Annotated in this window: 45 protein-coding genes (1 of these 45 only partly in view); 20 read left to right on the top strand and 25 right to left on the bottom strand. The window is 67.4% G+C overall.

The window, feature by feature from the left end; translation table 11 throughout:
* The 5 genes from G0D83_RS31800 to G0D83_RS31780 all read right to left on the bottom strand — a co-directional run.
* A partial coding sequence (locus tag G0D83_RS31800; RefSeq protein WP_235939862.1) for a GTP-binding protein occupies positions 1 to 83 on the bottom strand: 83 nt, incomplete at its 3' end.
* Between the two features lie 280 nt (positions 84 to 363).
* Positions 364 to 939 (bottom strand): cob(I)yrinic acid a,c-diamide adenosyltransferase, encoded by a 576-nt coding sequence (locus tag G0D83_RS31795; RefSeq protein WP_164198680.1) that lies wholly within the window; start codon positions 937 to 939, stop codon positions 364 to 366.
* Positions 940 to 941: 2 nt separating this feature from the next.
* Entirely contained in the window at positions 942 to 1,142 is a 201-nt protein-coding gene (locus G0D83_RS31790) for a twin transmembrane helix small protein (RefSeq protein ID WP_108967216.1), read from the bottom strand.
* Positions 1,143 to 1,246: 104 nt separating this feature from the next.
* Positions 1,247 to 2,122 carry an SDR family NAD(P)-dependent oxidoreductase gene (locus tag G0D83_RS31785; protein ID WP_235939848.1) on the bottom strand — a complete coding sequence of 292 codons (876 nt, stop codon included), beginning with the start codon at positions 2,120 to 2,122 and terminating at the stop codon, positions 1,247 to 1,249.
* Between the two features lie 101 nt (positions 2,123 to 2,223).
* Positions 2,224 to 2,811, bottom strand: a complete 588-nt coding sequence (locus G0D83_RS31780; RefSeq protein WP_164198679.1) for an SH3 domain-containing protein — start codon at positions 2,809 to 2,811, stop codon at positions 2,224 to 2,226.
* Between the two features lie 192 nt (positions 2,812 to 3,003).
* On the opposite strand from G0D83_RS31780, the gene G0D83_RS31775 reads away from it, so the two are divergent.
* The 3 genes from G0D83_RS31775 to G0D83_RS31765 all read left to right on the top strand — a co-directional run bounded on the left by G0D83_RS31775 (position 3,004) and on the right by G0D83_RS31765 (position 7,358).
* A complete protein-coding gene (locus G0D83_RS31775; protein ID WP_164198678.1) occupies positions 3,004 to 5,316 on the top strand; it encodes a DNA topoisomerase IV subunit A in 2,313 nt (770 codons plus the stop codon).
* Between the two features lie 357 nt (positions 5,317 to 5,673).
* On the top strand, positions 5,674 to 6,432 hold the full coding sequence (locus tag G0D83_RS31770; RefSeq protein ID WP_164198677.1) for an electron transfer flavoprotein subunit beta/FixA family protein: 759 nt from the start codon (positions 5,674 to 5,676) through the stop codon (positions 6,430 to 6,432).
* Positions 6,432 to 7,358: an electron transfer flavoprotein subunit alpha/FixB family protein gene (locus G0D83_RS31765; RefSeq protein WP_164198676.1), complete on the top strand. Its 927-nt coding sequence runs from the start codon at positions 6,432 to 6,434 to the stop codon at positions 7,356 to 7,358. The genes G0D83_RS31770 and G0D83_RS31765 overlap by 1 nt, the downstream gene beginning before the upstream one ends.
* A 54-nt stretch (positions 7,359 to 7,412) precedes the next feature.
* Here G0D83_RS31765 and G0D83_RS31760 read toward each other — a convergent pair whose 3' ends face one another.
* A complete protein-coding gene (locus G0D83_RS31760; RefSeq protein ID WP_164198675.1) occupies positions 7,413 to 8,165 on the bottom strand; it encodes a glutaredoxin family protein in 753 nt (250 codons plus the stop codon).
* A 209-nt stretch (positions 8,166 to 8,374) separates the two neighbouring features.
* On the opposite strand from G0D83_RS31760, the gene G0D83_RS31755 reads away from it, so the two are divergent.
* Positions 8,375 to 8,950 (top strand): NADPH-dependent FMN reductase, encoded by a 576-nt coding sequence (locus tag G0D83_RS31755; protein WP_164198674.1) that lies wholly within the window; start codon positions 8,375 to 8,377, stop codon positions 8,948 to 8,950.
* An 85-nt stretch (positions 8,951 to 9,035) separates the two neighbouring features.
* Here G0D83_RS31755 and G0D83_RS31750 read toward each other — a convergent pair whose 3' ends face one another.
* Together G0D83_RS31750 and G0D83_RS31745 are read right to left on the bottom strand one after the other, a co-directional pair.
* Positions 9,036 to 10,667, bottom strand: a complete 1,632-nt coding sequence (locus G0D83_RS31750; protein ID WP_164198673.1) for a capsule biosynthesis protein — start codon at positions 10,665 to 10,667, stop codon at positions 9,036 to 9,038.
* A complete protein-coding gene (locus G0D83_RS31745; RefSeq protein WP_092426167.1) occupies positions 10,645 to 11,304 on the bottom strand; it encodes an ABC transporter ATP-binding protein in 660 nt (219 codons plus the stop codon). Before G0D83_RS31745 ends, G0D83_RS31750 begins: the two co-directional genes overlap by 23 nt.
* A 211-nt stretch (positions 11,305 to 11,515) precedes the next feature.
* On the opposite strand from G0D83_RS31745, the gene G0D83_RS31740 reads away from it, so the two are divergent.
* Together G0D83_RS31740 and G0D83_RS31735 are read left to right on the top strand one after the other, a co-directional pair.
* Positions 11,516 to 12,112: a uracil-DNA glycosylase family protein gene (locus G0D83_RS31740; protein WP_164198672.1), complete on the top strand. Its 597-nt coding sequence runs from the start codon at positions 11,516 to 11,518 to the stop codon at positions 12,110 to 12,112.
* On the top strand, positions 12,109 to 12,897 hold the full coding sequence (locus G0D83_RS31735) for an SseB family protein (RefSeq protein ID WP_164198671.1): 789 nt from the start codon (positions 12,109 to 12,111) through the stop codon (positions 12,895 to 12,897). Before G0D83_RS31740 ends, G0D83_RS31735 begins: the two co-directional genes overlap by 4 nt.
* Before the next feature lie 10 nt (positions 12,898 to 12,907).
* On the opposite strand, the gene G0D83_RS31730 is transcribed toward G0D83_RS31735, so the two are convergent.
* From G0D83_RS31730 to G0D83_RS31700, 7 genes are all read right to left on the bottom strand, one after another.
* Complete coding sequence (locus G0D83_RS31730; protein ID WP_108967234.1) at positions 12,908 to 13,912, bottom strand: P1 family peptidase; 1,005 nt, start codon at positions 13,910 to 13,912, stop codon at positions 12,908 to 12,910.
* Positions 13,913 to 14,134: 222 nt separating this feature from the next.
* A complete protein-coding gene (locus G0D83_RS31725) occupies positions 14,135 to 14,875 on the bottom strand; it encodes an SDR family oxidoreductase (RefSeq protein ID WP_164198670.1) in 741 nt (246 codons plus the stop codon).
* Positions 14,876 to 14,910: 35 nt separating this feature from the next.
* On the bottom strand, positions 14,911 to 16,356 hold the full coding sequence (locus tag G0D83_RS31720) for an aldehyde dehydrogenase family protein (RefSeq protein WP_164198669.1): 1,446 nt from the start codon (positions 16,354 to 16,356) through the stop codon (positions 14,911 to 14,913).
* Positions 16,334 to 18,025: an ABC transporter ATP-binding protein gene (locus tag G0D83_RS31715; RefSeq protein WP_164198668.1), complete on the bottom strand. Its 1,692-nt coding sequence runs from the start codon at positions 18,023 to 18,025 to the stop codon at positions 16,334 to 16,336. The genes G0D83_RS31720 and G0D83_RS31715 overlap by 23 nt, the downstream gene beginning before the upstream one ends.
* The gene (locus tag G0D83_RS31710) at positions 18,022 to 18,837 is read right to left on the bottom strand and encodes an ABC transporter permease (protein WP_164198667.1); all 816 of its coding nucleotides are present in this window, start codon (positions 18,835 to 18,837) and stop codon (positions 18,022 to 18,024) included. The genes G0D83_RS31715 and G0D83_RS31710 overlap by 4 nt, the downstream gene beginning before the upstream one ends.
* A complete protein-coding gene (locus tag G0D83_RS31705) occupies positions 18,834 to 19,778 on the bottom strand; it encodes an ABC transporter permease (RefSeq protein ID WP_164198666.1) in 945 nt (314 codons plus the stop codon). Before G0D83_RS31705 ends, G0D83_RS31710 begins: the two co-directional genes overlap by 4 nt.
* Positions 19,779 to 19,818: 40 nt before the next feature.
* Positions 19,819 to 20,262, bottom strand: a complete 444-nt coding sequence (locus G0D83_RS31700; RefSeq protein WP_164198665.1) for an NUDIX hydrolase — start codon at positions 20,260 to 20,262, stop codon at positions 19,819 to 19,821.
* Positions 20,263 to 20,373: 111 nt separating this feature from the next.
* Between G0D83_RS31700 and G0D83_RS31695 the strand changes: the two genes are divergently transcribed.
* Complete coding sequence (locus tag G0D83_RS31695) at positions 20,374 to 21,513, top strand: alpha-D-ribose 1-methylphosphonate 5-triphosphate diphosphatase (protein ID WP_164198664.1); 1,140 nt, start codon at positions 20,374 to 20,376, stop codon at positions 21,511 to 21,513.
* 15 nt (positions 21,514 to 21,528) lie between these two features.
* Here G0D83_RS31695 and G0D83_RS31690 read toward each other — a convergent pair whose 3' ends face one another.
* On the bottom strand, positions 21,529 to 22,602 hold the full coding sequence (locus tag G0D83_RS31690; RefSeq protein ID WP_164198663.1) for a 5-(carboxyamino)imidazole ribonucleotide synthase: 1,074 nt from the start codon (positions 22,600 to 22,602) through the stop codon (positions 21,529 to 21,531).
* Between the two features lie 144 nt (positions 22,603 to 22,746).
* On the bottom strand, positions 22,747 to 23,238 hold the full coding sequence (gene purE / locus G0D83_RS31685) for a 5-(carboxyamino)imidazole ribonucleotide mutase (RefSeq protein WP_108967245.1): 492 nt from the start codon (positions 23,236 to 23,238) through the stop codon (positions 22,747 to 22,749).
* A gap of 219 nt (positions 23,239 to 23,457) precedes the next feature.
* Here purE and G0D83_RS31680 point away from each other — a divergent pair, with 219 nt between their 5' ends.
* On the top strand, positions 23,458 to 24,387 hold the full coding sequence (locus tag G0D83_RS31680; RefSeq protein WP_164198662.1) for an L-lactate dehydrogenase: 930 nt from the start codon (positions 23,458 to 23,460) through the stop codon (positions 24,385 to 24,387).
* 49 nt (positions 24,388 to 24,436) lie between these two features.
* Here the strand turns inward: G0D83_RS31680 and G0D83_RS31675 are convergent, their stop codons facing one another.
* The 3 genes from G0D83_RS31675 to G0D83_RS31665 form a co-directional block, all read right to left on the bottom strand.
* Positions 24,437 to 24,937: a YbjN domain-containing protein gene (locus G0D83_RS31675; RefSeq protein WP_108967248.1), complete on the bottom strand. Its 501-nt coding sequence runs from the start codon at positions 24,935 to 24,937 to the stop codon at positions 24,437 to 24,439.
* A 439-nt stretch (positions 24,938 to 25,376) separates the two neighbouring features.
* A complete protein-coding gene (locus G0D83_RS31670) occupies positions 25,377 to 25,910 on the bottom strand; it encodes a DUF3859 domain-containing protein (RefSeq protein WP_164198661.1) in 534 nt (177 codons plus the stop codon).
* The gene (locus tag G0D83_RS31665; protein WP_108967252.1) at positions 25,910 to 27,508 is read right to left on the bottom strand and encodes a phosphoenolpyruvate carboxykinase; all 1,599 of its coding nucleotides are present in this window, start codon (positions 27,506 to 27,508) and stop codon (positions 25,910 to 25,912) included. Before G0D83_RS31665 ends, G0D83_RS31670 begins: the two co-directional genes overlap by 1 nt.
* A 381-nt stretch (positions 27,509 to 27,889) precedes the next feature.
* On the opposite strand from G0D83_RS31665, the gene G0D83_RS31660 reads away from it, so the two are divergent.
* The 7 genes from G0D83_RS31660 to G0D83_RS31630 are packed head-to-tail and all read left to right on the top strand — an operon-like array spanning position 27,890 to position 33,320.
* Positions 27,890 to 28,591, top strand: coding sequence for a response regulator transcription factor (locus G0D83_RS31660; protein ID WP_164198660.1), 702 nt, complete (start codon positions 27,890 to 27,892; stop codon positions 28,589 to 28,591).
* A gap of 3 nt (positions 28,592 to 28,594) precedes the next feature.
* The gene (locus tag G0D83_RS31655; protein ID WP_164198659.1) at positions 28,595 to 30,310 is read left to right on the top strand and encodes a sensor histidine kinase; all 1,716 of its coding nucleotides are present in this window, start codon (positions 28,595 to 28,597) and stop codon (positions 30,308 to 30,310) included.
* Between the two features lie 4 nt (positions 30,311 to 30,314).
* The gene (locus G0D83_RS31650; protein ID WP_108967255.1) at positions 30,315 to 30,755 is read left to right on the top strand and encodes an HPr kinase/phosphorylase; all 441 of its coding nucleotides are present in this window, start codon (positions 30,315 to 30,317) and stop codon (positions 30,753 to 30,755) included.
* Complete coding sequence (gene rapZ, locus G0D83_RS31645) at positions 30,748 to 31,671, top strand: RNase adapter RapZ (RefSeq protein WP_164198658.1); 924 nt, start codon at positions 30,748 to 30,750, stop codon at positions 31,669 to 31,671. Before G0D83_RS31650 ends, rapZ begins: the two co-directional genes overlap by 8 nt.
* Entirely contained in the window at positions 31,668 to 32,066 is a 399-nt protein-coding gene (locus G0D83_RS31640; protein ID WP_108967259.1) for a PTS sugar transporter subunit IIA, read from the top strand. Before rapZ ends, G0D83_RS31640 begins: the two co-directional genes overlap by 4 nt.
* A 47-nt stretch (positions 32,067 to 32,113) precedes the next feature.
* Positions 32,114 to 32,395, top strand: coding sequence for an HPr family phosphocarrier protein (locus G0D83_RS31635; protein ID WP_095882339.1), 282 nt, complete (start codon positions 32,114 to 32,116; stop codon positions 32,393 to 32,395).
* A gap of 37 nt (positions 32,396 to 32,432) precedes the next feature.
* Positions 32,433 to 33,320 (top strand): lysophospholipid acyltransferase family protein, encoded by an 888-nt coding sequence (locus G0D83_RS31630; protein WP_164198697.1) that lies wholly within the window; start codon positions 32,433 to 32,435, stop codon positions 33,318 to 33,320.
* Positions 33,321 to 33,444: 124 nt separating this feature from the next.
* Here G0D83_RS31630 and G0D83_RS31625 read toward each other — a convergent pair whose 3' ends face one another.
* The gene (locus G0D83_RS31625; RefSeq protein ID WP_164198657.1) at positions 33,445 to 34,320 is read right to left on the bottom strand and encodes a 3-hydroxybutyryl-CoA dehydrogenase; all 876 of its coding nucleotides are present in this window, start codon (positions 34,318 to 34,320) and stop codon (positions 33,445 to 33,447) included.
* A 161-nt stretch (positions 34,321 to 34,481) separates the two neighbouring features.
* On the opposite strand from G0D83_RS31625, the gene G0D83_RS31620 reads away from it, so the two are divergent.
* Positions 34,482 to 35,372 (top strand): DUF6473 family protein, encoded by an 891-nt coding sequence (locus G0D83_RS31620; protein WP_164198656.1) that lies wholly within the window; start codon positions 34,482 to 34,484, stop codon positions 35,370 to 35,372.
* A 66-nt stretch (positions 35,373 to 35,438) separates the two neighbouring features.
* On the opposite strand, the gene G0D83_RS32440 is transcribed toward G0D83_RS31620, so the two are convergent.
* Positions 35,439 to 36,155 (bottom strand): phasin family protein, encoded by a 717-nt coding sequence (locus tag G0D83_RS32440; protein ID WP_235958237.1) that lies wholly within the window; start codon positions 36,153 to 36,155, stop codon positions 35,439 to 35,441.
* A 233-nt stretch (positions 36,156 to 36,388) separates the two neighbouring features.
* Complete coding sequence (locus G0D83_RS31610; RefSeq protein ID WP_164198655.1) at positions 36,389 to 37,006, bottom strand: glutathione S-transferase family protein; 618 nt, start codon at positions 37,004 to 37,006, stop codon at positions 36,389 to 36,391.
* Between the two features lie 212 nt (positions 37,007 to 37,218).
* Here G0D83_RS31610 and G0D83_RS31605 point away from each other — a divergent pair, with 212 nt between their 5' ends.
* A complete protein-coding gene (locus G0D83_RS31605) occupies positions 37,219 to 38,349 on the top strand; it encodes an SRPBCC family protein (protein ID WP_164198654.1) in 1,131 nt (376 codons plus the stop codon).
* Positions 38,350 to 38,437: 88 nt separating this feature from the next.
* On the opposite strand, the gene G0D83_RS31600 is transcribed toward G0D83_RS31605, so the two are convergent.
* Both G0D83_RS31600 and G0D83_RS31595 read right to left on the bottom strand, forming a co-directional pair.
* The gene (locus G0D83_RS31600; RefSeq protein WP_164198653.1) at positions 38,438 to 38,752 is read right to left on the bottom strand and encodes a DUF1244 domain-containing protein; all 315 of its coding nucleotides are present in this window, start codon (positions 38,750 to 38,752) and stop codon (positions 38,438 to 38,440) included.
* Positions 38,753 to 38,765: 13 nt separating this feature from the next.
* Positions 38,766 to 39,503 carry an N-formylglutamate amidohydrolase gene (locus tag G0D83_RS31595; RefSeq protein WP_164198652.1) on the bottom strand — a complete coding sequence of 246 codons (738 nt, stop codon included), beginning with the start codon at positions 39,501 to 39,503 and terminating at the stop codon, positions 38,766 to 38,768.
* A gap of 230 nt (positions 39,504 to 39,733) precedes the next feature.
* On the opposite strand from G0D83_RS31595, the gene pyk reads away from it, so the two are divergent.
* From pyk to rplT, 3 genes are all read left to right on the top strand, one after another.
* Positions 39,734 to 41,179, top strand: a complete 1,446-nt coding sequence (gene pyk, locus G0D83_RS31590; protein ID WP_164198651.1) for a pyruvate kinase — start codon at positions 39,734 to 39,736, stop codon at positions 41,177 to 41,179.
* 181 nt (positions 41,180 to 41,360) lie between these two features.
* Positions 41,361 to 41,561 (top strand): 50S ribosomal protein L35, encoded by a 201-nt coding sequence (gene rpmI / locus G0D83_RS31585; RefSeq protein WP_009504408.1) that lies wholly within the window; start codon positions 41,361 to 41,363, stop codon positions 41,559 to 41,561.
* Positions 41,562 to 41,578: 17 nt separating this feature from the next.
* Positions 41,579 to 41,917: the 5' portion of a 50S ribosomal protein L20 gene (gene rplT, locus G0D83_RS31580; RefSeq protein WP_108967275.1), read on the top strand. The gene runs 27 nt beyond the window's last position; 339 of the gene's 366 nt are visible here — the first part of the coding sequence; its start codon is at positions 41,579 to 41,581; the stop codon falls past the right edge of the window.

The raw sequence follows: 41,917 nt of genomic DNA, 5'->3' as shown, positions 1-41,917 counted from the left end.
AGCGTGGTCTTGCCGTGGTCGACGTGACCGATCGTGCCGATGTTGCAGTGCGGTTTGCCGCGCTCAAACTTTTCCTTTGCCATCTTTCCAGACGTCTCACCTCTAGGGGGTCGACTGCGACCCGGTTTCGCATCGCGGGCCGTTTATTGGGTCGGGAGCGGAAAATCAAGCGTCTGTTGATATCTGCAGCCTCAAAGCCGCGCTAAATCGGTCACGCTTTCGCGCGCCCGGCCCTCAACCAGCATGTCGCCAGGGCAGAGTCCGCGCCCGAAAAGCCAAGTCCGAGCTCGCCGGAGCCTTCGCCCGGGGCCGAATATCCCGGGGATGACCTGGACGCAGGCCTAGGAGGTTAGCCCCCGTCCGCTACTCCCGGTGCGCGCCCGGCACCCAGAGCACGTCCGCGGTGCCGCCGTCATTGGCCATGCGCGCGGCGCAGAAGAACCAGTCGCTGAGCCGGTTGAGGTATTTCACCGCATGTGTGTTCACCTCCTCCGAAGCCGCCAGCTCAACCGCGCGGCGCTCGGCACGGCGGGCGACGGTGCGACACTGGTGCAGGAAAGCCGAGGCCGGCGAGCCCCCGGGCAGCACGAAGCTGCGCAACGGTTCGAGCTGGGCGGTCATCGCGTCCATCTCCGCCTCGAGCCGTTCGACCTGCGCCTGCGTCACGCGCAGCACCGGGTAGCCGGCCTCGGCGTCGCGCGCCATCTCGGGGCGGCCGAGATCAGAGCCGAGGTCAAAAAGGTCGTTCTGGATCCGCGCCAGCGCTGCGTCGAGCTCCCCCTCCGCATGCAGCCGCGCGAGACCGACCACCGAGTTCAGTTCGTCCACCGTGCCATAGGATTCCACCCGCGCGCAGTATTTCGGCACCCGGGAGCCATCGACCAGCGCGGTGTCGCCCTTGTCGCCGGTGCGGGTGTAGATCTTGTTGAGCACGATCATCGTCAGCTTCTCCGGATAAACACGAACAGCAGGATCAGAAGCACCGCGACGAATTGCGCGATGATGCGCCAGCGCATGGCCTTGTTGGCGTATTTCTTGTTGAAGGCCCCGCCCTTGGCAAAGGAACCGATGCCGAAGAGCAGGATGCCCACGACCGCCATCATCACGACGGCCACGACCAGAAACAGCGGATCCTTCTGCATTGCGCAGCCTCCCTATCCTCTTTGCCCCCACATAGCCGGTTCGGGCCCAAAAGCGAAGCCGGCGCGGCTGCGACCTTAGCGCGCCACCCGTCGCGGCGCCTTCGTCACCGGGCGCGGGCGATCAGCGCGTCGAGCAGCCGGGTCGGCAACAGGCGGCGCAGGGTGCCCATGATGTGCGTCGCGGTGGTCACGTAGTAGCGCGGCGCCGGGTGGTCGCTCTCGAGCGCGAGGATGAGCTTCTCGGTGACCGCCGAGCCCGGCAGCTCGAAGGTGTCCGGCTGGCCGCCCGATGGTGCGTAGAGCCGCTTCAGCAGAGAGCGCTCGTATTGCGTGCGGCGCGGGCTGGCCTGCCAGTCCACCCAGCGTTCGAAATGCGGAACAGAATTGGCGCGGATGCGTGAGGTGATCGGGCCGGGCTCGAGCAGGATCACCTTGATCGGCGTGTCCGACATCTCGAGGCGCAGCACGTCCGTCAGCCCCTCCAGCGCGTGCTTGGTCGAGACATAGGCACCGCGCCAGGGCATCGGCACGAGTCCCAGCACCGAGGAGCAGTTGATGATGCGACCGTGGCCCTGCGCCCGCATCACCGGGATCACCATGCGGGTGAGCGTGTGCCAGCCAAAAAGGTTGACCTCGAAGATCTCGCGCAGCGCGCCGGTGGGCAGGTCTTCCAGCGCCCCGGGTGCGGCATAGGCGCCGTTGTTATAGAGCGCGTCGAGCGTGCCGCCTGTCGCCGCCAGCACCTCGGCCAGCGCCTGCGCCATCGACGCCTCGTCGGTGTAGTCGAGCCGCGGGCTCTCGAAGCCCATGAGCCGCATGCGGGCGCAATCCCCCTCGCGCCGACAACTGGCGAAAACGCGCCAGCCGCGGGCGCGAAGACCTCGGGCGGCAGCTTCGCCGATGCCCGAGGAACAGCCGGTGATGAGAATGGTTTTCCGCGGGGTCCCTGCCCCACCCTGCGCCTCTGTCTGCGCCATCATGCCTGCCCTGCCGTGCTGCCTTGCCTATTTATTGCAGGCATAGGCGAGCCAGCGGCGGGCTGCAATCGGCCGCCGGGTTCTGCGGCCGGGCCTGGCGCCGCTCAGTTGGCGGCGCTCAGATAGGCGTCATACATCCAGCCGGCGGTGCCGCCTTGGGCCTGGAGCTTCACCCAGCCGTCGCCGGGGTCCGAGAGCACCTCGACCTTGGCACCTTCGGCGAGCTGCCCGACGACAGAGTAACCGGTGCCGGGTCCGTGGCGCAGGTTGACCCGCGTGCCGGTGACGCGGCGCAGGTCCGCGGAGATCGCATCAGTCGCAGCGGCGGTGGCGACCGCAGGCGTGGCAACCGCGGTTTCCGGCTCGAAGCTGGCCGAGATCGGCTGCGCGGGGACCGCGGCGAGCGACACGTCGATCGCCCCCGCCGACACCTTGGTCACCGCGGGCTGCGGCGAATCGGGGGCGGAAATATCGGCCAGCGAGGCGGTGCTGGCGCGGGTGACCTCCGGGGCGGTCTGCGCGCTGGCGATCGAAGCCGAGGCCGCACGCGGCGCCGCCGGGCTGGTGAAGCCCCAGGCAAGCAGGTTGGGAAGTTCGACGGAGTGCGCCCCGGGCTCGAAATTCGCGCCGCCGGACAATGCGTACCAGGCCCAGCCGAGCGCGGCAAAGGTCGTGACCATCAGACTTTTCATGCTGAAATCTCCCGTACAGGAAAGGGCTGGGTGAAAAGGGCCGCAAACGCGCCGCTCAAATACTCGGCGCCATACACACCATAGTTGATTTCAGCGTCTCGGATAAGCGGAATTCGGGAAATTTGGCGCCCTGGCTGATTTCCCGCTGGGGATCGCTTGCCCGCGCTTTTCAGCGCGGGTATCACAATATGCATGAATGATATCGTCGATGACCCCAACATGAACCCTCGTAACGTGGCAGAAACTCTGCGCCGGGCGATCGGCGAGCGCTATCTGACTTATGCTCTTTCGACGATCATGAACCGGGCGCTGCCAGACGCCCGCGACGGGCTTAAACCCGTGCATCGTCGTATCCTTTATGCAATGCGCCGGCTGCGACTTAGTTCCACCGGGGGCTTTCTGAAGTCGGCAAAAATCTCCGGCGACACCATGGGGGACTTCCACCCGCACGGCGACGCTGCGATCTACGACGCCATGGCCCGCCTCGCGCAGGATTTCACCATCCGCTACCCGCTGGTCGACGGTCAGGGCAACTTCGGCAACATCGACGGCGACAACCCGGCGGCCTCGCGCTACACCGAGGCGCGGATGACCATCATGGCCGAGGCGCTGCTGCAGGGTCTCGACGAGGACGCGGTCGATTACCGCCCGAACTACGACGGCCGCCTTGAAGAGCCTGTCGTGCTGCCCGCCTCCTACCCCAACCTGCTCGCCAATGGATCGAGCGGCATCGCGGTGGGCATGGCGACCAACATCCCGCCGCACAACATCGGCGAGCTGATCGACGCCTGTCTGCATCTCATCAAGTCGCCGAACGCGGCGGACGAGACGCTGCTGAACTACGTGCCCGGCCCCGATTTCCCCACCGGCGGGGTGATCGTCGAGCCGCGCGCCAACATCGCCCAGGCCTATGCGACGGGCCGCGGCTCGATCCGCCTGCGCGCCAAGTGGGAGGTCGAGGACCTTGGCCGCGGCATGTGGCAGGCCGTGGTCACCGAGATCCCCTATCAGGTGCAGAAGTCCAAGCTGGTCGAGCGGCTGGCCGAGCTGATCCAGACCAAGAAGGTCCCGATCCTCGCCGACATCCGCGACGAGAGCGCCGAGGACATCCGCATGGTGCTCGAGCCGAAGACCAAGAACGTCGATCCCGACGTTCTGATGAACATGCTGTTCCGTAACTCGGACCTCGAGATCCGCTTCTCGCTGAACATGAACGTGCTGATCGACGGGGTGACGCCGAAGGTCTGCTCGCTGAAGGAGGTGCTGCGCGCCTTCCTCGACTTCCGGCGCGACGTGCTCTGCCGCCGCTCGCGGCACCGGATGGAAAAGATCGACCATCGCCTCGAGGTGCTCGAGGGCCTGATCATCGCCTTCCTCAATCTCGACCGCGTCATCGACATCATTCGCTACGACGAGGACCCCAAGGCCGCGCTGATGCGCGAGGACTGGGGCCGGAAGACAGCTCGGGCGACATCCGAGGCCGATTACGTCTCTCCTGCTTCTGTGTCGGGCGAGGAATTCGGCCTCACCGAGGTGCAGACCGAGGCCATCCTCAACATGCGCCTGCGCAGCTTGCGCAAGCTCGAAGAAATGGAGCTGGTCGCCGAACGCGACCAGCTGATGGAGGAGCGCGCCGGGCTCGAGGACTTGCTGGCCAGCGAAGAGCTGCAGTGGAAGACCATCTCGAGCGAGCTGCGCGACGTGAAGAAGGCCTTCACCAAGGGGCTTGACCGCGGCGCCCGTCTGACCGGCTTCGCCGAGGCGGGCGAGGTCGAGGACGTGCCACTGGAAGCGATGATCGAGCGTGAGCCGATCACCGTGGTCTGCTCGCAGATGGGATGGATCCGCGCGATGAAGGGCCATATCGACCTCGGCTCCGAGCTGAAGTTCAAGGACGGCGACGGCCCGCGCTTCATCTTCCACGCCGAGACCACGGACCGGCTGCTGGTCTTCGGCTCGAACGGGCGGTTCTACACGCTTTCGGCGGCCAACTTGCCCGGGGGGCGCGGCATGGGCGAGCCGCTGCGTCTGATGGTCGATCTCCCCAACGAAGCGCAGATCATCGACATCTTCAGCCACGTCCCGGACCGCAAGCTGCTGCTCGCCTCCTCCGCCGGGGATGGCTTCCTGGTGCCCGAGGCCGACGTGCTGGCCCAGACCCGCACCGGCCGCCAGGTGCTCAACGTGCGCGACGACGTGATCGCCAAGGTCTGCAAACCGGTGCAGGGCGATGCCGTCGCCGTGGTCGGCGAGAACCGCAAGGTGCTGGTCTTCATGCTCGACGAGCTGCCCGAAATGGGCCGCGGCAAGGGCGTGCGCCTGCAGAAATACAAGGATGGCGGCCTGTCGGACATCACCACCTTCACGCTGGCCGACGGTCTCAGCTGGAAGGACCCGGCGGGGCGCACCCGCACCGAGACGGACCTCAGCGAGTGGATTGCCAAGCGTGCCACCGCGGGCCGCATGGCGCCGCGGGGCTTCCCGAGGAACAACACCTTCACCTGATCCGCAAAGGGCCGCCTCCGGGCGGCCCTTCTGCTTCGTCAGCCCGCCCGCAGACACCCCCTCGAATCATGCGCAGAGCGAGGTTCCGCCGGCCACCAGAACCTGCGCGAGGAACCGGAACGTGGTCGCCTAATTTTCAGGCACTCGGCGAAATCGCCCTGAATGCGTTTCCGACCCTTCGAATTTCCGCCGCGACATGCCACCGCGTCAGAGGCCATGACCTCGCGAAAACGCAGCGTCCTTTTGCTGCGCTTGCGCAAATTGTCTCTGTTTCCCCAGCGTTCACTTCGCTATCACCCCACGGGAGAATACGAAGTGCCGCGTCCCGCGCGGCGAAACCAAGGGAGAGATCCGCTCATGAAGGTGCTTGTGCCCGTGAAGCGCGTGATCGACTACAACGTGAAAGTCCGCGTGAAAGCGGATGGCACGGGCGTCGATCTTGCCAACGTCAAGATGTCGATGAACCCCTTCGACGAGATCGCCGTCGAAGAGGCGATCCGTCTCAAGGAGGCCGGCAAGGCCGAGGAGGTCGTCGTCGTCTCCATCGGCGTGAAGCAGAGCCAGGAAACCCTGCGCACCGCGCTGGCCATGGGCGCCGACCGCGCGATCCTGGTGACCGCCGCCGAGGACGTGCATACCGACATCGAGCCGCTCGCGGTCGCAAAGATCCTCGCCAAGATCGTCGAGGAAGAGGCGCCGGGGCTCGTCATCATGGGCAAACAGGCGATCGACAACGACATGAACGCCACCGGCCAGATGCTGGCGGGCCTTCTGGGCTGGGCGCAGGCGACCTATGCCAACAAGCTCGACATCGAGGGCGATGCCGCCACCGTGGCGCGCGAAGTGGACGGCGGTCTGCAGACCATCAAGGTCGCCCTGCCCGCCATCATCACCGCCGACCTGCGCCTCAACGAGCCGCGCTATGCCTCGCTGCCGAACATCATGAAGGCCAAGAAGAAGCCGCTCGACGAGAAGATCGCCGCCGATTTCGGCGTCGATGTCTCGCCGCGCCTCGAGATCGTCAAGACCTCGGAGCCCGCAGAGCGCGCCGCCGGCATCAAGGTGGGCTCGGTCGACGAGCTCGTGGCGAAACTGAAAGACGCGGGGGCTCTCTGATGGCTGTTCTCCTTCTTGCTGAAATCAACGACGGTGCCCTGGCGCTGGACGCCACCGCCAAGGCCGTGAACGCGGCCGCGAAACTGGGCGAGGTCACGGTTCTGGCCGCCGGTGCTTCGGCTGCCGCAGCCGCCGAGGAAGCCGCCAAGATCGACGGTGTCGCCAAGGTGCTGGTCGCCGAGGACGCGCTCTACGGCCACCGCCTGGCCGAGCCGGTCGCAGCGCTGATCGTGTCGCTGGCGGGCGATTTCAGCCACATCGTTGCCCCGGCCACGACCGATGCGAAGAACATCCTGCCGCGCGTCGCCGCGCTGCTCGACGCGATGATCCTGACCGATGTGACCGCCGTGGTCGACGCCGACACCTTCGAGCGCCCGATCTACGCCGGCAACGCCATCCAGACGGTGAAATCGAAGGATGAAAAGAAGGTCATCACCTTCCGGACCTCTACCTTCGAAGCCGCAGGCACCGGCGGTTCGGCCGCAGTCGAGACCATCGGCGCGGGGGACAACCCGGCCCTGTCCGAATGGGTCGAGGACAAGATGGCCGAGAGTGACCGCCCCGAGCTGACTTCGGCGAAGATCGTCGTGTCGGGCGGCCGCGGCGTCGGCTCGGAAGAGGACTTCGCGATGATCGCGAAGCTCGCCGACAAGCTCCGCGCCGCCGTGGGGGCCTCGCGCGCCGCAGTGGATTCGGGCTTTGCGCCGAACGACTGGCAGGTTGGCCAGACCGGCAAGGTCGTCGCGCCGGACCTCTACATCGCGGTCGGCATCTCGGGCGCGATCCAGCACCTCGCGGGCATGAAGGACTCCAAGGTGATCGTGGCGATCAACAAGGACGAAGAGGCGCCGATCTTCCAGGTCGCCGACTTCGGCCTCGTCGCCGACCTCTTCAGCGCGGTGCCGGAGCTGACTGACAAGGTCTGAGCCCCGCGCAGACGGATAGCGAAAGGCCCGCCCTCGCCGGCGGGCCTTTTCATTTCAGAACAGAAGTTTGGCCAACATCCAGAGACCCATGGCAATCATCGCGAGGTTCTCGGTCAGCGACACGAAGCCCAGCGGCACGTTGCTGCCGCCGCCGACGCAGGCGCATTTGAGCTCGCGCTTGTCGACATAGACCGCCTTGATGACCGAGACCGCGCCGATTGTGCCGATGACCAGCGCCACAGGGGCCGCGAGCCAGGTCAGCACCCCCGCAAGCATCAGCAGGCCCGCGCCGCTTTCGGCAAACGGGTAGACATAGCCATAGCGGACATGGCGCTGCGCCAGAAGGTCGTAGTTCAGGAACATGGTCTGAAAACTCTCGACATGCTGCAGCTTCTGAAGACCGAGCAGCACCATGCCGAAGGCGATGAACCACTCGATCACCCGCCACGAAAACAGCGTGCCCAGCACAAGCCAGCTCAGCGCCAGCGCCATCAGGAAGGCTACAGCGAAGATCGCGATGACCGGGCGGTAGGAAGTAGCCTCCGGGTCGCGCACAGGCTTGCCGAAGTGTCGGCGCACATCCTCGTAGCCGCCGATCCTGTCGCCGTCGATGAAGGTCTGCGGCGTCGTCTCTACACCGTGCTCGCGCTGGAAGGCCTGGGTCTCTTCCTTGGTGCGGAGCGGGTGATCATGCACCTCGTAGCCCTCGCGCTCCAGAAGGTCCTTTGTCTTCAGACCCCAGGGACACAGGTGTTTCGGCATGACCATCCGGTAGAGTTCTGCTTGGCGTGTCTCGTCCTTCGGCATGGGAATCTCCGTCTTCTGTCGCGATCCCAACGCGCACGAAGCGCACTCGTTGCGTAGACCCTTGCGCCGCACGCCCGTGCAGCAACGCACCTGCGGTGTGCGCCTGGGGGGATTGTCCCTGCGCCATACGAGCGTAGGTAAGAGCGCAAGGAACGGCCATCTCCCTCCCCGGCCGCCCACTCCCACATGACCGCAGAAGGACAGCTCCCATGTCTCTTAAAGTGAAGATCATCCTCGGCTCCACCCGCCCCGGCCGCATCGTCCCGATCGTCGGCAAGTGGGTCGAAGAACTCGCCCGCGAGCAGAACGGCTTCGACGTCGAAGTCGTCGACCTCAAGGAAATCGACCTGCCGCTGCTCGACGAGGCCGGCCACCCGCGCGCCCAGGCCTACGAGCACGAGCACACGAAGAAATGGGCCGCCAAGATCGCCGAGGCCGATGCCTTTGTCTTCCTGACCCCGGAATACAACAGCTTCCCCTCGGCCGCGCTGGTCAACGCCATCCAGGCGCTCGCGGTGGAATGGGAGCGCAAGGTCGCGGCCGTGGTCAGCTACGGTGGCGTCTCGGGCGGCATGCGCGCCGCGCAAGAGCTGCGCCAGCTGCTGGTCAACATGAACGTCATGGCGCTGCCGCAGTCGGTGCCGGTGCCCTTCGTGTTCAACTTCATTGGCGACGACGGCGTGCTGCGCCCCGAACAGCCCGTGGTGGACGGCCTCAAGGGCATGTTCAACGAGCTGGCCGTCTGGGGCGAGGCGCTGAAGCCCTCGCGCGCGCAGGCCGCCTGATCCGCCGGGCGAGCTCGAGCAGACAGCGAAACGCCCGGTCATCGACCGGGCGTTTTCTTTTGGCTCGTCGGCGCGCGACTTGCGCTCAGGTCGACACCTGCTCGCGCAGGATCGAGGCGGTCAGCGAGATCATCAGGTAGATACCGGAGAAGATCAGGAAGGCGAGGATCGTGTTCTCGAAGGCGCGCGGGTAGCTCGGGTCCTCCGAGGCCACCGGCTCGACGGAAGTGGTCAGGTAGCGCGCCTGGCTCTCGGCATCGCGCCGCGCCTGTTCGAGCCGCTCGAGCGCGGTCTGCAGCATCAGGTCACGCGTGGCGAGATCGGCCTGCGCGAGCTGGATCTGCACCGCCTTCTCGGCCAGCGAATCCTCCCCCGTGGTGGCGCTGGTCATCTGCGCATTGAGATCGACGAGCAGCGCCTCGAGCCGCCGCACGTCGCCCTGCGCCCCCTCGACACGGCTGCTGTTGGGCCGCGCGTTGTCGAGCAGTGCCTGCAGGGTCAGCTGCTTCTCCTGCAGCTGCACCTCGACGTTGCTGATCTGGGTGCGCAGCGAGGCGATGCGGCCCTCCGGGTCGATCACCGAGCCCTGCTGCTGCAGGCGCACGAGTTTCTCCTGCGCCTCCTGCCGGTCGGCCTGCGCCTCTTCGAGTCCGACCTCGGCATCCGTTACCGCGTTGGAGCGCTTGCGCAGCGACAGGTTGTCGACGCGGGTCTCGGCGTAGCTGATCAGCGCCCGGCTGAAGCGCGCGGCGGTCTCGGGGTCGGCGGCCTGCACCTCCATCTTCACCACGCCCTCAGTCGGGTCGTAGCCGATCTCGATGTTGCGCTTGTAGATGCCGTAGGCCTCCTCGTTGGAGGCCCCATCGTCCAGCCGCTGCAACGGGTCGATCCGCGCCTGCTGGTAATGCGCCTTGAACCCCTCGTCGCGGTCGAGCCGCAGCATGGCGTCCTTGGACATAAGGTAGCTCTGCACCGCGATGGCATCCTGGTTCGTGGCGAACTGCGTCCCGGAGAAGAGGCTGCCCATGGACGAAGCGGAATTCTCGGCCTTGAGGATGAGGAACTCGGACTTGGTGGCATACATCGGTGTCGCCAACACGTAGAAGTAGTAGCCCGCCAGCACCGTCGGCAGCATCACGAAAAAGGCCAGCCGGCCGAGCAGCATCATCTGCTTCTTGCGGCGGCGCTTGGCCAGCTCCTGCTGGATTTTCATGATCTCGGCGGCGCGGCGCTCGGCGGGGCTGGCGGTCTCGGTAGACGGCAACTGGCTCTTGGGCGCCACAGGCTCCGGCAACCCCTCGCTGCCTGTGGGCAGCGCCGGCAGCCCGGCGCCCGATCTCTTGCCGCCGCCGCTTCCGCCCGTCTCGGGCACCACCAACTCAAGCATCGAGCTGCGCTGGAACGGATCGATGCCCCGCGCCCGCAGCATGCGCACCGCGTCGAGATCGGAGGCCGGCTCGAAGCCGTTCTTCTGCGCCACCCGCCGGGCGAGGCGCAGCTGGCGCCCGGTCAGCCCCTCGGCCCGGATCGCGTCAAGATCGGCGGCCCCGGCGGCAGGGTTCGGTGACGCTGCGGCCGTGCCGGGTGTCTTGTCCTGTGCAGCGGCGCGACCGGGTGAAGTGGACGTCGGGCGCGGCTCCGACTGCGGCGCGGCGGCGACCTGCCCCGGTTCGGGGCGGCGGATGCGGAACTTCTTAGCCTTGGGTTTCGTAGTCATAGAGCCGTTTCGCTTCTTCCAAGGTGTCAAACTGGTGCAGCTTCCCGTCCATCAGGACCGCCGCCTTGCTGGCAAATTTTTCGAGGATCGCGGGCTGGTGCGAGACGATCACGATGGTGGTGGTGCGCAGACGCTCGGCGAGGATCTCGCCGGCCTTGCGGTTGAACTCGACATCGGTCGAACTCGGCATCCCCTCGTCGATGAGGTAAATGTCGAAGTCCAGCGCCAGCATCAGCGAGAAGGTGAACCGCGCCTTCATCCCCGACGAATATGTGCCGATCGGCTGGTCGAAATACTCGCCGAGCCCGCAGAGCCAGCGGCAGAAGGCCTCGACGTACTCGGGATCGAGCCCGTACATGCGCGCAATGAAACGCGCGTTCTCGCGGGCCGAGATCTTCGACACCACGCCGCCCATGAAGCCAAGCGGGAAGGACACGCGCGAGGTCCGGCGGATCTCGCCCTCGTCGGGTTTCTCGAGTCCGGCCATCATGCGAATAAGGGTGGTCTTGCCGGTGCCGTTCGGGGCGAGAATGCCGATGCTCTCGCCGACGGTGACCTGAAAGGACACGCGATCAAGGATCACCTTGCGGCGCTCCCCGGTCCAGAAGGACTTGCTGACCATATCGAACTCAATCATCACCCGACCCCCTTCACAGGGCCAACATACTCCGGCCCCCGGGATGCGTGACGGATATTTGGCGAATTAGGTCACATTATGGCCAAATTTTGAAACATCCTCCCCCTCCGCAGCCCACCATCTCCGATGCGCGGATAGTCGTGCCCACCTGCGTGATCGCGCGACCGTCGCGCCACTGGCAGGCCGATTCCCCTGGACCTATCTCTTCCGCATGACCGAGCGCCTGAGCCCCCTCCGAGACAGCATCTCCGCCTGCCGCCTTTGCGCCGCGCGGTTTGCTGCCACCGCCACCCGGCACAGCCCGCGGCCGGTGCCCTGGTTCCGCCCCGGCGCGCGGCTGCTGATCGCAGGACAGGCGCCCGGGATGCGGGTGCACAAATCCGGCAGGCCCTTCGACGACCCCTCCGGCGACCGGCTGCGTGATTGGCTGGGCCTGTCGAAAGAGGAATTCTGGGACCAGAGCCGCGTCGCCATCGTGCCCATGGCCTTCTGCTTTCCGGGCTATGACGCCAAGGGCTCCGACCTGCCGCCCCCGCCGATTTGCCGCGCCACCTGGCACGACGCGCTTTTCGAGGCGCTCGGCCCTCTGCCGCTGCGGCTCTACATCGGCGGCCCTGCGCAACGCTACCATCTCGGCAGCAGGACCGGCGTCACCGAGACGGTGGCCAATTGGCGCGCCCACCTTCCCCACGCTCTGCCCTTGCCCCACCCGTCCTGGCGCAATACGGGTTGGCTCAAACGCAATCCGTGGTTCGAGGCCGAGCTCCTGCCCGTCCTGCGCGCCCGTGTCCGCGAGGTTCTGACATGACGATCACACCGCTCGATGCCGCGCTCAGCGCGATGGAGGCCGCCCCCGAGGATGACAACGCCCGCCTGCGCTTCTACGAGCGCCTGGCCGACGGCGAACTCTTCCTGCTGCTCACCCGCGAGATCGATGGCGACCAGATTGAGCCCGAGCTCTTCGACCTCGGCGACGCCCGCTTCGTGCTGGTCTTCGACCGCGAGGAACGGCTGTCGCAATTCGTCGGCCGTGCCGCGCCCTATGCCGCCCTTTCGGGCCGCGCCGTGGCCAACATGCTGGCCGGCCAGGGCATCGGCTTGGCAGTGAACATCGAGGTCTCCGAGGCCTCCACCCTGCTGCCCGCCGAAGCCGTGGACTGGCTGGCCGAAACCCTCGGCCATGGGCCCCGCGAAGAGGCCGCCCGGATCGAGGAAGTCACCAAGCCCGGCGGCCTGCCCGAGGCGCTGCTCGCGGCGCTCGACACCAAGCTCGCCACCGCGGCTGGCTTTGCCCGCTGCGCCTGGCTCGCCGGGGCGCGCTACGAGGGTGGCGGCCGTGGACACATCCTCGCCTTCGCTGGCGCGGTGCCCGGCGCAGAGGATGCGCTGGCGCGCGCGGTGAACGAGGCGCTGGTCTTCTCGGGCATCGAGGCCGGGGCGCTCGACGTTCTCTTCCTGCGCGACAGCGACGAGCTGGCGGCCAGCCTGACCCGGGTCGGCCTGCGGTTTGATCTGCCCGAGATCGAAGAGCCCGCGCGCATCGAGCGCATCGCCCCCGGATCCGACCCCGACAGCCCGCCGATCCTGCGCTGAGCGGAACGCGCTAGAGCCCCAAGTCCTCGCGCAGCGTCGGCAGCGTGTCGCCCAAGGCCGGCGTCGCCTCCCAGACGCCGCGCGCGATTGCGCGGGCCAGGCAAAGGCTCGCCGCGTGGCCGATCTGCGCCAGCTGCAGCGCCGGCTCGGCAAGCGGCACGCGGCCCGTGGAGCAGGCAAACACAAGGTCCCCGTCCATCGGCGAATGCGCCGGCAGGATGGCCCGGCCGATGCCATCCTGTGCGGCCACGGCGATGCGGTGCGCCTGCGCCTTGTCGATCTGCGCGTCCGTGGCGACCACCGCGATCGTGGTGTTCCCCAGCGCTGCCATCGCCCCCAACTTGCGGCTCTCGGGCATGTCCTGAAAGCCCGCTGCCGGCTCCGGCCCGAGCCCGCCGAATTCCGCCCCGATCTCGAAGGGTGCCGACCAGAAGTGCCGCCCCGATGGCGTGGTCACGCTGCCCATCGGGTTCACAGCCACCAGCGCGCCGACGGTGATCCCGCCCTCGAGCACCAGCGACGCCGAGCCCAGCCCGCCCTTGTGTTGCGCAGTCTGCGCGCCGCAGCCTGCGCCGCGAGAGCCGAGCTTGAAGCTGCTGCCGACATTGGCGAGCGCCTGCCGCCCGAGCCCGGGATAGGGATTTACGCCCCAGCGCTTATCGCCCCCGTTGAGCAGGTCGAAAAGGATCGCCGCCGGCACAATGGGGACCCGCGCCGAAAAGACCTCGAAGCCCCGCCCCTCCTCGTGCAGCGCATCCATCACCCCCTGCGCCGCCGCCAGCCCGAAGGCACTGCCACCCGAAAGCACCAGCGCATCGACCCCAGGTGCGGATTTGTCAGGCGCCAAGAGGTCGGTCTCGCGGGTGCCGGGCGCGCCGCCCATGACCGAGACCGAGGCGACCATCGGCGCCGCGGCGGTCACCACGGAGACGCCGGATTTCAGAAAGGAATCCTCGGCATTGCCGACCCGCAGGCCAGGAACGTCGGTAATCAGGTTGAGAGGGCCGGGTCGCATGAGTCCACTCCTTGCAGCCACATCTTTATATTTTGCTGCACTGCGGCAAAAAACAAGGGCGCCCACTGGTGCAGGCGCCTTTGCGCATATTCAGACCCCATGAAGGCGTTGGTCCGCCAAGTCGCCGAGAGCAGCCTGAAGTCCCGTCTTCTTCTCTCTTCCACATACCCCGGGGGAGACGAGGCACAGCCGGCGGCGGGGGGAGCCCCCACGGTGCGTCCCTCAAATGCAGCGCCCCCCGTCCACCTCCATGCAGACCCCGGTCACCAAGGACGCCTCGTCCGAGCAGAGGTAGAGCGCGGCATTGGCAAGGTCCTCGGGGGTCGAGAACCGCCCCATCGGGATGGTCGAGAGGAACTTGGCGCGCATCTCGGGCGTGTCCTCGCCCATGAAGCTCTTCAGAAGCGGGGTGTCGCCCGCCACCGGGTTCAGTGCATTGACCCGCACGCCGAAGGGCGCGAGCTCGATCGCCATGGCCCGCGTCGCGGTGATCATCCAGCCCTTCGAGGCGTTGTACCAATTGAGCTTCGGTCGCGGCGAGACGCCTGCTGTCGAGGCGACATTGAGGATCGCTCCCGCGCCGCGCGCCTTCATCCCAGCCACCAGCGCGCGGGCCGTCAGGTAGACCGACTTGCAGTTCACCGCCATGACCCGGTCGAAATCCGCCTCGCTGATGTCTTCCATGAAGCCCGGCAGGTGGGTCACCCCGGCGTTGTTCACAAGGATATCGACCCGCCCGAGCTCGGCGCCGGCGCGCAGCGTCATCTCCTCGACCGACGCCCCGTCGGCCACGTTCACTTGATGCGCGATGCCGCCGAATTCCGAAGCCACCGCCTCGGCGCCCTCCATGTTGATGTCGGCGACCATCACCCGCGCGCCCTCTGCCGCGAAGCGCCGCGCGATGCCCGCACCGAAGCCCGATCCCGCGCCGGTCACGATGGCGGTTTTTCCCGAAAGTCTCATGCCTGTCTCCTCCCTCATCACTTCACGTGCCACGCTCAGCCGTGATGCGCCGCCACCGTCTTCAGAACCGAGAAGCCGTAGAGCGCCTCGAACCCCTTCTCCCGCCCGTGGCCGGATTTGCCGACCCCGCCGAAAGGCAGCTCGACCCCGCCCCCCGCGCCGTAATTGTTGAGAAACACCTGCCCGGCCTTCAGCTTCCTTGCGAGGCGCATCTGCCGCGCGCCGTCGCGGGTCCAGACGCTGGCGACCAGCCCGTAGGCGGTGCCATTGGCGATGCGCAGCGCTTCCTCTTCGTCCTCGAAGGGGATGACCACCTGAACCGGGCCAAAGATCTCGTCCTGCGCCAGCGCGTGCTCCGCCGGGACCGGGCCATAAAGACAGGGGGCGACGTAATGCCCGCCCTCGGGCAACCCCTCGGCCAACCGCGCCCGCGCCAGAACCGGCAGGTCTGCACCCTGCTCCAGGAACCCCTCGACGCGGCGCTTCTGGGCGGCATTGATCAGCGGGCCGATGTCGCGATCCTCCATGGCGGGGCCGACGAGTTTGGCCTCGTAGGCGGCCGCCATGCGGGCCATCACCTCATCGAGGATCTCCCGCTGCACGAGGATGCGCGAGGAGGCCGAGCAGGTCTGCCCGGCGTTTTGCAACCCGGCATTCACCAGGAAAGGCAGCGCCGCATCGAGATCGGCATCGGCAAACACCAGCTGCGGCGACTTGCCCCCCAGCTCCAGCGTCACCGGGATCACGTTGTCCGCGGCCGCGCGCTGCACCGCGGCGCCGGTGGCGACCGAGCCGGTGAAACTCATGTGCTGCACGCCCGGGTGGGATGACAGCGCCGCGCCCGCCTCGGACCCAAGCCCCGGCACCACGTTGAGCGCCCCCGCCGGCAGCCCCGCCTGCTGCGCCAGATCGGCGAAATGCAGGGCGGTCAGGCAGGCGTCCTCGGCCGGTTTCAGCACGCAGGCATTGCCCATGGCGAGCGCCGCACCGACCGAGCGGCCGATGATCTGCATCGGGTAGTTCCAAGGCACGATATGGCCGGTCACCCCATGCGGCTCGCGCAGGGTGTAGACGGTGTAGCCATCGAGGTAGGGAATGGTCTCGCCGTGGATCTTGTCCGCCGCGCCGCCATAGAACTCGCAGTAGCGCGCCAGCGCCACCGCGTCGGCGCGCGCCTGGCCCAGCGGCTTGCCCACGTCCTGAGCCTCGATACGGCCGAGCAGGTCGACATTCTCGAGCACGAGCACCCCGATGCGGGTGAGGATGCGCCCACGCTCCAGCGCGGTCATCGCCCCCCATTCACCGTCCAGCGCGGCCTGCGCCGCCGTCACGGCCGCGTCGATCTCGGCCTTGCCACCCCGGGCGATGCGCCCGATCTCCGCGCCCGTTGACGGATCGCTCAGCGGTAGCGTGTCCGCGGTTTCGCGCCATGTGCCGCCAATGAGCACGCGGGCGCTGTCAAAGGGGCTTCCCTCCGGCATCGTCCTCTCCTCCCTTCTCCGGCGCCGGAAGTCTCGGCGCCGCCTCCATGAGAGATTTGGTATACCAGTGCCGGGGATTGTCAAACACCTCGGCCGTCGCGCCGTGTTCGACGATCTCGCCCTCGCGCATGACCAAAACCCGGTCAGTGACCCCGCGCACCACCGAAAGATCGTGGCTGACAAAAAGATAGCCGAGGCCCCTTGTGCGCGACAGCTCGGCCACAAGGTCGAGGATCTGCGCGCGCACCCGCACATCGAGCGCCGAGACCGCCTCGTCGAAGATCACCAGCTCGGGCTCGATGATCAGCGCGCGGGCGATGGCGATGCGCTGGCGCTGGCCGCCCGAGAAGGCATGGATCGGGGCCTCGGCGTGCTCGGGCTTCAGCCCTACGGCAGTGAGCGCCCCGGCGATCGCGGCCTGCCGCGCCGCGCCCTTCGGCGGATCGGGCAGAAGATGGAAGGGTTCGGCGATGATCCGGCCGACGCTGTGGCGCGGGTTGAACGAGCCGTAGGGATCCTGAAAAACCACCTGCACCCGGCGCCGGATGTCTGGGTCCGGCTTGCCATGCGAAAGGATCGGTCTGCCACCCAAGGTGATCGTCCCCGCCTGCAGCGGCTCGAGCCCGAGGATCGCGCGGGCGAGCGTCGACTTGCCGCAGCCCGACTCGCCCACCAGCCCGACCCGCTCGCCCCGGCGGATGTCGAAGCTGACGCCCTTCACCGCGCGGAACTGGCCGCGCGGGGCAAGGAGGCTCTTGCGCGGCAGGGGATAGTCACGAACCGCCTCCTGCACGCTGAGCAGGGGCTCGCCGGAGGGGATCGGGGCCAGCGCCGCCTGGTGGCGCGAGGCCTCGAAGAGCTGGCGGGTGTAGGGGTGGCGCTGTTCCGAGAGGACCTGCGCCGTCGGCCCCTGCTCGACGATCCGGCCCGCGTTCATCACCGCGATGCGATCAGCCATGCCCGCCACCACGGCAAGGTCATGGGTGATCATCAGCATCCCCATCCCCTCTTCGCGCACCAGACCGGTGAGCAGCTCAAGGATCTGCGCCTGGGTGGTCACGTCGAGCGCGGTGGTCGGCTCGTCGGCGATCAGCAGCTTCGGCCGCAGCGCGATGGCCATGGCGATGCCGACCCGCTGGCGCTGCCCGCCCGAGAGCTCGTGCGGGTAGCGGCTGGGCGGAATGCGCGCGGGGTCGAGCCCGACGCGGGCCATGACCTCGGCGGCGCGGGCGCGGGCGGCGGCGCGGGGCATCGCCTTGTGGATCAGGATGGTTTCCATCACCTGGTCCCCGATCCGCTGGACCGGGTTGAGCGCGGTCATCGGCTCCTGGAAGACCATCCCCACCTCGCGGCCCCTCAGGGCGCAGAGGTCCCGCTCGGGCAAGGTCAGCAGGTCACGGCCCGCGAGAAGCAGCCTGCCGGAGGTCTCGGCCCGGTCCGGCAGCAATCCGATGGCAGCAAGCGCGGTCATCGACTTGCCCGAGCCCGACTCGCCGGTGAGCGCGAGGATCTCGCCCTGCGGAAGAGACAGGGACACATCCTGCAGGATCGCGGCGCCGCCGATGGAGAGGCTGAGCCCCTTGACCTGCAGCAGCGCCTCTGGCGCTTGCCGGACCGGGGGCTCTGCCCCCGGACCCCCGGGATAGGTTTGCCTAGAAGAAAGTCTCATGCGCGGGAGGGCCTCAGGCGGGGATCGAGGGCGTCGCGCAGCCCGTCGCCGAGCAGGTTGAGGCCGAGCACCGTCAGCAGGATCGCGAGGCCGGGCACGATGGCCACATGCGGCGCGAGCGCCACCATGGTCTGCGCGTCGGCCAGCATCCGGCCCCAGCTCGGCACCGGCGGCTGGGCGCCGAGGCCGACGTAGGAAAGACCCGCCTCGGCGAGGATGCCGAGCGAAAACTGGATGGTGCCCTGGACGATCAGGAGGTTGGCGAGGTTGGGCAGGATGTGCTCGACGCTGATCCGCGGCGCGCCCTTGCCCGCGACGCGGGCGGCAAGGATGAACTCGCGCCGCCAGAAGCTGAGCGCCGCGCCGCGAGTGAGCCGGGCGAAGACCGGGATGTTGAAGATACCGATGGCAAGGATGGCGTTGAGCGCTCCGGGGCCGAAGATGGCGGTGATCAGGATGGCGATGACCAAAGAGGGGAAGGCGAAGATGAGATCGTTGGTGCGCATCACCAGCTCGTCGAGCCAGCCTCCCTGCCTTGCGGCGGCGGAGAGCCCCAGCGGCACGCCGAGCCCCATGCCGAGCCCCACCGCCACCAGCGCCACCGCCAGCGAGGTGCGCGCGCCGGTCATCACCATGCTCAGCATGTCTCGGCCGAGGTGGTCGGTGCCCAGCAGATGCGCCGTCGAGGGCGGCTGCAGCCGCGCGGCGATGTTCACCGCCTCGACATCGCCCGGGGTCCAGGCAAAGGAGAGCAGCGCCGCGAGGGTGAAGACCAACGTCAGCAGCGCGCCGAGGATCAGGGTGGGTCTCATCTCGCGCGCCTCAATCTCGGATCGGCGATGGCATAGGCCATGTCCGTGAGGAAGTTCACCGCGATCACCGCGAAGACCAGCAGCATGACGACGCTCTCGACCACGATCAGGTCGCGCTGGGTGATCGACTGGAAGATCAGCCGGCCGAGGCCGGGCAGAAAGAACACCTGTTCGATGATGATCGCCCCCGCCAGCAGGAAGGAGAACTGCAGCCCGAGGATGGTCAGCACCGGGATGAGCGCGTTGCGCAAACCGTGCCGCCAGAGCGCCTGCCTGCGGGACAGGCCCTTGGCGCGCGCGGTGCGGATGAAATCCTCCGACAAGATATCGATCAGCGAGGAGCGCATGACCCGGGCCAGGATTGCCGCCTGCGGCAGCGCCAACGCCACCGCCGGCAAGGTCAACGATTTCAGTGCCAGAAGCGGGGACTCCCAGCCGGGAAAACCGCCGGCGCTGAACCAGCGCAGCTTCAGCGCGAAGAGCAGCACCAGCAGCATCGCGAACCAGAAGTTGGGGATGGCGATGCCGAGCTGCGTCGCCCCGATCACCGCCGCGTCTCCCGCCCTGCCCCGGCGGGCGGCGGCGAAGATGCCCGCAGGCAGCGCGATCAGCGTCGAGAGCCCCAGCGCGTAGAGCGCCAGCGGCAGCGAGACGGTGATGCGCTCGGCGACCATCTCGGCCACCGGCGTGCGGTAGGTGTAGGAGGTGCCGAAGTCACCGCTTAGCATGCCGCCGAGCCAGGCAAGGTAACGCTGCCATTTCGGCAGGTCGAGGCCAAGCTCGGCCCGCAGCGCCGCCACCGTGTCGGGCTGCGCGTTCATGCCAAGCATGTAGCTGGCCGGATCGCCGGGGGCGACCTCGACCACCAGGAAGATGACCAGCGACGCAACCAGCAAGGAAACCGCCAGCGAGGTCAGACGTTTGAGCGCGTAGCCTAGCATGGCGTCACGTTAGGCGCAGGCCGCGGCGCGGTCCAGACGCTCAATGCTGGATCAGCTCCAGCGGGTCGTAGCCGAAGCCCCTGCCCCAGGCCACATGCGCCAGGCTGCTCGGCTTGAAGCGCAGCCCCTCCATCTCGGCGCGGGTGACGAAGCGGCGCTCGGTCACCACGCCTTCGGGGTCCTGCCAGTCGGCGTCGAGTGTGCCGCTGGCGATCCGGCAACGAAAGAAGATCTCGACCTGGTGGAAGCCGCTTGCGGGGTCGTGGAACTCGTTCACCAGGCAGGGCGGGCCGACGGTGATCTCGAGCCCGGTCTCCTCGCGCAACTCGCGAGCGAGGTTCTCGGGCAGCGAGGACCCGGGCTCGATGCCGCCGCCGGGGGCGCACCAGAGGTCGCTCCTGCCGCCGGGCCAGGCGTTGACCAGCAGCAGCCGGTCCTCGTGCAGCAGCACGGCGCGGGCGGCGAGGCGGGGGGACTTCAGCATTGGCTTCCCTTCGGGCGTGTCCTTTTGCCCCTTTCATAGGGCTGGGTGGGCGCGTATCTCAAGCGCCGACCCAGCCCTGCCCCTTCAGGGCCCGACGAAAGGCCCCAACCCGTGCTCGACCTGACCCTTCAGAATGCCCCCGTCCTGCGCCCCGAGGGCTGGAGCGACGCGCCGCTGTCCCTCCACGATGGCCGCCTCGGCGGCGGCGGCGGCAGGGCCGTGGACCTCGCGGGCTTCGAGGTGCTGCCGGGCATTGTCGACGCCCATGGCGACGGCTTCGAGCGCCACATGGCCCCGCGCCGGGGCGCGCTGCGCGAGCGTGCGTCGGGGGTGCAGGCCTGCGCCGCCGAGCTGGCGGCCTGCGGCATCACCACCGCTGCGTTGGCGCAGTTCTGGTCCTGGGAAGGCGGGATGCGCGGACCGGAGTTCGCCGAAGAGGTCTTTGCCGCCGTCACCGAGGTCGCGCCCACAGTGCCCGTGGACCTCCGCCTGCAACTGCGGCTCGAGACGCATTTCCTCGATGGATTTGCCGGAGCCGAGGAGGCGATTGCGCGCTGGGGCATCTCCTACGTCGTGTTCAACGACCACCTGCCGCACCAGCGGCTGGCCGAGGGGCGCAAGCCGCCGCGGCTCACCGGGCAGGCGCTGAAAAGCGGCCGCAGCCCCGAGGCGCATCTGGCGCTGATGATGGGGCTGCACGACCGGGGGGCCGAAGTGCCGACGGCGCTGGACGGGCTCTGCGCGCGGCTGGCGGCGCGCGGCGTGACCATGGGCAGCCACGACGACCGCACCGCCGAGGGCCGTGCCGGCTGGCGGGCGCGCGGCGTGCGCGTCTCGGAGTTCCCCGAGACGGTCGAGGCGGCACAGGCGGCGCGCGCGGCCGGCGAATTCATCGTGCTGGGGGCGCCCAACGTGGTGCGCGGGGCGAGCCATGCGGGCAACGTCTCGGCGCTGGAGCTGGTGGGGCTGGGGCTTTGCGACGCGCTGGCCTCGGACTATCACTACCCCGCCCCGGCACGTGCCGCGTGGCGCTGTGTCGAGCTGGGGCTTCTGGACGAGGTCGCGGCGTGGAAACTGGTGTCGGAAGGGCCCGCGCGGCTCTTGGGGCTCACCGACCGGGGCCGGATCGAGGACGGGCTGCGCGCCGACCTGATCATCCGCGAGCAGGACACGCGCCGCATCGTGGCGACGATTGCCGGGGGCCGCGTGGCCTACATGAGCGGGGATGTGGCCGGGCGCTTCATAGGTTGAAGCGCCCGCGACAGATCAGCCGCCGCGCACGATGCGGTTGACGTGGCCCATCTTGCGGCCGGGCTTGGCCTCGGCCTTGCCGTAAAGGTGCAGCGCGGTGTCGGCCTCGCGCAGCAGCTCGGGCACCCGGTCCATATCGTCGCCGATCAGGTTTTCCATCTGAACGTCCGAATGGCGCCCGCCATCGCCCAGCGGCAGGCCGGCCACGGCGCGGATGTGCTGCTCGAACTGGTCCACGCTGCAGCCGTTCTGCGTCCAGTGGCCGGAGTTGTGCACCCTCGGCGCGATCTCGTTGACCACCAGCCCGTCGGCGCAGACGAAGAGCTCGACCCCCATCACGCCCACGTAGTCGAGCGCGTTGAGGATACGGCCCGCCAGCAGGATCGCGTCCTGCTGGTGCGCCGGGGTCAGCCGCGCAGGAACGGTTGTGGTGCGCAGGATGCCGTCGCGGTGGACATTCTCGCCGGGATCGAAACAGGCGACCTCGCCGCTCGTGCCACGCGCCGCGATCACCGAGACCTCGTGGCTGAACTCGACGAACCCCTCGAGGATCGCCGGGGCGCCGTTCATCGCGTCGAACGCATCGGCGGCGTCATCCTTCGACAGGATGCGGGCCTGCCCCTTGCCGTCGTAGCCGAAGCGGCGGGTCTTGAGGATGGCCGGCGCGCCGATCAGCTCGAGCGCGTTGTTCAGGTCGACCTCGGTGTCGACGGCGGCAAAGGGCGCGGTGCGCAGGCCGAGACCCGACAGGAACTCCTTTTCGGTCATCCGGTCCTGGCTCACCCGCAGCGCCTCGCGCCCCGGGCGGATCGGGCGCAGCGCCTGCAACGTGTCGAGCGCCTCGGTGGGGATGTTCTCGAACTCGTAGGTCACCACGTCCACCGCTTCGGCAAACCGGGTCAGCGCCGCCTTGTCCTCGTAGGAGGCGGTAGTCACCGCGTGGGCGACATGGCCGGCGGGCGGCTCGGCGCCCGGCTCGAAGACATGCGTGCGGTAGCCGAGGCGGCTGGCGGCCACCGAGAGCATCCGTCCCAGCTGTCCGCCGCCGAGAATGCCGATGGTTGCACCTTGGGGAAGAGCGTCAGACATGGGGGCCTCCGTTGCTGGGGTCGGGTTTCGCCGCTTTTCCTGCGGATTGGCGCGGCTTGCAACACCCCTTTGTGTGACGCGGGGACGGACTGCGCCACAGAGGGCGCACCCGGCCCATCTGCGCGGGCCGGGATCAGACCGGGGTCAGTCCCGCACCGGCTCGTCGGGGATCGAGTCCGACAGCGCCTGGCGCCAGGCGTCCAGCCGCTCGGCCAGCGCCGGATCCTGCAGCGCGAGGATGCCCGCCGCCATCAGACCCGCATTGGCCGCGCCCGCCGCGCCGATCGCCATGGTCGCCACCGGGAAACCGCGCGGCATCTGCAGGATGGAATAGAGGCTGTCGACGCCCGACAGCGCCCGCGTCTGCACCGGCACGCCGATCACTGGCACGCGCGTCTTGGAGGCCATCATGCCCGGCAGATGCGCCGCGCCCCCGGCCCCGGCGATGATCACCTGCAGCCCGCGCCCGGCGGCTTCCTTGCCATAGGTCCAGAGCCGGTCCGGCGTGCGGTGCGCCGAGACGATCTTGACCTCATGGGCCACGCCCAGCTCGTCGAGCATCTGCGCCGCTTCCTGCATCGTGGGCCAGTCCGACTGGCTGCCCATGATGATGCCGACCTTCACCTGTTCCGTCATGTCCGGGCCTCTTTCGCCTGCGGGATCCGCCTTTGGACCCGCCTTGTGGAGGCGGCACTATAGCCACGTCGCCCCGGGTGTCCATGGCGCAGCGGGCGTTTGCGCGCGGGCTGGGCGACGGGCGAATAGTCGCGCCTTCGCGGCCGCGTCCGGGCCCTGCGGGTTTGGCCCCTCGCCCCTCCCGTGCCATGGTAGCCCAACAGCGGAAGGGAGAATGCCATGAAGGTGGGAATCGTGGGCGCGGGCATGGTCGGCTCGGCGGCGGGCTACGCTCTGGCCCTGCGCGGCGGCGCGAGCGAGATCGTCCTGGTGGACAAGAGCGCGGCGCTGGCCCGGGCCCAGGCCGAGGACATCGCCCACGCGGTGCCCTTCGCCCATCCCTGCCAGGTGCGCTCCGGCGGCTACGAACGGCTCGAAGGTGCGGCGATCGTGATCCTCGCCGCAGGGGTGGCGCAGAAGCCCGGAGAAAGCCGCCTGAGCCTTTTGTCGCGCAACGCCGAGGTCTTTGCCCAGGTGATCGAAGGGGTGCAGAAAGCCGCCCCCGGGGCCATGCTGCTCGTCGCCTCCAACCCGGTCGACGTGATGACCGAGGTGGCCCTGCGCGCCTCGGGTCTGCCCGCCGGGCAGGTGATCGGCTCGGGCACCATCCTCGACACCGCGCGCTTTCGCTGGTTGCTGGCCGATCACCTCGGCATCGCGGCGCAATCGGTACATGCTTACGTGCTCGGCGAGCACGGCGATTCAGAGGTGCTGGGCTGGAGCTCGGCCCGGGCCGGGGCGCTCACCGTCAGCGAATTCGCCGAGCAGGTCGACGCGCCGATCACCCCCGAAATCCGCGCCGGCATCGATGAGGCGGTGCGCCGCGCCGCCTATCGCATCATCCAGGGCAAGGGCGCGACCTGGTACGGCATCGGCGCAGGGCTCGCCCGGATCGTGCAGGCGGTGCGCGACGACCAGCGGGCGGTGCTCTCGGTCTCGGTGGTCACGCCGCGGGTGCAGGGGGTCGAGGAAGTGGCGCTCAGCCTGCCCCGCGTGGTCGGCGCGGGCGGGGTGCTGACGACGCTGACCCCCGATCTCGATCCGTCCGAGGCGGCGGCGCTGCGCGCCTCGGCGGAGATGCTCAAGGAAACCGCGCTGGGTATCCACTAGGGGGCGCGAGGACCCCTCGGGGCGGTCTCGCGCTCCCGACAAGCCGCGCTCAGGCGCGGCCGTAGGCTTCCGCCATGGCGATTTGCAGGGCTTCCTTGGCGCTCTTGCCGGCCCAGTTGATCAGCTGGAAGCAGGGGTAGTAGCGCTCCGAGGTCATCACCGCCGCGCCGATCATCGTGTCGATCTGCTCGGCGCTGGCCACCTGACCCCCGGCGAGCACCAGCCCATAGCGGTAGACCATCAGCTTGGATTCCGCCCAGTAGCAGAAAGCCCCTGCCCAGCACTGGTCATTGACCGCGTTGAGACCGGCATAGAGTTCGGGCAGCGAGTCCTTTGGCGGCTCCATCTCGAAGCTGCAGATCATCCGCAACGTCTCGTCGTAGGGCGACCATGCGAGGGTGATCGAATAGGTGCGCCACTGCCCCTCGACCGCCATGGCGATTTGATCTTCGCCGACGCGGTCGAAATCCCAGTCGTTGGTCTCGGCAAGGGTCTCGACGATGTCGATGGGGTGCAGCTCTTCGCTCAGAAAGTCTTCGGACAGTGCCATGCGCCACCTCTTATGGTTGTAGCTTCGGGGCTTGGCAGAGCCCCGCGTGCTAGGTGCCTGCTCGTAGAGATGTTGGGGGTGAACCCTCGTCTCTTACCATATATCGTGCCTGTGGCCCGCACCTTCTGTAAAGCGAAATGTTCGTGACGCACTCAATAAGTTGTGGAACGATCTGTTATTTACTCAACATGCAGACTCACTGATTGTGGGCAACTCCGGGGAGTCCGCAGGGGGGCGGACTCAAGGTTCCGAGTCTTTTCAGCAGCCTGACTCGCGCTTCAGGCCTGTGGATGAAATCGGAGAAACGCGTGCGCAATTGAGGACAATTCTCGCAGGAAATCTGTCCCGGAATTCGACGCCTCAGCGGCACAATCCCGCAGAGCGTGATCCAGCGCAGCTCAGATACCGCATAAGGTGATTCCGGCGGGTGGCCGCAGCGTCAGGACATCGCCGCCGGGCCGTCGCAGGCGGCCAGGACCGGCCGCGCCGCATCGGCGGGAACCACGGTGAAATGCTGCTCCAGCAGCCGCTCGCCGCCCGCCTCGAGCGCCATGGTCCAGTCGCCTTCGACCATCTCGTAGGCGTATTCGAAGGTGAAGAGGCTCAGGCTGGGCGCGCCGGGCGCGGCGCCGGTGGTCCAGCTCTCGACCTCGACCCCGCGCGAGCCCATCGGGGGGTGGGTGACGATGACCCGCAGCGCGAGCGGCGCGGCGGTCTCGGCGAGCGTGAAGCGGATGCCGAAGCTGATCCCAAGCGCCGCCGGCACCACCTCGGTGGCGAAGTCGACGCGCCGTCCCGGCTCGATGAGGTTGATGATCCCCTGCTCGGTCTCCGGCGCCGCCCTGGCGCCCTCCGGGGTCACCTGGCAGATCACACCGCGTTCGATCAGCATCACCGGCGGCTCGGCAAAAGAAAGGCCGGACCCCGCCAAGGCGGGTCCGGCCAGCATCATGAGGATCGCGGCAAGACGCATCAGCCGATCGCGGCGGCTTTCACGTCGTCGTCAATGTAGGGCACGTATTGCGCGAAGTTCTCGGCGAACATGTTCACCAGCTTCTGCGCCTGCGCGTCAAAGGCCTCCTTGTCCGACCAGGTGCGGCGCGGGTCGAGCAGCAGCTCGGGCACGCCCTCCACCGAGACCGGCACCTCGAAGCCGAAGTTCGGGTCCTTGCGGAACTCGACCTTCGCCAGCGAGCCGTTCAGCGCCGAGTGCAGCAGCGCACGGGTGGCCTTGATCGGCATCCGGTGGCCGGTGCCATAGGCGCCGCCGGTCCAGCCGGTGTTGACCAGCCAGCAGGTCGCGCCGTGCTTGGCGATCTTGTCGCGCAGCAGGTTGCCGTAGACTTCCGGGCGCAGCGGCATGAAGGGCGCGCCGAAGCAGGTCGAGAAGGTCGGCTGCGGCTCGGTCACGCCGCGCTCGGTGCCCGCCACTTTCGAGGTGAAGCCCGACAGGAAGTGGTACATCGCCTGCGCCGGGGTCAGCCGCGCGATCGGCGGCAGCACGCCAAAGGCGTCGCAGGTCAGCATGATGATGTTCTTCGGGTGGCCGCCAAGCGCGGTGGACGACGCGTTCGAGATGTACTCGAGCGGGTAGGCGCAGCGCATGTTGGCGGTCAGGCTGTCGTCCTCGAAATCGAGCTCGAAGGTCTCCTCGTCGAAGACCATGTTCTCGATCACGGTGCCGAACTTCGAGGTGGTCGCGTAGATCTCGGGCTCGGCCTCGGCCGAGAGGTTGATCGTCTTGGCGTAGCAGCCGCCTTCAAAGTTGAAGGTGCCACGGTCGGACCAGCCGTGCTCGTCGTCCCCGATCAGCACGCGCTCGGGATCGGCCGAGAGGGTGGTCTTGCCGGTGCCAGACAGGCCGAAGAAGACGGCAGTGTCGACCGGGTTGTTCGGCGCGTGGTTGGCCGAGCAGTGCATCGCCATGATGCCCTTGAGCGGCAGCAGGTAGTTCAGCAGCGTGAAGACCGACTTCTTGTTCTCGCCGGCGTATTCGGTGCCGCCGATGAGGATGGTCTTCTTGTCGAAGTTCAGCGCGATGACGGTGTCGGTGCGGCAGTCGTGCTTGGCGGGGTCCGCCTTGAAGCTCGGGCAGTTGATGATGGTGAAATCAGCGAGGAACTCGTCAAGCTGCTCCCGCTCGGGGCGGCGCAGCATGTGGCGGATGAAGAGCCCATGCCAGGCCAGCTCGGTCACCATGCGCACCTTGATCGAATGCGCCGGGTCCGCGCCGCCGATGAGATCCTGAACGTAGTAGTCCTTGCCCTTCATGTGCTCGAGCATGTCGGCATGCAGCGCGTCGAAGCCCTCGGGCGACATGGCGCGGTTGTTTTCCCACCAGATCTTGTCTTCGACCGAGGCGGTCTTGACCACGTGCTTGTCCTGCGGCGAGCGGCCGGTGAACTTGCCCGTGGTCACGTAGAAGGCGCCGCCCTTGCCTAGCGTGCCCTCGCCGCGTTTTAGCGCGGACTCGATCAACGCGGGCTCCATAAGATTGTAATAGACATTGCCCAGCCCTTCGATCCCCTGATCTTCAAGCCGGAATTGCGGGTTCACCCGTCCAAATGTCATCTGCCAAGCTCCTGTAGCCGCTTGTCTGGGCGGCGGTAGTCATTGGGGCGGCACAGTGGCTGCCGTCCACCGGCAGCGCCCGCCACCGGTATCAGAGCCTTTAACATGCTGGGATCGGCCAAGAACAGAAGTCATCCGGGACGTTAGCGCAATCAAAATGGCTTTAGCGTTAGCACCCGTTCAGGCTAGCGTTACCATCGGTCACGGTTTTTGCAACTTGCACTGGTATGGTGAGGCAATTTAGCCATTCGTTACTCAATCTGCGCTGCAATTAAGTCGCAGCTCTGTACTGATTCGCGGTATGGGATTGTTGAACAATCCGAAACTTCGCATACTCGGCGAAAAAGAAGGCATAACAGAGCAGTACAAGGATGAAGTGCTATGTCTAAAATCGCCCTGGTGGACGATGACAGGAACATCCTGACATCCGTGTCCATGACACTCGAGGCGGAGGGGTTCGAGGTTGAAACTTACAATGACGGGCAATCTGCGCTGGATGCGTTCAGCAAGAAGATGCCCGACATGGCGGTTTTCGACATCAAGATGCCGCGCATGGACGGGATGGATCTGCTCCAGCGGGTGCGCCAGAAATCCCGCATGCCGGTGATCTTCCTCACTTCCAAGGACGACGAGATCGACGAGGTTCTCGGCCTGCGCATGGGCGCGGACGATTACGTCAAGAAGCCGTTCAGCCAGCGCCTGCTGGTCGAGCGGATCCGCGCGCTCCTGCGCCGTCAGGAAGCCCAGGCTGGTGAAGTGGTTGGGGATACCGAAGACACCAAGCTGATGACCCGCGGCTCGCTCACCATGGACCCGCTACGCCACGCGGTGAGCTGGAAGGGCAAGGACGTCTCGCTCACCGTCACCGAATTCCTTCTGCTGCAGGCGCTGGCCCAGCGGCCCGGCTTCGTGAAGTCGCGTGACCAGCTCATGGATGTGGCCTACGACGACCAGGTCTATGTCGACGACCGCATCATCGACAGCCACATCAAGCGCCTGCGCAAAAAGATGCGGACCGTGGACGAAGACTTCTCGGCCATCGAAACACTCTACGGCATCGGGTATCGTTACAACGAAGAGTAAGCGATGGCCCTGGCCGAAAGGATCTCCATGCGCGACGCGGAGTCGGGCGACAGGCAGGATGCCGATGTTGTTCTTGGGGACGACTGGATCGCCCCGGACAGCACCGTGGAAAAGGAATTGCGGGACAGCCGTGCGCGGCGCTCCCTCTTCTCCTTGAATCGGTCTCCGCTCACGCGCAAGATCATCACGTTCAACCTCATCGCGTTGAACGTGCTGGCCGCAGGCATTCTCTGGCTCAATTCCTCACGCGATACGCTGGCGCAGCAGCGCGCTGATGCGACGCTCGTCCAGGCCGAGCTGATCGCCGACGTGTTTGCCATGCAACTGCCCGAGGGCGCGCCGGTCAGCCTCGGCTCCTCCGACGGCATCGATGTCGCCGCCACGCTGGGGGCCCTCGAGCTGCGCCGCGGCACTGGCGTGCTGATCTTCGACACCGGCAATTTCCTCGTCGGCGAGGCCGGCGGCCCGCCGCCCCCCTCCAGCAGCGCGACGGGGCGCGAGACGATGATCTCGCAACTGCTCGACCAGCTCTGGCAGGGCATCTCGGGCATCTTCGCCTATTTCCAGCAGACCGAGGCGCTGGGTCTCGAGGACCGTCTCCGCCAGCAGATCGAGGCGGGCGATCCCGCCACCCCGCGCGTCGAAGCTGGCCTGGGCGAAGAGGGTGAGACCGTCTTCACCGCCTTCGCGCCGATCCGCCAGGGCAGCGACATCATCGGCAGCGTCGCGCTCGTTGCCGCCGCCCCCGAGATCGACCTCGCGGTCAGCGCCGAGCGAGAGCGGGTGCTGCAGATGTTCGTCATCGCCACGCTGGTCTCGATCGGCCTCAGCCTGGTGCTGGCCTCGACCATCGCCAACCCGATCTCCGACCTCGCCGATGCCGCCGAGATCGGCCGAGACCGCAACAAGTCGCAGGGCAATTCGCGCCGCATCCGCATTCCCGATCTCACCGCCCGCCCCGACGAGATCGGCCGCCTCTCGGGCGCGCTGCGCGGCATGGTCGCAGCGCTCTACGACCGTATCGACGCCAACGAGCAGTTCGCCGCGGACGTCGCACATGAGATCAAGAACCCGCTCGCCAGCCTGCGCTCGGCCATCGGCTCGCTGCGCATCGTCAAGAAGGAAGAGCACCGCGACAAGCTGCTCAACGTGATCGAACACGATGTGCGCCGCCTCGACCGGCTGGTCTCGGACATCTCCAACGCCTCGCGGCTCGACTCCGAGCTGGTCAAGGAAGAGGAGCAGGAGTTCAACCTGCTCGAGATGCTCGGCAACCTCGGCCAGTTCCTCGGCGAGGACGCGCGCAAGAAGGGCATCGAATTCATCACCGACCTGCCCGAGAAGCCGATCCGCATCAACGGGCTCGAGCCGCGGCTCGCGCAGGTCTTCGTCAACCTGATCACCAATGCCATTTCCTTCTGCGAGGATGGCGACGCGATCCGCGTCTGGGCCCGCCGCCGCGACAACCGCGTGCTGGTGGTGGTCGAGGACACGGGCCCCGGCATCCCCGAAGAGGCGCTGCAGAAGATCTTCAAGCGCTTCTACTCGCAACGCCCCGAGAACGACTTCGGCAACAACTCCGGTCTCGGCCTCGCGATCTCGAAGCAGATCGTCGAGGCGCATGGCGGGGTGATCTGGGCCGAGAACATCCGCCCGACCGAGGCGGACATCACCTCGGAGCCGCTGGGCGCGCGCTTTGTCGTCGGCCTGCCGATCTGATCCGATGACCACACCCAATCCGCTGATCCTCCACGCCACCGCCGTGGCGGTGACCGGGCGCGCGCTGCTGATCCGCGGCGCCTCGGGCGCAGGCAAATCCGGCCTCGCGCTCGAGATGATGGCGCGCGGGGCGCGGCTCGTGGCGGACGACCGCGTGGTGCTGACGCTGGAGGCGGGAGCGCTCTGGGCGAGCCCCCCTGCCCCTCTCGCCGGGATGATCGAGGCGCGCGGGCTCGGGCTGCTGCAGGCCGACCACCTGCCCCGCGCCGAGGTCGTTGCCGTGCTCGACCTCGACACCCCGGAAACCGAACGCCTGCCGCCTCTGCGGGAAATCATGCTGCAGACGCGAAATCTCCCATTGCTTCACAATGCCGCGCACCCCTATTTTCCCGCAGCGCTCGTTCAATATCTCAAAGGCGCAACAAGGGATCCGGACAATGGATGACTCGCCGAAAGGACCCCAGCACGTCGTGCTGGTGACCGGCCCCTCGGGCGCCGGGCGCTCCACCGCGATCAACGCGCTGGAGGATTTCGGCTTCGAGGCGATCGACAATATCCCGCTGGGGCTGATCCCGCGGCTGCTCGAGGGTCCGGCGCTCGAGCGCCCGCTGGCGCTTGGCGTCGACATCCGCAACCGCGACTTCACCGTCGGGGGGCTGCTCTCATTGCAGTCCGCACTGTCCGAGCAGATGCAGATCACCCCGCAGCTCCTCTATCTGGACGCCGCGCCGACGGTTCTGGCCCGGCGCTATTCCGAGACGCGCCGCCGCCACCCACTCGCGCCCGACAGCGCCTATACCGAGGGCATCACCCGCGAGCTGGCGCTGCTCGAACAGGCCCGCGCCGCCGCCGACATCCTGATCGACACCTCCGAGCTGAGCCCGCACGAACTGCGCGCCCAGCTCGCCACTTGGTTCGCCGGGGCGCAGGCGCAGCAGCTGGCCGTCTCGGTCGAGAGCTTTTCCTACAAGCGCGGCCTGCCGCAAGGGCTCGATATGGTCTTCGACTGCCGCTTCCTCGACAACCCGCACTGGGTGCCGGAGCTGCGCGCGCTCAGCGGGCTCGACGCGCCGGTGCAGGCACATGTGAAAGCCGATCCGCGCTTCGATCCGTTCATGCAAAAGGTGATCGATCTCGCGCTTTTTCTCCTTCCGGCCTGCACGGACGAAGGCAAGGCGCATCTCTCCTTCGGATTTGGCTGCACCGGTGGGCAGCATCGTTCCGTCACCGTGGCGGAAACCGTCGCGCGTGCCCTTGCAGAGCAGGGCTGGCAGGTGTCAACTAGGCACCGGGAACTCGAACGCCGCGGCCAAGCCGCCAAGGGCGTGGCAACTGGACTGGACGAGAGGTCGCAGGCGTGATCGGCATCGTGATCGTGGCGCATGGTGGGCTGGCAAGGGAATACCTTTCGGCCGTCGAACACGTGGTCGGTGTGCAGCCCGGAATCCTCGCGATCTCCATCGAGGCCGAGCACGACCGCGCCAAGAAGCAATCCGAGATCTGCGCCGCCGCGGACAGCGTCGATACCGGTGACGGCGTCGTGCTGGTCACCGACCTCTTCGGCGGCTCGCCCTCCAACCTCAGCCTGCTCGCCTGCCAGCCGGAGAACCGCCGCATCCTCTACGGGATGAATCTGCCGATGCTGATCAAGCTCGCCAAGACCCGCCAGCTGTCGGTGCCCGACGCGGTGCGCGGCGCGCTCGAGGCCGGCCGCAAATACATTGACAGCCAGAACGTCCGGCCCGATCCGGTCTAGGACCGCATCCCAAGCCGCGCGATGGCCCCGCAACCAAGAGTTTTAAGATGAGTGATACCTCTGTTCGCCGCGTGCTGAACATCGTCAACGAAAAGGGGCTGCACGCCCGCGCCTCCGCCAAGCTGGTCGAGGTGGTCGAAGGATTCGACGCCCATGCCGAGGTCTCCAAGGATGGCATGAGCGCCGGCGGGGACAGCATCATGGGGCTTTTGATGTTGGCAGCTTCCAAGGGAAGCTCTATTGAAGTCGAAACCTCGGGCCCCGACGCCAAGGCGCTCGCCGATGCGCTCGAGGCCCTCGTCGCCAATCGCTTCGGCGAGGACAATTGACGCGCGGACCGGCCGCATGACACAGCGGGGGAGGCACATGCTCGACAGCTATGACGCCCCGGCCAAGGGGGGCGGCGCGGCGCCGCAGTCGACGAAGGCTCCGCCAGCGCCCTATGACAAGCGCAGGCTCAGCTACGCCAATACCTTCACCAATCCGTGGAAGGCCAACACCATCCGCGCGCTGGAGTGGATGACCGGGAAATTCCCGCTGATCCGCCTTGTGCGCCGCTTCGAGCGCGAAGGCGTGCCCGACGGACAAGCGTTCTGGGCGCAGGCGCTGCGGATCATGCGCATCGAGTTGCAGACCCCCGCCGAGCAGATCGCCCGTATCCCGCGCGAGGGCCCGGTGATCGTCGTCGCCAACCACCCGCACGGGCTGGTCGACGGGATGATCCTCGCCGAGTTGATCGGACGGGTGCGCACCGACTACCGCATCCTCACCCGCTCGCTGCTGACCGGGGTGCAGGAGATCGCCGAGTTCATGATCCCCGTGCCCTTCCCGCACGAGGAGAACGCGCGCGAGCAGAGCCTCGAGATGCGCGCCACGGCCATGGAGCACCTCAAGCGCGGCGGGGTGATCGCGCTGTTTCCGTCGGGTGTCGTGGCCTCGTCCGACTCCCTGTTCGGCGCGGCGATCGAGGCGGTGTGGAACCCCTTCACCGCGAAGATGATCCAGCGGTCGGGCGCCACGGTGGTGCCGATCTACTTCCCCGGCCAGAACAGCCGCGCCTACCAGATCGCCAACCGGCTTTCGCCGACGCTGCGCCAGGGCCTGCTGATCCACGAGGTGATCCACGCCTGCGGACGGCCGCAGCGACCGGTTGTCGGCACGCCGATCAGCCCCGAGGAAGTGCGCGGCTGGAGCGGCAACCAGCGCGAGTTCGTCGCCTCGCTGCGGGCCCGGACGCTGGCGCTGAAGGGCTAGGCGAGGCCGCCCTGGCGCGGTCGCGCTGGCAGAAATAAAGGGGGCGCTGCCCCCTCTTGGCCTGCGGCCAATTCGCCCCCGGCGCATCTCCGAAAAGAAGAAGCTCCAGGCGGTGCGCGGCGCCTCAGCGCGTCGGAACCGGCTCGTCGCCGCGGTAGTCGTAGAACCCTCGCTTGGTCTTGCGGCCAAGCCAGCCGGCCTCGACGTATTTGGTGAGCAGCGGGCAGGGGCGGTACTTGGTGTCCGCAAGCCCGTCGTGCAGGACGTTCATGATCGCAAGGCAGGTGTCGAGGCCGATGAAATCCGCCAGCTCGAGCGGACCCATCGGGTGGTTGGCGCCGAGCTTCATCGCCATGTCGATCGAGCGCACGTTGCCGACGCCCTCGTAGAGCGTGTAGACCGCCTCGTTGATCATCGGCACCAGGATGCGGTTGACGATGAAGGCCGGGAAATCCTCGGCCGAGGCGGCGGTCTTGCCGAGGTTCTCGACCACCTTGAGGCAGGCCTTGTAGGTCGGCTCGTCGGTGGCGATGCCGCGGATCAGCTCGACGAGCTGCATCACCGGCACCGGATTCATGAAGTGGAAGCCGAGGAACTTCTCGGGCCGGTCGGTGCGCGAGGCGAGCCGGGTGATCGAGATCGAGGAGGTGTTCGAGGTCAGGATCGTGTGCGGCAGCAGGTGCGGCACCAGACCCTCGAAGATCTTGGTTTTCACCGCCTCTTGCTCGGTGGCGGCCTCGATCACCAGGTCGGTATGGGCGATCTCGACCTTGTCGAGCGTCGTGGATATCTTCGCCAGCGCAGCATCGCGGGCCTCGCCCGAGATCTTCTCGCGGCGGACCTGGCGGTCGAGGTTGCGCGTGATCAGCTCCAGCGCGGCGTCGAGCGCCTCCTGGCTGACGTCCGACAGGCGCACCTCGTAGCCCGCAAGCGCCATGACATGGGCGATGCCATTGCCCATCTGACCCGCGCCGATGACACCGATGCTCTTGATTTCCATGCGCCCTATCCTGCTCTGATGCGCGGCAACCTTATGCCCCCGCGCCAGCCCGCCGCAAGCGGGGGTGCTGCAATTTTTGCCTGCATTTTCGCATTAGCGAATTGTTGGGACGGGGTGTTGATCCTGACCTTGGGTGAATGGGAATCAGAATGGGGGGCGTCATGTCCGTTGCCGGGTCTTTTCAGGGTGCGCTGGAGTATTTTCCCTGTCGGTATGGCCGCTCGCGCCTGCTGTTCCGCGGGCCGAAGCGCGCTCTCGACGCGCCCTATATTGCCTTTCTCGGCGGGGCCGAGACCCTTGGCCGTTTCGTCACGGCGCCCTTCCCGGCGCTGGTCGAGCGCGCGCTGGCAGAAGGGGCAAAGAGGACCGGCAGCGAGAGCGGGGAGGCGGAGCCTTCCGGCGCCCTGCCCTGCGTCAACCTCGGCGTGGTGAACGCCGGGATCGACCTCTACCTCGGCGACCCGGCGGTGCTGAACCTTGCCGCCCGCGCCGAGCTCTGCGTCATCCAGGTGATGGGGGCGCAGAACATGTCGAACCGCTTCTACGGCGTGCACCCGCGGCGCAACGACCGCTTCCTGCGCGCCTCGGACCGGTTGCAGCAGCTCTTTCCCGAGGTCGATTTCACCGAGTTCCATTTCACGCTGCACATGCTGGGCCGGCTGCGCGAGGTATCGGAAAAGCGCTTTGCCGAGGTCACCGCCGAGCTTCGGCTCGCCTGGGTGGCCCGGATGAAGCACCTTCTGACATTGCTCGGCGGGCGGGCCGTGCTGGTCTGGGCCGCTGGTCACCCGCCGCCCGACACCCATGTGAACGCGCTTGCCCCCGCGCCGCTCTTCATCGAGCGCGGCATGCTCGAGGCACTCCGCCCCCGGGCCGCGGCGCTGCTCGACCAGCCGCTCTCTGCCGCCGCACTGACAGCCGGGACGGAGGGGATGGTCTTTGCCGATTTCGAGGCCGCGGCCGCCGCCGAGGCGCTGAGCCCCGCCGGACATGCCGAGATCGCCGAAGCGCTGAGCCCGACCCTCGCCCGCCTGCTCGCCCAGCGCGCCTAGCGATACCCCTGAGCAGCACCCCGGAGGGCGCCCGCCCGCAGAGCGGACGGGACGGGGCTCGCAAGCTCAGGTCGGGAAGATCGAAAGCTTGTTGCCCAGTTCCGCGAGGCGCCCCCAATGGGCGCGGTAATCCTCGCTGGCCTTCTGGAAGAAGGCGCTCTGGATGTGGATCAGCTCGCCGGGCGTCTTGCAGTGCAGCATCCTGTGCTGGGTCGCCACGTCCTCGCGCACCCGCTCGGCCGTGAAGCTCTGCAGCTCGGCGCCGATGTCGAGCATGGTGTCGACCAGGGCGGTGGCCGCATAGGGCTCGAGATCCCAGCTCATGCGCACGCTGCGCTCGACAGGCGCCACCGTCGCGGCGGCCGCGAGAGCCGGTTTGGATGCCGGCTTCGACGCGACCGATTTCGGGGCGGCCGGTTTCGGGGCGGCGGTCTTCGGAGCGGCGGGCTTCGAGGCTGCCTTGGCCGCGGGCTCGGTGGTCGGCTCGCTCGATTCGGCGGGTTTCGCGACGCTGCGTGGCGGCGTGGGCCGCGGCTTGGGCGCGGGCTCGACGGGCGTGGGCGCAGCTGCCTCCACCGGCGCGGAAGCGGGGGTGTGTGGCGTTTCGGGGGCCGACGCCGGGGCGGCGGCAACCGTCTCAGGTGTCTCTTTTGTCACGGAAGTTGCAGTCTTGGCCGGGGTCACATCTGCGGGTTTCGCCTGAGTGCGGCGGCGCGGGCTGGTGCCCCGCGACGCGGTCGACTGGCTGCGCGAAGTGGTCTTGCGGGGGGTCGGCTTATCCATGTCTGGGCTCCTTCCAAGCAGGATAGAATTGCCCCACCCTTACCACAGGACAGGCTCCAACGGGACGTTGCACCCCTCGCTTAAAGTCAATTTGTCGCAGTTTGCTCTGCAATGCGGCATTGCTTCGCCGACGCGCGGGGCGCTGCCGCCCGAACACCGAGACCACGGCAAGGATCGGATGGCCTGCGCAGCGGACCAACTCACCTCAAGGTTGCGCGGCAGTCCCGCCGTGCTCAGGCCGGAAACCAGCTGTCCCCGCGGGGACGCATCTGCGGCAGGGCCTGCATGCGCCCGATCCAGCCGGTCATCGCCTCGGAGGGCGCAACCCCGGCCTTGTCGAGCCATTGCACGTAGCCCCAGATGGCACAGTCTCCGATCCCCGGGGCATCCCCGTGGAAGAAAAGCGCCTTGCCCAGCAGCCGGGCGAAGTTGTCTCGGTCGGTCTCGTAGCGCCCGGTGAGCCACGCCACGGTGCCCCCCGGAAAGCTGTCCCCGCGGGGACGCCGCGCCTCGATGAGTTGCGGCAGGCACATGCCGATGCGGTTCGCCTCCCACATCAAGAGTTCGGCGCCACGGCGCATCCCGGCGGCGCTCTCGCCGCCCAGCACCTGCCAGCGGCGGGCGATCTCGAGCAGGATGGCACCGGACTGGGTCATTGCCTCGCCGTCGATCACCAGCGCGGGCACCTGCGCCAGGGGGCTGGCCGCGAGGAAGGCGGCGGGGCGGGTCTCGGGCGCGGCCCAGATGTCGACGAAGACGGTCTCATGCGCGATCCCGCCGAGGACGAGGGCCAGCGCCACCTTGTTGGCGTGGCCGCTGTCGGGGTGGCCGTAGAGGGTGATCTTCGTCATGTGTCTCGTCCCGTGAATGTTCGCAACACGTCATCGCCGTCCCCGCGGGGACGGTCAAACGCCGTTTCGTGCTGCCCTCGATCACCGCACGTGATGCCCGCCTGCGCCAAGGCACGGCAGTTGGACTTGACGGGCGCGCGTTTTGCAGGCTCGTTGCGCGCCGTCCATTAACGGTTTCTAAACGGCTCTGCGAAGCCGCATCGGAGCACAGAATGACCCTGCACGACCCCATTGCCGAACTGCGCGCCAATGTCGCGGTGCCCTTCGAGAGGGCGCAGGCCATGCCGGTCTCGGTCTATACCTCCGAGGAGTTCCTTGGGCTCGAGCAGGAACATGTCTTCGGCAAGAGCTGGCTCTGCGCCGGGCGTGTCGATGCGCTGAAGGCGCCGGGCGACTACCTGACGCTGGAGATCTCCGGAGAGCCGATCGTCGTGCTGCGCGACCGCGAGGGGCTGCTGCGGGCGCTGTCCAACGTCTGCCGCCACCGCATGTCAGTGCTGCTGGAAGGGCGCGGCAACGTTCGCACCATCACCTGTCCCTACCACGCCTGGAGCTACAATCTCGACGGGTCGCTGCGCGGTGCCCCGGCGATGGAGTTGAACGGCAGCTTCTGCAAGGAGAGCACCCGCCTGCCGCAGGTCCGCTGCGTCGACTGGAAGGGCTGGATCATGGTCACCCTCGATCCGGACCTGCCCGAGCCCGGCGATACGCTGCGCGAGGTCGATGACCTTGTCGGCTACCTGGCGATGGAGGACTACGTCGAGACATTTCGCGAGGAGCACCGCTGGGCCACCAACTGGAAGATCCTCGCCGAGAACTTCATGGAGAGCTACCACTTGCCGATGTGCCATGGCGGCACCATCGGCGGCGCCGTGGATCTGAGGAAGATGACCTGCCCCGAGGGATTCGAGGGCTTCAACTACCACCACATCCTGAAGGACGACTCGATCGCACTGTCGATCGCCCATCCCGGCAATACCACGCTCCAGGGCGAGGAGCGTTACCGGACCTGGTTGCTGGCGGTCTACCCGTCGCTGCTGATCACCCTGACGCCGGGTTATTTCTGGTACCTCTGCCTGACCCCCGATGGACCGGGCCACGTGAAGATCCTTTTCGGCGGTGGGCTGCACCCGGATTTCATCTCCGACCCCGAGGCGGCCTCGCATTTCACCGCGCTGAAGGCGCTGCTCGATGCGGTGAACGATGAGGACCGGGGGTGTACCGAGCGGGTCTGGAAGGGGATGCAATCGCGCTTTGCCGCGCCCGGGGCGCTGTCGCATCTCGAGCGGCCGAACTACGAGTTCGCGCGGTGGATTGCCGGGAAGATTCCCGAGGCTCGCTGAGGCCGAGAGAGAGAGAGGGGCCGAAGGCTTCGCACCCCCGGCCCCCTGTGCGATTTTCCCGGCTAGAAGAAAGCGCGGGCCTCGCGGCTCATTTCTTGTCGGTGACGTTTTCCGCGAAGGACTTCTCGAATGCGGCCTGCTTGTCGGGGCTCGCCTCGGTCTGGTTCTGCGCGCGCCACTCGTCGTAGGGCATGCCGTAGAAGATCTCGCGGGCCTCGGACTTGCTCATCTCGACTCCGCGCTCGGTGGCGGCTTCCTCGTACCAGCGCGACAGGCAATTGCGGCAAAACCCGGCGAGGTTCATCAGGTCGATGTTCTGAACATCGGGGCGGTCTTGCATCAGGTGCTGGCGCAGCCGGCGGAAAGCGGCAGCCTCGAGCTCGATGCGGGTCTGGTCGTCCATGGTCTCTCTCCTCTTATTCGGGGGCGCGGGCCAGCGCGGTCTTCAGCAAGGGCGCGAGGCGGCGGCCCCAGTCTTCCTGCGCCTCGGGCTCGGCGATGAGGTCGTTGCGCAGCTCGATCAGCGTGTTGTGGCGGCCATGTTTCAGGGCGTGGCGATGCACGGCGTCGCCGGGCAGATGGCCAGGGTAAGGCTCGTTGCGCCCCACCACCAGATCGGGCTGCTGCGCGAGCACGTCAAGCAGCGCGTCAGAGAGCCGGGCATCCCAGGCATGCAGAATGCCCAGGTGCCACGGCCGCGGCAGGCGCCCGCGCAGCTGCGGGGTGAAGGAATGCACCGAGACCAGCGCCAGTTCGGGGCGCGCCTCGAGCAGCCCGGCGACGGCAGCGTGATAGGGCCGCCAGTAGGCCTCGATCCGGCGCTGGCGCTCGGCCGCATCCGCATGGCGGTTGCCGGGGATGATCGAGCCATCGTAGAGCCGCATCAGCAGCGTCGGATCGTCCTCGCCGCGGTTGGGATCGATGACAAGGCGCGAGAAATCGGACCAGACCAGCGGGCTGTCGAGCGCCTCGGCCAGGGCGCGGGCGGCCCCCAGCGCGCCTATATCGTAGGCGATGTGGCGGGCCATGTCCTCGGGCGGCAAACCAAGGCTTCCCCCGAGCTCTGCCGGCACGCTATTGGTCGCATGGTCGCAGGTGATGAGAAAGCGGCCTTTGCGCGTGGCGCCTTCGATGTGGAATGGCGTGTGGGTCATAATCGCTTCGCAGTCTGCCGCCATGTCTTGGGAGCACGTGACGTGATAGGACCTCTCTAGATCAGTTGCGCCGGGAAGGGAATTCCGCGATAAAAGGCGCGACTGTTAGCGATAACCTAACCGTGACGAGGGTGGTTGGTTTAACTTTGAACCACTATTCTGAATGAGAATACGCTGCTCTGCAGCAAGGCGGCCCGGCGCGGCCGCGGCACGAGGTCGAGGAGTCCCAGATGAGACGTTTGCGCAAAGTGAAGATCGTGGCCACGCTCGGGCCGGCCAGCAATACCTACGAGATGATCCGCACGCTGCACGAGGCAGGGGCAGACGTGTTCCGCCTGAACATGAGCCACGGCAGCCACGAGGACATCACCAAGCTGCACCGCGCCATCCGGCAGGTGGAGAAGGACCTCGACAGCCCGATCGCCATCCTCGCCGACCTGCAGGGACCGAAGCTGCGTGTCGGTGAATTCGCCAACGGCTCGGAAGAGCTGGAATGGGGCGAGACCTTCCGCTTCGATCTCGACGAGACGCCGGGCACCGAAAAGCGCGTCTGCCTGCCCCATCCCGAGATTTTCCAGGCGCTCAGCGTTGGCGCGCACCTGCTGGTCAACGACGGCAAGATCCGCATGCGGGTCGAAGAATGCGGCGAAGATTTCGCCAACTGCGTGATCGAGGCGGGCGGCACGATCTCGAACCGCAAGGGTGTCAACGTGCCCGACGTGGTGCTGCCGCTGGCGGCGCTGTCGGAGAAGGACCGCTCCGACCTCGAGTTCGCCGCGGCGCTCGGCGTCGACTGGCTGGCGCTGAGCTTCGTGCAGCGCCCCGAGGACGTGGAGGAGGCGCGCAAGCTCTGCGACGGCCGCGCCGCGATCCTGTCGAAGATCGAGAAGCCCTCGGCGGTGAAGGCCTTTGACGAAATCCTCGCGGTCTCGGACGGCATCATGGTTGCGCGTGGCGATCTCGGCGTCGAGCTTCCCGTGCAGGCGGTGCCGCCCATCCAGAAACGGTTGATCCGCAAGTGCCGCGCCGCCGGCAAGCCGGTGATCGTGGCGACCCAGATGCTCGAATCGATGATCGAGAGCCCGATGCCGACGCGCGCCGAGGTCTCGGACGTGGCGACGGCGATCTACGAGGGCGCCGACGCGGTGATGCTCTCGGCCGAATCCGCCGCCGGGCAATATCCGGTCGAGGCGGTGACGACGATGAACAACGTCGCCATCAGCGTCGAGAACGACCCGACCTTCACCGAGGTCATGGAGAACTCGCGCAACATCCAGCGCACCAGCGTCGCCGATGGCATCGTGGCGGCAGCGCGGGAGATCGCCGAGACCGCCAACGTCAAGGCGATCTGCTGCTTCACCTCCTCGGGCACCACCGCGGCGCTGGTCGCGCGCGAGCGCCCGCGGGTGCCGATCATCGCGATGACCTCGCTGCGTGGCACGGCGCGGCGGCTGTCGCTGACCTGGGGCACCAACTGCGTGATGACCGGCGAGCTCGAGCGCTTCAAGCAGGCGGTGGTCAATGCCGCGCGCGCGGCGCGGGCGCAGGGCTATGCCGGCACCGAGGACCATATCATCGTGACCGCCGGCGTGCCCTTCAACATGTCGGGCACCACCAACATCCTGCGCGTTGCCCCCTGCGACGAGCGGCTGATCTACTCGACCGATCCCGAGTGATCGTTCCCCGAGAGCGGGGCCCGCGCTGCCTGTCGGCGCGGGCCACGCTCACGGCCCTTCCGGAGGCGATTCCGGCTTGCAAATATCAGGCCCCCCGCCTATAGGGGCGCCTCTAACCGCGCGGCCGGCCCATTGCGGCATGCCGAGTCGCGCCTGTACGCACTTCGTTAAGGAGACGAAAATGCCCAAGATGAAGACAAAGTCGAGCGCCAAGAAGCGCTTCAAGGTCACCGCGACCGGCAAGGTCGTCGCTGGTCAGGCCGGCAAGCGCCACGGCATGATCAAGCGCACCACGAAATTCATCCGCGACGCGCGCGGCACGACCACGCTGTCGGCTCCCGACGCGAAAATCGTCAAGGGCTACATGCCCTACGACCGCTGATAAAGGAGAGCTGAACAATGGCACGAGTCAAAGGTGGTGTCGTCACCCACGCCCGTCACAAGAAGGTCATCAAGGCAGCCAAAGGTTACTACGGCCGCCGCAAGAACACCTTCAAGGTTGCAGCCCAGGCCGTCGACAAGGCCAACCAGTACGCGACCCGCGACCGCAAGAACCGCAAGCGCAACTTCCGCGCCCTGTGGATCCAGCGGATCAACGCGGCAGTGCGCGCACATGACGAGGCTCTGACCTACTCGAAGTTCATCAACGGCCTGAACCTGGCTGGCATCGAAGTTGACCGTAAGGTGCTGGCGGACCTCGCCGTGCACGAGCCGGACGCCTTCAACGCCATCGTCGAC

The organism is Salipiger sp. PrR003 (genome assembly GCF_010500785.1).
In the GTDB taxonomy this organism is placed as follows: Bacteria; Pseudomonadota; Alphaproteobacteria; order Rhodobacterales; family Rhodobacteraceae; genus Salipiger; species Salipiger pacificus_A.
Note: the sequence above shows the minus strand (reverse complement) of the source record. Positions and strands in the feature narration are given on the sequence as shown.

Coding starts and splice junctions, on each gene's coding strand:
- G0D83_RS31795 (WP_164198680.1), bottom strand. CDS start 939: ATGATCGTGCTCAACAAGATCTACACCCGCACCGGCGACAAGGGCGAC.
- G0D83_RS31790 (WP_108967216.1), bottom strand. CDS start 1,142: ATGCAGAAGGATCCGCTGTTTCTGGTCGTGGCCGTCGTGATGATGGCG.
- G0D83_RS31785 (WP_235939848.1), bottom strand. CDS start 2,122: ATGATGGCGCAGACAGAGGCGCAGGGTGGGGCAGGGACCCCGCGGAAA.
- G0D83_RS31780 (WP_164198679.1), bottom strand. CDS start 2,811: ATGAAAAGTCTGATGGTCACGACCTTTGCCGCGCTCGGCTGGGCCTGG.
- G0D83_RS31775 (WP_164198678.1), top strand. CDS start 3,004: ATGAATGATATCGTCGATGACCCCAACATGAACCCTCGTAACGTGGCA.
- G0D83_RS31770 (WP_164198677.1), top strand. CDS start 5,674: ATGAAGGTGCTTGTGCCCGTGAAGCGCGTGATCGACTACAACGTGAAA.
- G0D83_RS31765 (WP_164198676.1), top strand. CDS start 6,432: ATGGCTGTTCTCCTTCTTGCTGAAATCAACGACGGTGCCCTGGCGCTG.
- G0D83_RS31760 (WP_164198675.1), bottom strand. CDS start 8,165: ATGCCGAAGGACGAGACACGCCAAGCAGAACTCTACCGGATGGTCATG.
- G0D83_RS31755 (WP_164198674.1), top strand. CDS start 8,375: ATGTCTCTTAAAGTGAAGATCATCCTCGGCTCCACCCGCCCCGGCCGC.
- G0D83_RS31750 (WP_164198673.1), bottom strand. CDS start 10,667: ATGACTACGAAACCCAAGGCTAAGAAGTTCCGCATCCGCCGCCCCGAA.
- G0D83_RS31745 (WP_092426167.1), bottom strand. CDS start 11,304: ATGATTGAGTTCGATATGGTCAGCAAGTCCTTCTGGACCGGGGAGCGC.
- G0D83_RS31740 (WP_164198672.1), top strand. CDS start 11,516: ATGACCGAGCGCCTGAGCCCCCTCCGAGACAGCATCTCCGCCTGCCGC.
- G0D83_RS31735 (WP_164198671.1), top strand. CDS start 12,109: ATGACGATCACACCGCTCGATGCCGCGCTCAGCGCGATGGAGGCCGCC.
- G0D83_RS31730 (WP_108967234.1), bottom strand. CDS start 13,912: ATGCGACCCGGCCCTCTCAACCTGATTACCGACGTTCCTGGCCTGCGG.
- G0D83_RS31725 (WP_164198670.1), bottom strand. CDS start 14,875: ATGAGACTTTCGGGAAAAACCGCCATCGTGACCGGCGCGGGATCGGGC.
- G0D83_RS31720 (WP_164198669.1), bottom strand. CDS start 16,356: ATGCCGGAGGGAAGCCCCTTTGACAGCGCCCGCGTGCTCATTGGCGGC.
- G0D83_RS31715 (WP_164198668.1), bottom strand. CDS start 18,025: ATGAGACTTTCTTCTAGGCAAACCTATCCCGGGGGTCCGGGGGCAGAG.
- G0D83_RS31710 (WP_164198667.1), bottom strand. CDS start 18,837: ATGAGACCCACCCTGATCCTCGGCGCGCTGCTGACGTTGGTCTTCACC.
- G0D83_RS31705 (WP_164198666.1), bottom strand. CDS start 19,778: ATGCTAGGCTACGCGCTCAAACGTCTGACCTCGCTGGCGGTTTCCTTG.
- G0D83_RS31700 (WP_164198665.1), bottom strand. CDS start 20,262: ATGCTGAAGTCCCCCCGCCTCGCCGCCCGCGCCGTGCTGCTGCACGAG.
- G0D83_RS31690 (WP_164198663.1), bottom strand. CDS start 22,602: ATGTCTGACGCTCTTCCCCAAGGTGCAACCATCGGCATTCTCGGCGGC.
- purE (WP_108967245.1), bottom strand. CDS start 23,238: ATGACGGAACAGGTGAAGGTCGGCATCATCATGGGCAGCCAGTCGGAC.
- G0D83_RS31680 (WP_164198662.1), top strand. CDS start 23,458: ATGAAGGTGGGAATCGTGGGCGCGGGCATGGTCGGCTCGGCGGCGGGC.
- G0D83_RS31675 (WP_108967248.1), bottom strand. CDS start 24,937: ATGGCACTGTCCGAAGACTTTCTGAGCGAAGAGCTGCACCCCATCGAC.
- G0D83_RS31670 (WP_164198661.1), bottom strand. CDS start 25,910: ATGCGTCTTGCCGCGATCCTCATGATGCTGGCCGGACCCGCCTTGGCG.
- G0D83_RS31665 (WP_108967252.1), bottom strand. CDS start 27,508: ATGACATTTGGACGGGTGAACCCGCAATTCCGGCTTGAAGATCAGGGG.
- G0D83_RS31660 (WP_164198660.1), top strand. CDS start 27,890: ATGTCTAAAATCGCCCTGGTGGACGATGACAGGAACATCCTGACATCC.
- G0D83_RS31655 (WP_164198659.1), top strand. CDS start 28,595: ATGGCCCTGGCCGAAAGGATCTCCATGCGCGACGCGGAGTCGGGCGAC.
- G0D83_RS31650 (WP_108967255.1), top strand. CDS start 30,315: ATGACCACACCCAATCCGCTGATCCTCCACGCCACCGCCGTGGCGGTG.
- rapZ (WP_164198658.1), top strand. CDS start 30,748: ATGGATGACTCGCCGAAAGGACCCCAGCACGTCGTGCTGGTGACCGGC.
- G0D83_RS31635 (WP_095882339.1), top strand. CDS start 32,114: ATGAGTGATACCTCTGTTCGCCGCGTGCTGAACATCGTCAACGAAAAG.
- G0D83_RS31630 (WP_164198697.1), top strand. CDS start 32,433: ATGCTCGACAGCTATGACGCCCCGGCCAAGGGGGGCGGCGCGGCGCCG.
- G0D83_RS31625 (WP_164198657.1), bottom strand. CDS start 34,320: ATGGAAATCAAGAGCATCGGTGTCATCGGCGCGGGTCAGATGGGCAAT.
- G0D83_RS31620 (WP_164198656.1), top strand. CDS start 34,482: ATGTCCGTTGCCGGGTCTTTTCAGGGTGCGCTGGAGTATTTTCCCTGT.
- G0D83_RS32440 (WP_235958237.1), bottom strand. CDS start 36,155: ATGGATAAGCCGACCCCCCGCAAGACCACTTCGCGCAGCCAGTCGACC.
- G0D83_RS31610 (WP_164198655.1), bottom strand. CDS start 37,006: ATGACGAAGATCACCCTCTACGGCCACCCCGACAGCGGCCACGCCAAC.
- G0D83_RS31605 (WP_164198654.1), top strand. CDS start 37,219: ATGACCCTGCACGACCCCATTGCCGAACTGCGCGCCAATGTCGCGGTG.
- G0D83_RS31600 (WP_164198653.1), bottom strand. CDS start 38,752: ATGGACGACCAGACCCGCATCGAGCTCGAGGCTGCCGCTTTCCGCCGG.
- G0D83_RS31595 (WP_164198652.1), bottom strand. CDS start 39,503: ATGACCCACACGCCATTCCACATCGAAGGCGCCACGCGCAAAGGCCGC.
- pyk (WP_164198651.1), top strand. CDS start 39,734: ATGAGACGTTTGCGCAAAGTGAAGATCGTGGCCACGCTCGGGCCGGCC.
- rpmI (WP_009504408.1), top strand. CDS start 41,361: ATGCCCAAGATGAAGACAAAGTCGAGCGCCAAGAAGCGCTTCAAGGTC.